The organism is Cupriavidus sp. 05N39, from assembly GCF_056397325.1.
Window position 1 is genome coordinate 1 of the sequence record NZ_JBFTNE010000058.1, and the last position, 48805, is coordinate 48805.

At 66.0% G+C, this 48805-nt stretch carries 39 protein-coding genes, 1 tRNA gene and 1 pseudogene; 14 read left to right on the top strand and 27 right to left on the bottom strand.

Features of this window, described 5'->3' with window-relative positions; translation table 11 throughout:
* Nucleotides 1-169: 169 nt before the first annotated feature.
* The 7 genes from AC1DN0_RS25090 to AC1DN0_RS25120 all read right to left on the bottom strand — a co-directional run bounded on the left by AC1DN0_RS25090 (nt 170) and on the right by AC1DN0_RS25120 (nt 7587).
* Complete coding sequence (locus AC1DN0_RS25090) at nt 170-1396, bottom strand: hypothetical protein (RefSeq protein WP_477146085.1); 1227 nt, start codon at nt 1394-1396, stop codon at nt 170-172.
* Nucleotides 1397-2223: 827 nt separating this feature from the next.
* Nucleotides 2224-3648, bottom strand: coding sequence for an efflux transporter outer membrane subunit (locus AC1DN0_RS25095; protein ID WP_477146086.1), 1425 nt, complete (start codon nt 3646-3648; stop codon nt 2224-2226).
* An 11-nt stretch (nt 3649-3659) separates the two neighbouring features.
* On the bottom strand, nt 3660-4574 hold the full coding sequence (locus AC1DN0_RS25100; RefSeq protein WP_477102615.1) for an HlyD family secretion protein: 915 nt from the start codon (nt 4572-4574) through the stop codon (nt 3660-3662).
* Nucleotides 4561-5310 (bottom strand): ABC transporter ATP-binding protein, encoded by a 750-nt coding sequence (locus tag AC1DN0_RS25105; RefSeq protein ID WP_441631055.1) that lies wholly within the window; start codon nt 5308-5310, stop codon nt 4561-4563. Before AC1DN0_RS25105 ends, AC1DN0_RS25100 begins: the two co-directional genes overlap by 14 nt.
* Nucleotides 5311-5320: 10 nt before the next feature.
* Nucleotides 5321-6445 carry an ABC transporter permease gene (locus AC1DN0_RS25110; RefSeq protein ID WP_441631057.1) on the bottom strand — a complete coding sequence of 375 codons (1125 nt, stop codon included), beginning with the start codon at nt 6443-6445 and terminating at the stop codon, nt 5321-5323.
* Between the two features lie 7 nt (nt 6446-6452).
* Nucleotides 6453-6842: a hypothetical protein gene (locus tag AC1DN0_RS25115; RefSeq protein WP_441631059.1), complete on the bottom strand. Its 390-nt coding sequence runs from the start codon at nt 6840-6842 to the stop codon at nt 6453-6455.
* A 151-nt stretch (nt 6843-6993) separates the two neighbouring features.
* Entirely contained in the window at nt 6994-7587 is a 594-nt protein-coding gene (locus AC1DN0_RS25120; protein WP_441631061.1) for a TetR/AcrR family transcriptional regulator, read from the bottom strand.
* A 461-nt stretch (nt 7588-8048) separates the two neighbouring features.
* Here AC1DN0_RS25120 and AC1DN0_RS25125 point away from each other — a divergent pair, with 461 nt between their 5' ends.
* Complete coding sequence (locus AC1DN0_RS25125) at nt 8049-8909, top strand: hypothetical protein (RefSeq protein WP_441631063.1); 861 nt, start codon at nt 8049-8051, stop codon at nt 8907-8909.
* Between the two features lie 45 nt (nt 8910-8954).
* On the opposite strand, the gene AC1DN0_RS25130 is transcribed toward AC1DN0_RS25125, so the two are convergent.
* Nucleotides 8955-9425 carry a cyanophycin metabolism-associated DUF1854 family protein gene (locus AC1DN0_RS25130; RefSeq protein ID WP_441631065.1) on the bottom strand — a complete coding sequence of 157 codons (471 nt, stop codon included), beginning with the start codon at nt 9423-9425 and terminating at the stop codon, nt 8955-8957.
* Between the two features lie 14 nt (nt 9426-9439).
* Nucleotides 9440-11740, bottom strand: a complete 2301-nt coding sequence (locus tag AC1DN0_RS25135) for a cyanophycin metabolism-associated ABC transporter (RefSeq protein WP_441631067.1) — start codon at nt 11738-11740, stop codon at nt 9440-9442.
* 240 nt (nt 11741-11980) lie between these two features.
* Here AC1DN0_RS25135 and cphA (AC1DN0_RS25140) point away from each other — a divergent pair, with 240 nt between their 5' ends.
* Both cphA (AC1DN0_RS25140) and cphA (AC1DN0_RS25145) read left to right on the top strand, forming a co-directional pair.
* On the top strand, nt 11981-14617 hold the full coding sequence (gene cphA, locus AC1DN0_RS25140; RefSeq protein WP_477146087.1) for a cyanophycin synthetase: 2637 nt from the start codon (nt 11981-11983) through the stop codon (nt 14615-14617).
* Between the two features lie 20 nt (nt 14618-14637).
* Complete coding sequence (cphA, locus tag AC1DN0_RS25145) at nt 14638-17208, top strand: cyanophycin synthetase (RefSeq protein WP_441631070.1); 2571 nt, start codon at nt 14638-14640, stop codon at nt 17206-17208.
* Nucleotides 17209-18182: 974 nt separating this feature from the next.
* Here the strand turns inward: cphA (AC1DN0_RS25145) and AC1DN0_RS25150 are convergent.
* From AC1DN0_RS25150 to AC1DN0_RS25165, 4 genes are all read right to left on the bottom strand, one after another.
* A complete protein-coding gene (locus tag AC1DN0_RS25150) occupies nt 18183-18842 on the bottom strand; it encodes an amino acid ABC transporter permease (RefSeq protein WP_441631072.1) in 660 nt (219 codons plus the stop codon).
* Between the two features lie 107 nt (nt 18843-18949).
* Nucleotides 18950-19747, bottom strand: a complete 798-nt coding sequence (locus AC1DN0_RS25155; RefSeq protein WP_441631074.1) for a transporter substrate-binding domain-containing protein — start codon at nt 19745-19747, stop codon at nt 18950-18952.
* A gap of 142 nt (nt 19748-19889) precedes the next feature.
* Nucleotides 19890-20801, bottom strand: a complete 912-nt coding sequence (locus tag AC1DN0_RS25160) for a glutamate/aspartate ABC transporter substrate-binding protein (RefSeq protein ID WP_441631076.1) — start codon at nt 20799-20801, stop codon at nt 19890-19892.
* 98 nt (nt 20802-20899) lie between these two features.
* Nucleotides 20900-22162 (bottom strand): D-amino acid dehydrogenase, encoded by a 1263-nt coding sequence (locus AC1DN0_RS25165; protein WP_441631078.1) that lies wholly within the window; start codon nt 22160-22162, stop codon nt 20900-20902.
* A gap of 132 nt (nt 22163-22294) precedes the next feature.
* Between AC1DN0_RS25165 and AC1DN0_RS25170 the strand changes: the two genes are divergently transcribed.
* Nucleotides 22295-23248, top strand: coding sequence for a LysR family transcriptional regulator (locus tag AC1DN0_RS25170; RefSeq protein WP_441631080.1), 954 nt, complete (start codon nt 22295-22297; stop codon nt 23246-23248).
* Between the two features lie 95 nt (nt 23249-23343).
* Nucleotides 23344-24657, top strand: coding sequence for a polyamine export protein PaeA (paeA, locus tag AC1DN0_RS25175; protein WP_441631082.1), 1314 nt, complete (start codon nt 23344-23346; stop codon nt 24655-24657).
* A gap of 157 nt (nt 24658-24814) precedes the next feature.
* Here the strand turns inward: paeA and AC1DN0_RS25180 are convergent.
* The 7 genes and pseudogenes from AC1DN0_RS25180 to AC1DN0_RS25210 all read right to left on the bottom strand — a co-directional run.
* Nucleotides 24815-25615: pseudogene (locus AC1DN0_RS25180) on the bottom strand (phosphatase PAP2 family protein); the annotation flags it as partial.
* Between the two features lie 3 nt (nt 25616-25618).
* Nucleotides 25619-26488: a DUF1653 domain-containing protein gene (locus AC1DN0_RS25185; RefSeq protein ID WP_477146088.1), complete on the bottom strand. Its 870-nt coding sequence runs from the start codon at nt 26486-26488 to the stop codon at nt 25619-25621.
* 154 nt (nt 26489-26642) lie between these two features.
* Nucleotides 26643-26732, bottom strand: a tRNA-Ser gene (locus tag AC1DN0_RS25190).
* 79 nt (nt 26733-26811) lie between these two features.
* On the bottom strand, nt 26812-28116 hold the full coding sequence (gene serS, locus AC1DN0_RS25195; protein ID WP_441631086.1) for a serine--tRNA ligase: 1305 nt from the start codon (nt 28114-28116) through the stop codon (nt 26812-26814).
* A gap of 157 nt (nt 28117-28273) precedes the next feature.
* Nucleotides 28274-29635 carry a replication-associated recombination protein A gene (locus AC1DN0_RS25200; RefSeq protein WP_441631088.1) on the bottom strand — a complete coding sequence of 454 codons (1362 nt, stop codon included), beginning with the start codon at nt 29633-29635 and terminating at the stop codon, nt 28274-28276.
* A gap of 107 nt (nt 29636-29742) precedes the next feature.
* Entirely contained in the window at nt 29743-30792 is a 1050-nt protein-coding gene (locus AC1DN0_RS25205; protein WP_441631090.1) for a TRAP transporter substrate-binding protein, read from the bottom strand.
* Between the two features lie 97 nt (nt 30793-30889).
* Entirely contained in the window at nt 30890-31990 is a 1101-nt protein-coding gene (locus AC1DN0_RS25210) for an ABC transporter ATP-binding protein (protein WP_477146089.1), read from the bottom strand.
* Between the two features lie 201 nt (nt 31991-32191).
* On the opposite strand from AC1DN0_RS25210, the gene AC1DN0_RS25215 reads away from it, so the two are divergent.
* A complete protein-coding gene (locus AC1DN0_RS25215; RefSeq protein WP_441631094.1) occupies nt 32192-33844 on the top strand; it encodes an ABC transporter permease in 1653 nt (550 codons plus the stop codon).
* Nucleotides 33845-34063: 219 nt separating this feature from the next.
* Nucleotides 34064-34729, top strand: coding sequence for a hypothetical protein (locus tag AC1DN0_RS25220; RefSeq protein ID WP_441631096.1), 666 nt, complete (start codon nt 34064-34066; stop codon nt 34727-34729).
* A 49-nt stretch (nt 34730-34778) separates the two neighbouring features.
* On the opposite strand, the gene AC1DN0_RS25225 is transcribed toward AC1DN0_RS25220, so the two are convergent.
* The 4 genes from AC1DN0_RS25225 to AC1DN0_RS25240 all read right to left on the bottom strand — a co-directional run bounded on the left by AC1DN0_RS25225 (nt 34779) and on the right by AC1DN0_RS25240 (nt 39541).
* Nucleotides 34779-35813: a Fe(3+) ABC transporter substrate-binding protein gene (locus AC1DN0_RS25225; RefSeq protein ID WP_441631098.1), complete on the bottom strand. Its 1035-nt coding sequence runs from the start codon at nt 35811-35813 to the stop codon at nt 34779-34781.
* A gap of 199 nt (nt 35814-36012) precedes the next feature.
* Nucleotides 36013-36435: a hypothetical protein gene (locus tag AC1DN0_RS25230; protein WP_441631100.1), complete on the bottom strand. Its 423-nt coding sequence runs from the start codon at nt 36433-36435 to the stop codon at nt 36013-36015.
* An 8-nt stretch (nt 36436-36443) separates the two neighbouring features.
* Nucleotides 36444-37082: an outer membrane lipoprotein chaperone LolA gene (lolA, locus tag AC1DN0_RS25235; RefSeq protein WP_045237963.1), complete on the bottom strand. Its 639-nt coding sequence runs from the start codon at nt 37080-37082 to the stop codon at nt 36444-36446.
* A 131-nt stretch (nt 37083-37213) separates the two neighbouring features.
* Nucleotides 37214-39541 (bottom strand): DNA translocase FtsK, encoded by a 2328-nt coding sequence (locus tag AC1DN0_RS25240; protein ID WP_477146090.1) that lies wholly within the window; start codon nt 39539-39541, stop codon nt 37214-37216.
* Between the two features lie 170 nt (nt 39542-39711).
* Here AC1DN0_RS25240 and trxB point away from each other — a divergent pair, with 170 nt between their 5' ends.
* The 3 genes from trxB (at nt 39712) to AC1DN0_RS25255 (ending at nt 42157) form a co-directional block, all read left to right on the top strand.
* Nucleotides 39712-40659, top strand: a complete 948-nt coding sequence (gene trxB / locus AC1DN0_RS25245) for a thioredoxin-disulfide reductase (protein WP_477146091.1) — start codon at nt 39712-39714, stop codon at nt 40657-40659.
* 168 nt (nt 40660-40827) lie between these two features.
* Nucleotides 40828-41502: a Smr/MutS family protein gene (locus AC1DN0_RS25250; protein ID WP_441631106.1), complete on the top strand. Its 675-nt coding sequence runs from the start codon at nt 40828-40830 to the stop codon at nt 41500-41502.
* Between the two features lie 13 nt (nt 41503-41515).
* Nucleotides 41516-42157: a trimeric intracellular cation channel family protein gene (locus AC1DN0_RS25255; RefSeq protein WP_441631108.1), complete on the top strand. Its 642-nt coding sequence runs from the start codon at nt 41516-41518 to the stop codon at nt 42155-42157.
* A 72-nt stretch (nt 42158-42229) separates the two neighbouring features.
* Here AC1DN0_RS25255 and glnK read toward each other — a convergent pair whose 3' ends face one another.
* The gene (gene glnK / locus AC1DN0_RS25260; protein WP_477146092.1) at nt 42230-42568 is read right to left on the bottom strand and encodes a P-II family nitrogen regulator; all 339 of its coding nucleotides are present in this window, start codon (nt 42566-42568) and stop codon (nt 42230-42232) included.
* Between the two features lie 308 nt (nt 42569-42876).
* On the opposite strand from glnK, the gene AC1DN0_RS25265 reads away from it, so the two are divergent.
* Nucleotides 42877-44043 (top strand): GNAT family N-acetyltransferase, encoded by a 1167-nt coding sequence (locus AC1DN0_RS25265; RefSeq protein WP_441631112.1) that lies wholly within the window; start codon nt 42877-42879, stop codon nt 44041-44043.
* Between the two features lie 29 nt (nt 44044-44072).
* Here the strand turns inward: AC1DN0_RS25265 and AC1DN0_RS25270 are convergent, their stop codons facing one another.
* Nucleotides 44073-44627: a cytochrome b gene (locus AC1DN0_RS25270; protein WP_441631114.1), complete on the bottom strand. Its 555-nt coding sequence runs from the start codon at nt 44625-44627 to the stop codon at nt 44073-44075.
* Nucleotides 44628-44822: 195 nt separating this feature from the next.
* A complete protein-coding gene (gene ppa / locus AC1DN0_RS25275; RefSeq protein ID WP_035859760.1) occupies nt 44823-45350 on the bottom strand; it encodes an inorganic diphosphatase in 528 nt (175 codons plus the stop codon).
* A 188-nt stretch (nt 45351-45538) separates the two neighbouring features.
* Between ppa and AC1DN0_RS25280 the strand changes: the two genes are divergently transcribed.
* The 3 genes from AC1DN0_RS25280 to AC1DN0_RS25290 all read left to right on the top strand — a co-directional run bounded on the left by AC1DN0_RS25280 (nt 45539) and on the right by AC1DN0_RS25290 (nt 48701).
* Nucleotides 45539-46975, top strand: coding sequence for an aldehyde dehydrogenase family protein (locus AC1DN0_RS25280; protein ID WP_441631117.1), 1437 nt, complete (start codon nt 45539-45541; stop codon nt 46973-46975).
* A complete protein-coding gene (locus tag AC1DN0_RS25285) occupies nt 46968-47210 on the top strand; it encodes a hypothetical protein (protein WP_035859752.1) in 243 nt (80 codons plus the stop codon). Before AC1DN0_RS25280 ends, AC1DN0_RS25285 begins: the two co-directional genes overlap by 8 nt.
* Nucleotides 47211-47396: 186 nt before the next feature.
* On the top strand, nt 47397-48701 hold the full coding sequence (locus AC1DN0_RS25290) for an MFS transporter (RefSeq protein ID WP_441631119.1): 1305 nt from the start codon (nt 47397-47399) through the stop codon (nt 48699-48701).
* Nucleotides 48702-48805 lie beyond the last annotated feature (104 nt).

Here is a 48805-nt window from a genome sequence, read left to right on the forward strand (position 1 = left end):
ACCTTGGCACGGATGACTTTCTGTTCCTGAGTCATGGCGGACTCCTTGTGGATTCCGCCGCACACTGGCACTCTGGGCTACGCCCTTCGCACCGATGTGCGGCGGCATGGATAACCAACCACTGTCAGATTTAGTCTAGGCTATTACAGCTACTGCGACAGTAACCACGCTATTYCGGCGCGTCCTCCCCCAGGAATTCAGCGCGTAGCTCTCGAACATAGCCGACTGTCAGGCCCAGCTCATCCGCCAGACTGGATGCATAGTCTCTCGCAATGACGCTGACCCCCTTTCGCTTGTCCGAAGCAATGCGATCCAGATAGCCTTGCTTCGTTTGCTTCCGCGCTTTCCGCGCTGCAGCGGCCCGATCCCCAGCCTTGGCTTCATGGCTACGCAACTCACCGCTAGGTGCCGCCCGCCACGCCGCTGCCCGCTCCGCTTCTGCAGCCGGGTGGAGCTGTACAGACCTCAACCTCATCTCCGCAGCCTGCTGCTGCAGCATGGCATCCGCACGTTCGAACACTTCCCAATAGTCACCCTCGGCTAGCTGTCCCTTACCCCTTAGCGCCAGGACGGGCGTCAGGTTTCCGCACTCACGGACTTGCTCAAGCAGCGCGGATATAACGATGCGTCTGCGAAGTGCATCCTCCGATGGTTCGTCATGTACTGGCGTTGCCTCGACATCCAGAACGACCTGGYGCAGCTCGCGCGAACGGCGCTCGCCTGCATCTTCCGCCGCATCGCGTCCCGAGACGCGTGGAAGGCGAAGGATAGCCGGGCCATGGCTACCAAGCCCCAATGCAGCAATGCTCGCTTCCTTCATTGCCCCGCGCGCCGATAGCGCCTCGAATGCACGGCCCATGGTGGACAGCGCCGCCGCATTCACCCCAAGGGAGTCCAGCATCGCGGATGCGTTGGCCAAGCTTGGCCAATGGGGCAAATCTGCAAGACGCTTCGTGACGGCAGCCACGGCGCCATACTTGCTCGCCCAGGCCGCGGCTACGGCCATTTGGTTTTGATAGCGGTCAGTGAAATCGGCGAGGACCCGCATCTGCGCTTTAACGCGCAGCGAATCAAATTCAACTCTCGCTTGGATCTCACGATATGTGCTGCCACTTAGCTGCCGGCTCAATTCTGTGGCAAGAAACGAGGCCCCCCCCATCCCAATGGGATCGGCGCTACGCAACTCCGCAACAGCCCGACTTCGGCTAGCTTGCGCTTCGGCAAGATACTCATCGAAGGAAGTATTGGAACCATGCGCGGCTATCCAATCATGCATACGCGCGGTCGAATGGCTATCGATCTCCACGATCCGCGCGCGCCCCTCTTCTACGCGCCGTCGCCGCTGCTCGGCATAGCTATCGAAACAAGCCAATTGCTGGCTCGCCATCTCATCCAATGTCGCACCCTCCATGCGCCTTCAGGGGATGCGAGGCCAGCCGGCGAAGGTTTCCGGCGTTCGGGTGGCCACCCTAGGCCCCGCGAGGCCGATTGTAGCAAGTGCATCCCGCGCCTGTTGGGCGGCGGCACGGGGCGATTCTCATCGCGCCGCGTCCCGGAAGAGCGCGAGAAGGCCCAGTTCCAGAAGGGGGGCAACCCGCCACCGGCCAAGCACAATCGACACTGAAGAGCAAACCCCACAGCCCCAAGCGGGTTTGCTGGAAGAAACGGCCCGCAAAGCCTTATGCCACCGTGGCTGCTTTGGCGTTGTCACCAACTTTGTCACCAAAATATATGTGTGTCACCAAAAAACACAAAGATAGTTGGTGACACTGAAACCGTTGACAGGCATGGCTTTCCGGTCGATTCCCTACCCTGTCACCAGTGTCACCAAGCTTTTTTGCGGCTAGCTTCTTCCGCCATGTGGCCGCTGTGCCCATCCAACATCGGCCGACGCCGCCCGTACGACCGGCGGGCGCGCGTCGCACTGAACCTCGCGAGAGGGGGCAGCGTGCCTCGCCTGGGGGTAACTTTGGGGGTAACTTTCACCAATCTGAAAACAAGATCGGCCACCATGGCCACTTTCCGGCATCTATTCGATTGACGCCGGCCCACCAATATTCAGTCCCGGATAATCCCGGGACTACCCAAACCCCCGAAGGCGCGACGCCTTTCGGGGGTTTTTCTTTTTGGTGGACTGCCTATAATCGGCCGCCATAATCCGGAGATACCAGGAACCATGGCGTTAGTGCGAATCTCGCATCGCACTAAAGAAATGGGCGACGCTTACCGCCCCAGCGACCTGTGCGCCGACGCCCAGCTGACAAGCACCTCGTGCTGGCGCACGGTGAGCTCGCGTCGCGCGTCGAGCCATGCCATGTCTGCCCGTAGGGCGGCATCGCGCGCGCTTGTCCCCGCCGCGACCAAAGCCCTGGCCGCGGCTTGGTCAGCCGCGCGCCGTGCGAGACCGGCTGCCGCGATTTCGCGCTGCCTGCTGGCGGTGGCTACGGCCCCGAGCGCGACCTCCACCTCGCCCAACGCGGCCAGCACCGTCCTGCGGTAAGCTGCTTCCTGCTCTTCGGCAGTCGCGGTCGCGTGGGCGGCATGGGCCCGCAGCCTGCCCCCGTCGAACAAGGGCATCTGTACCGCGGATCCGAGTGCCCAGCCAAGCGCATCGCCACTGAGCCACCGGCCCAGAGACTCGCTCAGGAACCCCGACGTGCCTGTCAGCGTGAGCGTGGGGTAGCGCTCGCGCCGTATCCGCTCGGCGGCCATGCTGGTGGCAACTACGCGGTGCCATGCCGCATCGATATCGGGGCGGCTGGAGATCACCGAAGCGGGCATGTCGGCGCGCAGGGACCCGGTGAGCGCCATCCGGCCGAGATATCCGTCCTGCGCCTCCAGTTGCAGTTCCGATGGCGCACGACCCAACAGCACCGCCAGGCGAGAGATGGCGTCGTGGCGATCTTGTTCAACCTGCACCAACGACTGCTGCCGCTGCGTCACCAGATCGGCCCGATGCCGGACGGCGGCCAACGTTGCGAGCCCAGCCTCGCGCCGACCGGATTCGTCCGCCGTCAGCTTGCGGGCAAGCTGCAGATCCAGCAGCAAATCCTGGCGTAGCGCGTCGGCCAGACGGACATCGGCGTAGGTGCGTACGACGTCATGAATCAGCCACTGCCGCACCGCGCGGCGATCCGCCTGCGTCGCATCGGCGTGGGCACCGGCCTCGCCCTGCGCAAGCGCCAGGCGGCCAAACAGATCGATTTCGTAGCTGGCGGCGAGTTGCGTGCCAAAGTGCGAACTCCGGTACGGTGGCACGCGAAATTGACCGCCCTCGCCATCCCGGAACGCGGATTGCTGGATACGCCCCCGCTCCGCGTTCACGTTCAGGTCCAGGCGCGGCATCCTGTTTGCACGCGCGGCATCCACCGAGGCGTGTGCCTGCCTGACCCGCGCGGCCGCTGCCCGCAAGTCCAGGCTGTCGTCGAGCGCGACATCCACCAGGCCGTTCAGAACGGGATCGCCGAGGCTTGTCCACCAATCGGCGGGCAGCGCCGCTTCGGCGGCATCGGGCAACCCGCTCGCTTCGGTGACAAGGCCGGACCACCGCTGGGCTGGCGGCGCGGGACGCGTTGGCGAGACCGTGCCGGGYACGCATCCGGCCAACAGGAACGAAAGCGCCAGCATGGCAATGCAGATTCGGTGCATCCTGTTCCTCCTCAGCTCGCCAGGAAGCGCACCACCACGCGCTGGCCAATAAGCAAGTCTTGCGCATCCAGCGCGACGACGACTTCTACGACACGGTTGTCCTGCTTTTCGGCGGGGTCATCGCCCGCGCTTCGCTGCCCGACGATTCTGCCAACGCGCAGCACCTTGCCGCGCCACCGCCGTGCGGGATCCGCCTCCAGGATGATTTCCGCCGGACCTCCCGTCTTGATGCCCGGGATGTATTGCTCTTCCAGTTCGGCACGAACGATGCGGCCAACATCCGGGGCGAACAGGAAGAGCGGCGTGACATTGAGCGTGCTGACGCCATTGCCGGGCCGCGCCTGCCGCTGGATGATCTGGCCGTCGAGCGGTGCCGTGATGGACCGCTCCTGCACTTCGCGCTCAGCGATGGCGTGCCTCGCGCCTGCCGTGACGATGGCGGCTTCGGCGGCAAGCAAGCCCACCGCCGCGCTGGCGCGCCGGTCCCTGGCCTGATCCAGTTCCTGGCGCGGAATGGTCTCGTCATCGGCAAGCGGCTGCAGCCGCCTGGCCTCGCGCTCGGCAGCCCCGAGTTCCACGCGGGCCTTGTTGCGTTCCTGGACGGCTTGCCCGACTTCGGCGCGGGCCAGAGCGAGGCCGCGCACCGCGATCTCCGTGTCCAGCGTTGCCAGCAACTGGCCAGCCCGCACTCGATCGCCTTCCTCGACCATGACGCGGGCAATCACGCCGTCGCGCCTGGCGGCCAGGCGCACCGGGCCGCCCTCGATGTCCACGCGCCCCTTGGCGCTGGCAAGCGCGCCCGCCGGGACGCCATGCCGGGCGGACGTTGGCGCACCTGGCGTTTCATGGCCGCATGCGCCCAGCCACAGCGCGGCGGCAACGAGCCAGCAAGCCTTCGGCAGGCGAATCGGACTATGCATATTCATGTTTGCGCTCCTCTGGCGCGAGGTTGTTTGCAGACGGCCGCCCACGCTGTCGCCGATCACGGATGACGATGCCGTCCTCTAGCTCGATGACGCGGTCGGCATGCGACAGGAGGCGGGGGTCATGGGTGACTCCCAGCACCGTTGCGCCATGCTCGGCGGCGATCCTCTTGAGCAGGTCGATCACGATCTCTCCGTTGGTCTTGTCCAGCGCTGACGTCGGTTCATCGGCAAAGATCAGCCGGGGGTTCTTGACCAGCGCCCTGGCAATGGCCACGCGCTGCTTCTCTCCCCCTGAAAGCTCGGCGGGCCGCAGGTGGCTGCGATGGCCGAGCCCCACTTCATCGAGCACGCGCCGCGCTCGCGCAGCCGCCGTTGCGCCACGCGCGCCGAGGTACTGCAGGGGCAGCAGCACGTTCTCGAACGCGGTGAGCGCCCCGAACAGGTTGAAGCCCTGAAAGACAAAGCCGCAGTTCTCCAGCCGGAACCGGTCCAGCGCCGCTTCATCCAGCGTCCACAGTTCGGTGTCCAGTGCAAAGACCTGGCCGGTGTCCGGCCTGAGCAGTCCGGACATCATCGACAGCATCGTGCTCTTGCCCGATCCCGAAGGCCCGACAATCAGCGTCAACGCCGCCGGATAAATCTCGAGACTGCTGTCCTTGATCACCTGCTGCGTGATCTTGCCGACCGTGAACGCCTTGGCGATGCCGCGACTGGCGAGTGAAGGTTGGATGGGCATGGGTTCCCCCTCAACGAAGCAGTGATGCCGGCTCGGCGCGGCCCAACGGCCTTAGCGCGAGCAGCCCGGAAACGATGGCGATCGCAAGCAGCAGCCCGCTGGCGCCTGCCAGCATCCAGGCGGGAAACCGCATGGAAATCCGCAAGGCATCGCCCAGCCATGCGATCAGCAACGTGAATATCCCCGTCGCGAACAGGCCGGCCACCCCGACCCAGAGCGACTGCTCAACCACGATGGCCCGCAGCGATTTGTGCGGTACGCCTAGCGCGCGCAGCGCGGCGAACTCCTTGACCGAGGCCAGGATGGCGCCTGAAAGCGTCTGGCTGGTTATGACCATGCCCACCACCAGGGCCAGCAGGGATGCAAACCCGGTGCCGATCCCCGAGCCCGACTCGAGCAGCCAGTAAGCCTGCGACTGCGTGGAAAGCGTATCTGCCGTCCAGACGCTGTAGCGTGGGAATCGCGCCTTGTCCGAGATCTCGGCGGCCACCTTGTGCGCATCGAATCCCGGCTTGAGCCGAACCAGGTAGAAGGCAGCCTGCTCGGCGGTTTCCGGAGCGAGGTATCGCGCGGTCGCGAACGAGGCCAGTACATTGACGCCGCCGACGGAGCGTATGCCTTCGACAACRCCGGCGATGCGCGCCCGCCGGCCATTGATCTCAACCGCGGTGCCTACCTGCGCGCCCAGTTTGCGCATGTCGGCAGCGTCGATGATGATGGCATTGGGCTCGCGCAGCAGCGTCCGCTCAGCCGGCGTGAGCAGCCGCGAAAAAACGAGCCCGGCACCGGACACATCCATGGCGTGGAGCAGCACCGATACCGGCACCCCGTCCGGGCGCCTCAGGTCGCCGTATGCGGTGGTATAGGCTTCGATCCTGCCGGCACCGGAATGGGACCAGGCAAGCGCATCGCTCCCGCGCCCCAGCGGCCGGCCGAGATCGACACTTTGCGTGTTGCGAAAGCCGATCCACAGCTCGGCGCCGGATTTGTCGACTACCGCCGCGACCGAGCCGAACAGCCCCAGCAGCAGCGCTAGTTGCACAACGATCAGCAGGCCCGCGAAGGTGATGGCGAGCACGGCGGCGAGGTAGCGCCGCCATTCATGGACGAGGGTGGCACGAGCAAGGGAAACCATGCCTGCCTCACTCGCAACGAGGCGCCGGGGCAATGCGGCGGATCAGGGTGTATCGCTCGACCACCAGTCCGAGCGGGCCCCGCACCTCGACCAGCGCCCGGTGCGCGGAAGCCTGGCTGATATCGACCGGATGGCGGCTGACGGCTGTGCCACCGAGCAGCGTCTCGGGATCGGCGATCTGGCCAATCAGCATGGGCGCGTCCCCATCCTTGCTCTCTTGCGGCACTAGGCCATCGACCAGCACCGCGCCGCACAACTTATTGAGCTCTGCCTCGCTGCGCCGGTAAGCGGCCCGGGGCGGCTGCACGATCATGCCGCAGGCATTTCCCGGCACGTCCGGACACGGTCGGATGTCGATGACCGTGCCGTCGTCCAGGAAGGTCCACTGCCCCGCCATGCCCACTGGCCTGGCATGACCGCAAGCCAGGAGAAGGAGTGATCCAATAATAAACGGAGTAATCCGTCCGGTTTTGAGAAATGCCAGGAATACTTGCATATGCTGTGATATCGCTTTAATCAGCTGCCGTTACGTGGGCCGTCCCGCGGGATCAGGCAAAGATATAGACGCGGCAGAAATCCGCCATTGCGGTGGCCGTGGCCTGCATATCGATTTCGATGCCCGTGTCGCGGTCGAACCCCAGGCCGGAAAACATGGCCAGGATCAGGTTGGTAGCGCCGCGCGCATCGAGCGAGGCTCGCACCCAGCCCTCACGCTGGCCCCGTTCTAGCTCCATGGTCAGGGTCTGGCGCAAGTCCCGGTCAAAGGCCAGCACCTTCTCGTTCCATTCCGGATCGCGCTGTAGTTCCAGCCAGCTATCCGCGCCCAGGTCGTACTCGGAGGGCGCGAGGACCGCCGCCAGCCCTGCCGCATCTACCTGGCCGAGCCATTCAAGCCCTTCCCTGCTCGCCAGTTGGCGAACCTCGCCCTGGTAACGCGCGAACTCGCGGGCGGCAATCTCCATGATCATTTCCTGCTTGCTGCCGAAATGCCTGAACACGGTCCCGGCGCTCAGTCCAGCCTCGGCGCAGATGTCCTCGGTACGCGCGGAGTGGAATCCCTTCGTCTTGAAGGTGCGCGCGGCCGCCCGCAAGATGTCGTCCCGGCGCTGAGCGTGAAGCTGTTCGTCCTTCGTCCTGGCCATGATTGTAATAAACGGAGTAATCCGTCGCATTATATGGACATTCGGAGCGATGTCAACTGTCCGCCGCGGACTTGCCGCAGCCGCCATGTCTTGCGAATACGCGCGGTATTCGCCCAGAATTTTTGCACCCTCTCTGCGAAATTAAGAGCCGTCTGATTCACATTGGCAATGATTCTCTGCATCATCTGGTCAGATCGCCTCCCAGGAGGCGACCTTCCAGGTCGGGGGAATCACCCTCCCGGCCATCAGTTGCCCTCCAGCGCCCGCCAGTTCCTGTGCGGGCGTCTTTTTCGCGAGGCATATACCCGATGCCAGCCGATTTCGGAACGCGCAAGCACCGCGGCACCCCTCTGCCGTCTACTGCATTAATTTGTAATCAGCTGTTACAGTCCACTTTTTTTTTCGACAACCGGAAGGCGGCGCCAGCGCCGCCCGGGTTCACCGGAACGGGCAACGTATAAATGAAAAGAACGATTGGGGCAGCCGGCTTCGCGCTGGTTCTCGTGGGCTGCGGCGGATCGGGGGATAACGATGGCGGACTGGCGATCATACGGACCCCACCGGCCACTGTCCCCGCTGAACCGGCGGTCCCGGCGGTCCCGGTGGTTCCACCGGCTCCGGACACCAATGCGCTGGGCACGGGCATCTACACCGGCACTACCGTCGCCAACGAACGGTTCAACATCCTGGTCCTCGACGAGAATGTCTATTACGCGTTCTACGCCAGGGCAGGTGTACCGGACGTACCGTCCGGCGTGGTGACCGGCAACTATAGTTCCGGCAATGGCGCGCTCACCACCAACAACAACGGACGGGACTTCAACCTGGTGGACGTGGGCTACAGCCTCACGGCAGCGAACCTGGCCGCTTCCTACACGCCAGGCACGGCACTGCAGGCGCAACTCAACTACCGCAACGGCAGCGTCGCGACGGTCAACACCACCTACAGCACGGACTACAACTACATCGCCACGGCCGATGGGTTGAAGGGAACGTACTACGGCGCGACGGAGGTGATCGATACCACCGGGCTTGGCCCGGGATTCGCGCGGCTGGATATCGATGCCAACGGCAAGTTCACCGTCGACGGCGGCACGGGTTGCAGCTTTACGGGCAGCGCCACGCCGCGCCGCCAGGGCAAGGTCTACAACGTCAGCATTACACTGGGCGGCCCGCCCTGCCGCAATCCGAATACCGTCATGAGCGGCGTGGCCTATTACGATCCGACCACCACGCATAGCCTGCCCACCCCCGGCCAGCTCTATCTGTTCGCGATGCGGGCCGATCGCGAGGTGGGCTTCCTCTTCACCGGCAAGCACTGATGCCAGGGCGCGGCAATCGCGCCCTGAATGGCACGCCCGTGCGGCTTAGAGGAAACGGTCCAGCAGCTTGCGGCTGGCCTTGTCCAGGCCCATCAGGTTACGTACCAGATAGTGGATGCCGTGGCTGTCGGAGATCAGCAGCGTGGAACCAGCCAGGCGGCGGATGTCTTCCTCGCCGCGCAGTACCAGCGAGGTGCGGCCGCGGTCGGTCTCCACATCCCAGGTGCTGGGGGTGGCATAGGTCGACACCGAGCGGATCCGGCGGATCTCCGGCATGAATTCCCGGCTGGCCAGTTCGGCCTCGATCATCTCGCGCACGGAGACCGGCAAGGTGTCCAGGCGAGGCAGCCACGCCAGTTCGCGGCCGTCGGCGCTGATCATGCCGACGCCATCGTCCGGCGCGGCGATCGGGAAAGCGCGCACGGGCACTACGCCCTCATGCACGGTCCCATCCGCCGTGGTCATCACCAGGCGCCCAAAGGCATTGCGGGAGAGCTTGAAATCGACTTGTTGCATAGGGCCTCCCTTCCTTATTGCACGGTGACGGTGACCGCGGCGGCAGCATCGAGATCCGCCTCGGCATCGGCGTCAACGTTGCGGGCCTGCGCCTGGTAGAGCTTGTAGTAGGCGCCTTCGCGCGCCAGCAACTCCTCATGGCCGCCCACTTCGACAATCTGTCCACGGTCCATCACCACCAGGCGATCCGCCTTGCGCAGCGTGGACAAGCGGTGCGCGATGGCGATGGTGGTACGGCCTTGCACCAGGTTGTCCAGCGCCTTCTGGATTTCCTTCTCGGTGGCGGTATCGACCGAGGAGGTGGCTTCATCCATGATCAGGATGCGCGGATTGATCAGTAGCGCGCGGGCAATCGAGATGCGCTGGCGCTCACCGCCGGACAGCGCCTGGCCTCGCTCGCCCACCAGCGAATCGTAGCCATGCGGCAGCCGGAGGATGAACTCATGCGCGTGGGCTGCCCGCGCGGCGGCGATGATCTCCTCGCGGCTGGCGCCCGGCTTGCCATAGGCAATGTTCTCGGCAATCGTGCCGAAGAACAGGAACGGCTCCTGCAGCACCAGCCCGATATGGCTGCGGAATTCCGACACCGGCAGCGAACGGATATCGACGCCATCGAGTCGGATTGCGCCTTCGGAGACGTCGTAGAAGCGGCAGATCAGGTTGACCAGCGTGCTCTTGCCGGAGCCGCTGTGCCCCACCAGGCCGATCATCTCGCCCGGCTTGATCGACAGGTTAAGCCCTCGGATCACGGCGCGATTGCCGTAGCGGAAACCCAGGTCGCGCAGTTCGATGGCGCCTTCGACGCGCTCCAGGTGCGCCGGCCGCACGGGCTCCGGCACGCTCGATACGTGGTCGAGGATATCGAAGATGCGCTTGGCACCGGCGGCGGCCTTTTGCGTGACCGAGACGATGCGGCTCATCGAATCCAGCCGGGTGTAGAAGCGGCTGATATAGGTAAGGAAGGCCACCAGCACGCCGACCGTGATCGCGTTGTGCGAAACCTGCCAGATGCCGAAGATCCACACCACCAGCAGGCCGATCTCGGTCAGCAGCGTGACGGTCGGGGTGAACAGCGACCACACGGCGTTGACGCGGTCGTTGATCGCCAGGTTGTGCCGGTTGGCCTCGCGGAAACGCTCAACCTCGCGCTTCTCCTGGGCAAAGGCCTTGACCACGCGGATGCCGGGAATGGTATCGGCCAGCACGTTGGTGATCTCCGACCAGATCCGGTCGATCTTCTCGAAGCCGTGGCGCAAACGATCGCGCACCAGATGGATCATCCACGCGATGAACGGCAGCGGCACCAGGGTGACCAATGCCAGCCACGGGTTGATGGAGATCAGGATGGCCGCCGTCATGACGATCATCAGCACATCGGTGGCAAAATCCAGCAGGTGCAGCGACAGGAACACGCAGATGCGGTCGCTTTCCGAGCCGATGCGGGCCATCAGGTCGCCGGTGCGCTTGCCGCCGAAGTACTCCAGCGACAAGCGCAGCAAGTGTTCGTAGGTGGTCGTGCGCAGGTCGGCGCCGATGCGCTCGGACACCCGCGCCAGCAGGTACGTCCGCGCCCAGCCCAGGCTCCATGCCACCAGCGCCGCGCCCAGCAGGCCGGCCAGGTACAGCTTGACCCGGCTGTAGTCGATAGGCAGGCCGTTCTGGTACGGGATCAGCACGTTGTCCATCAACGGCATGGTCAGGTACGGCGGCACCAGCGTGGCGGCGGTGGACAGCAGGGTCAGCAGGAAGCCGGCCAGCAACTGGAACCGGTACGGCCTGGCAAAGCGCCACAGGCGCAGCAGCGCCCAGGTCGACGGCGGGGTCTCCAGATCGCGGCTACATTGCGGACATTGGTCGTCGTCCGGCGGCAGGGGTGCCTTGCAGGTCGGGCAGACCGCCTCCACATCGGCCTCGGCCAGCCCTCCCCGGCCCGAGCCGGACAGGTCGCACTGCGCGTGGAACTGGTCGATCAGGCGCAGCGCGGCCGGGTTGTGGCCGAGCGTGTAGCGCCAGGTGGCCAGTAATCGCCCACTGTCGTGCAGTTCAAGCGTGCCAACCCCGGCGTGATCGGCGTGATGCAGCGATAATCCGGGCTGGATCGTCCATTCCTGCCAGTCTTTTTGCCCCGGCATGCGCGCCAGCAAGCGACGATCCGTCACAAGTACCCAGCCTTGGGTAAAATGCAGCTTTGCGTCTAGGTCGACTTCCAGCCAGGCCAGGACGGCCTCGCCGGGTTGCAGGCGGGTGCCGATTTCGTTACGCCACGGCTCGTTCGGGGCGTCGCTGTCAATCACGGGCAAGGAAGGTTGGGTCATCGTTGGTACGGCATGCTGCGTCCCTGGGCTATGGACATAACTTGAAACAATTTAAGGCGGGCGCACCATGGCGGCCCGCCGATTTGCCCGCAGTATACATAAGGCCAAACACACGGGCGTCCCTGATGCACTGCACAATCGCTTTTTAATCAAGAAAGTCAACCGGCTGACCGTTGTAACGTTACTGAAAGGTTAGGCTTCTATTTCTCGGGCACTCGCCCACTGCCTCAAGCTAAATCAATGAAAAAGAAGGACATTGAGATTTTCGATGTCATGTCGCTGCGCGGCCCGAATATGTGGACATATCGGCCTGTGCTGGAGGCGTGGGTCGATATCGGGGAACTGGAGGATTTTCCCTCCAACACGATTCCGGGGTTCTACGAGCGCCTGTCGGCATGGCTGCCCTCGCTGATCGAGCATCGCTGCAGTATCGGCGAGCGCGGCGGCTTCCTGCAGCGGCTCAAGGAAGGCACGTGGCCTGGCCACATCCTGGAACATGTCACGCTTGAGCTGCAAAACCTCGCCGGCATGCCCGGCGGCTTCGGCAAGGCGCGCGAGACCCCGATCCGCGGTGTCTACAAGGTGATCGTGCGGGCCTGGCATGAGGACGTCACCCGTGCGGCCCTGTTCGCCGCCCGCGACCTCGTGATGGCAGCCATCGAGGACCGCCCCTACGACGTCCAGGAGACGGTGGACCACCTGCGCCGCCTGGTGGACAAGCACTGCCTGGGCCCGAGCACCGCCTGCATCGTCGACGCTGCCGACGACCGCGACATCCCTGCCCTGCGCCTGTCGGAGGGCAACCTGGTGCAACTCGGCTATGGCAGCCGCCAGCGCCGCATCTGGACCGCCGAGACCGACCGCACCGCCGCCATCGCCGAGAGCATCTCGCGCGACAAGGACCTGACCAAGAGCCTGCTGGAGTCATGCGGCGTGCCCGTGCCCGAAGGCCGGCTGGTGGAAAGTGCCGCCGACGCCTGGGACGCCGCCGAGGACATCGGCCTGCCGGTGGTGGTCAAGCCCTATGACGGCAACCATGGCCGCGGCGTGTTCACCAACCTGACCACCCGCGAGGAAGTCGAGACCGCCTACGGCGTGGCCATCGACGAAGGCAGCGGCGTCATCGTCGAACGCTTCGTGCCGGGCAACGAACACCGCCTGCTGGTGGTGGGCGGCCGCCTGGTGGCCGCCGCCATGGGCGAGACCGCCAGCGTGACCGGCGATGGCAAGTCGACCATCGACGAGCTGATCGAGTCGCAGATCAATTCCGATCCGCGCCGCGGCAGCACCGAAGATCACCCGCTCAACAAGGTCCGGCTGGATTCGGCCGCGCGCCTGGAGCTCAAGCGCCAGGGCTTCGACGCCACATCCGTGCCGCCCGAAGGCAAGCACGTGCTGATCCAGCGCAACGGCAACGTCGCCTTCGACGTGACTGACCGCGTGCATCCCAGCGTGGCCGCGCATGCCTCCCTGGCCGCCCGCGTGGTCGGCCTGGATATCGCCGGGGTCGACCTGGTGGCGCAGGATATCTCGCGCCCGCTCGCCGAGCAGCGCGGCGCCATCGTCGAGGTCAATGCCGGCCCTGGCCTGCTGATGCACCTCAAGCCCTCCAACGGCGAAGCGCGCCCGGTGGGCCGTGCCGTCGTGGATCACCTGTTCCCGGCCGGCGAAGGCGACGACAACGGCCGCATTCCGGTGGTCGGCATCACCGGCACCAACGGCAAGACCGTGGTGGCCAAGCTGGTGGCGCGCCTGCTGCAACTCTCCGGCAAGCACACCGGCCTGGCTTGCAGCGACGGCCTCTATCTCGACCGCCGCCAGGTCCAGGGCGGCGACCGCGCCAACTGGGACGCAGCCCATCGCATCCTGATGAACCGCRCCGTCGATGCCGCCGTGCTCGAAAACGACAGCGGCGCCATCCTGTCCGAAGGCCTCGCCTACGACCGCTGCCAGGTCGGCGTGGTGACCAACATCGATGTGCCCGACCATCTCGGCCAGTACTACGTCGAAGAAGTCGAGAAGATGTACAACGTGCTGCGTACGCAAGTCGACGTGGTGCTGGACGGCGGCGTGGCGGTGCTCAACGCGCGCGACCCGCTGGTGGTGGAGATGGCGGAGCTGTGCGACGGCGACGTGATCTTCTTCGGCCTGTCCGCGGACCTCCCCGCCATTGCCGCGCATCGCGCGGCCGGACGCCGCGCGGTCTATGTGCGCGACGGCAAGGTAGTACTCGCCACCGGCAGCCGCGAGACGCCGCTGACCGACGTGGCGGCGATCCCTCTCACTTATGCTGGCCGGGTGGCCTTCCAGGTCGAGAACGTGCTGGCGGCTGTCGCCACCGGCTGGGCTCTTGGCATCTCAAACGACCTGATCCGCGCTGGCGTGGTGACCTTCGATGTGGGCCAGGTGGATGCGCCCGGCCGCTTCACGCTGTTCGAGCGCAACGGCGCCACCGTGGTGATCGACGACGCCCACAATGCCCCGGCGCTGGAAGCGCTGGTGGCCGCGCTGGAACGCTTCCCGAGCGATCGGCGCGTGGTGGTGTATGGCGCCGGCGTGCAGCGACGCGACGAAGACATGGTCAAGCAAGGCAAGGTGCTGGGCGCCGCCTTCGACCGCGTCTTCCTGTGCGAGGATCGCTCCGTCAACAGCGCCCTGCCCGATGCCGAAGCGCGCGCGCTGCTCAAGCAAGGCCTTTACGAAGGCCGCCGCGTGACCAAGATCATCGACGAAGGCACGCGCCGCCAGGCCATCGAGGCCGCGCTCGCGCAAGTCGTGGCCGGCGACCTGCTGGTCCTGCAATGCGATGAGGCATCGACGCTGCCGACCATCGATCTGGTGCACCAGTGGATGGGCCAACCGGGCCGCCGCGCCTGATCCGGAAGGAAACTGATTTCATGGAAGTCTCACGTATCCGGGCCCTGCGCGGCCCCAACCTGTGGTGTCGCCACACTGCCATCGAAGCCATCGTATCGTGCTCCGACGAGGCCCACACCCTGGCCGACCTGCCCGGTTTCGAAGAGCGCCTGCGCGCGCGCTTTCCCGAGGTGGGCCCGCTGCGGCCCGACGACAACGAAGGCGTGGTGTCGCTGGCGCACGCGCTGGAATGCGCGGCGATGCGCCTGCAGGCGGAGGCCGGCTGCCCGGTCAGCTTCAGCCGCACCGCGCCTACCGTCGAACCCGGCACCTACCAGGTGGTGGTGCAGTACAGCGAGGAGGAAGTCGGACGCCTCGCGATGGAACTGGCCGCCACGCTGTGCCGCGCCGCGCGCGACGACGTGCCCTTCGACCTGGCCGACGCGCTGCATCGCCTGCGCGAGCTCGACGAAGACCTGCGCCTGGGACCGAGCACCGGCTCCATCGTCTATGCGGGCGTGGCACGCGGCATTCCTTACCGTCGCCTGACGCAAGGCAGCATGGTGCAGTTCGGCTGGGGCAGCAAGCAACGCCGCATCCAGGCCGCCGAAACCGATATGACCAGCGCCGTCGCGGAATCGATCGCGCAGGATAAGGAACTCACCAAGACCTTGCTGCACGCGGCCGGCGTGCCGGTGCCGATGGGCCGCTCGGTATCCGATCCCGACGAAGCCTGGGCCGTGGCGCAGGAAATCGATGCGCCGGTGGTGGTCAAGCCGCGCGACGGCAACCAGGGCAAGGGCGTGGCGGTGCGTATCCGCACCCGCGAGGAAATCATCGCCGCCTATGAGGTGGCTGCGGACATCAGCTCCGACGTGATCGTCGAGCGCTATATCCCCGGTCACGATTTCCGCCTGCTGGTGGTGGGCAATCACCTGGTCGCCGCTGCCCGCCGCGACCCGCCCCAGGTCACCGGCGACGGCAAGCACACCGTGCGCGAGCTGGTCGAGGAAGTCAATCGCGACCCGCGCCGCGGCGAGGGCCACGCTACCTCGCTGACCAAGATCCGCTTCGACGATATCGCGCTGGCTACGCTGGCCAAGCAAAACCTGACGGCGGACTCCGTGCCGCCCAAGGGCACCCGCGTGGTGCTGCGTAACAACGCCAACCTGTCCACCGGCGGCAGCGCCACCGACGTCACCGACGACGTCCACCCCGAAATGGCCGCGCGCGCCGTGGCCGCCGCGCGCATGGTCGGCCTCGACATCTGCGGCGTCGACGCGGTCTGCGAGACCGTGCTCAAGCCGTTCGAGGAACAGGCAGGCGGCATTGTCGAGGTCAACGCAGCGCCGGGCCTGCGCATGCATCTGCAGCCCTCCTACGGCAAGGGCCGCGCGGTGGGCGAGGCCATCATCTCCACCATGTTCTCCGACGGCGACGATGGCCGCATCCCAGTGGTGGCGGTCTCCGGCACCAATGGCAAGACCACCACGGTCCGCCTGATCACCCACCTGCTCGCCGCCAGCGGCCTGCGCATGGGCATGACCGGCACCGACGGCGTCTACATCAAGGGCGAGCGCATCGATACCGGCGACTGCAGCGGCCCGCGCAGCGCCCGCAATGTGCTGATGCACCCCGACGTGGACGCCGCCGTGTTCGAGACCGCGCGCGGCGGCCTGCTGCGCGAAGGCCTGGCCTTCGACCGCTGCGACGTGGCGGTGGTCACCAATGTGGGTGAAGGCGATCACCTCGGGCTGTCCTACATCAGCACCGTGGAAGATCTCGCCGTGCTCAAGAGCGTCATCGTGCAAAACGTGGCGCCGCATGGCATGGCGGTGCTCAATGCAGCCGACCCCATGGTGGTACGCATGGCGGACGCCTGCCCCGGCGCCGTGACCTTCTTCGCGGCCGACCTGAACAATCCGGTGATGGCCACGCACTGCGCGCAGGGCAAGCGCGTGGTGTACGTCGAGGACGGCCATATCGTGGCCGCCGAAGGCGAGAACCAGGTTCGCATTGCGCTGTCGGGCATCCCGCTGACGCGCGGCGGCACCATCGGCTTCCAGGTCGAGAACGCCATGTCCGCCACGGCCGCGGCTTGGGCGCTCGGCATCGACTGGGATGTGATCCGCCGTGGCCTCGCCACGTTCGTCAACGACGCAGCCAATGCGCCCGGACGCTTCAATGTGTTCGACTACAAGGGTGCGACGCTGATCGCCGACTATGGCCACAACCCGGATGCGATCCAGGCGCTGTGCAACGCCATCGAGGGCATGCCGGCCAAGCGCCGTTCGGTGGTGATCAGTGGCGCGGGCGACCGCCGCGATGTCGACATCCGCCGCCAGACGGAGATTCTTGGCGGTGTATTCGACGAGGTGATCCTGTATCAAGACCAGTGCCAGCGCGGCCGGGAAGACGGCGAAGTACTGGCTCTGCTGCGCGAAGGCCTGGAAGGCGCCAGGCGCGCGAGCGCGATTGAGGAGATCCGTGGGGAATTCCTCGCCATCGATACCGCGCTGTCGCACCTGCAGCCGGGCGACCTTTGCCTGATCCTGGTGGACCAGGTGGAGGAAGCGCTGGGGCATATCGAGCAGAGGATTGCCCAGGGGTGAGGGTGGGAGTCGCCTCGCGGTAAACAAGAAAGCCAGCCTTATCGGCTGGCTTTCTTGCTTTCTTGCTTTCGTGCTGCGGGGCGCGGCGTAGCTTCTTTGAGCGGCGTTGGCTCTTGCATTCAACAGCCATACGACATCGCCCTGCGAGGTTGGTCGCTGTTTCTTTTTGCGGCGATGGTTGTTGCACCCAAGTGCGTACGACATCCCCCTGCGGGGGATGCCGGTCACTCTTCTTTGCTTCGGCAAAGAAGACTAACGAGAAGAAAGCCGACCCTGCCGGGGGCAGAGCAATCAGGCCTATGAGGCTCGGTGGTTTCGTCGTACGGCCCGGAGTTCCGGCGAGCTTCTGCCGGTACCGGCTTGAGCGGCCACGAATCTGCCAGCTTCCGGGATTCACGGTGGGCCCCCCGGTAGCGGACATCACATGCTACAAGCCGTCTGTCGCGCGCGAAGTGGGCGGCCACGAAGTTGCAAGCGCACCGGTTCCGTCGTGGGCGCGGTGGCACCGCTTTGAAAAGCCCGAAACCTTGACCACTGCGCCCGCCCCACTACGAAACCATTGGCGGGCGATGTGTCGTGGTGGTTCGCGCCGGTAACGGTAGATGGTCGAATGGGCAAGGATTCCGCTACCGGGGGCCACACCACGAATCCTGGAAATTGGCAGATTCGTGGCCGCTCAAACCGGTACCGGCAGATGCCAGCAGAACTGTAGCCGTACGACGAATCTCCTGTCCCTTGCACCCGCGATTGCTCTGCCCCCGGCAGGGTCGGCTTTCTTCTCGTTAGTCTTCTTTGCCGAAGCAAAGAAGAGTGACCGGCGTCCCCCGCAGGGGGATGTCGTACGCACTTGGGTGCAACAACCATCGCCGCAAAAAGAAACAGCGACCAACCTCGCAGGGCGATGTCGTATGGCTATTGGGTGCAAACGCCAACACCGCCAAAATCAAAAACCACCTCCCCCTACCCCCTACCCCCTAATGCCTCCCCGGCAGCGACAACCGCCGCTCCAGCCGCCGCTGCACCTGCGACAACGCCGTACTGAGCATCCAGTAGATCGCAGCCACCGCAAGATAAAGCGGCAGCGGCTGGTAGGTTGCCGCTATCACCTCCTGCGCCGTGCGCAGCAGTTCGGTCACGGTAATCACCGACACCAGCGAGGTGTCCTTGATCAGGCTGATCAGGCTGTTCGACAGGCTTGGCACCGCCAGCCGCAACGCCTGCGGCCCTACCACGTAGCGCAGCGTCTGGCCCTGGGTCAGCCCCAGGCTATAAGCCGCCAGCCACTGGCCGCGCGGGATGCCWAGGATGGCGCCGCGCATGCTTTCGGAAAGATAAGCCCCCACGTTCAGGCTCAGCGTGAGCACGCCGGCCGGCGTGGGCTCCAGTGCAATGCCGATGCCGGGCAACCCGTAGTACACCACGAAGATCTGCACCAGCAGCGGCGTGCCGCGCATGATGCTGACATAGACCCGCGCGATGGCCATCAGCACACGCCGGTGGCTGATGCCCATCAGGGCGACCACGGTGCCGATCACCAGTCCGAAGACCATCGACAGCAGGGCAAACTTGATGGTGAGCAACATGCCCTGCATCAGCACGGGCAGCGAATCGGCGACAAGCTGGAGAGCGGACATGGTAGGCCCTGGAGCATGCCGGCCACGGCAACGAGGGCGGCCATGGCAGCATCACAACGTCACAACGCCCGGTTGACAGGCTCGCGCCCGGCAGGCGCAACCCGCGCTTACTTGGCCGGCCTGGTCACGTCCGCGCCGAACCACTTCACCGAGAGCTTGCCGAGGCTGCCGTCCTTGCGCATCTCGTCGAGCGCGCGGTCGATGGCCTGCCTGAACTTCGGATTGTCCTTGCGGAAGGGGATCGCCACCTCGGCATTGCCACCTTCGACGATCGCGCCGGGCCGCAGCGGCAGGCTCGACGTCTTGATCAGGTAGCCGATCATCAGGCGGTCGTTGAGCGCGGCGTCCACGCGTTCCGCCGCCAGGTCGCGCAGGTACTCCGGTGCGCCGGGATAGGTCTTGACGTCGATGCCGGCCACCGACTTGGCCAGCTCGTTGTAGTTGCTGCCCAGGCTCACCCCGAGCTTCTTGCCCTTCAGGTCATCGAGCGATTTGAACTGGCGCTTGTCGTCTTTGCGCTGGATCAGCTGCGCTGCCGAATAGACATAAGGCGTGGAGAAATCCAGCACCTGCTTGCGCTGCGGTGTGACCGCGACCTGATTGACGATCACATCGAACTTGCCAGCCTGTAGCCCGGCAATGATGCCGCTCCACTCGGTGGTGACGAACTCCGGCTTGACGCCGAGCTTGGCCGCCACGCCCTTGGCCACGTCGACGTCGAAACCCTCCAGCTGGTTGCCGCCGCCGCGGTAGTTGAACGGCGGATAGGTACCCTCCAGGCCAATCTTCAGCACGCCGGCCTGCTTCACGGTGTCGAGCAGGTCGGCGGCCTGCACGGCGGCACCCGTTGCCAGCAGCGAAACGGCGAGCAGTGCCCCGAGGCAGCCAGTACGAAGCGATCGCATATGTTCTCCAGTCAGCACAAGCGGCGCGAACCGCATTCGCGCCGCCAAGGGTTGGCCCACCAGGAGCGTAGACCTGCATTGAGCCTACCGCAACTTCCCGTTGCACAGCAATAACGATTCGCCCTGCCCGCGCCGGCCTGGCCTACTGGAACGCCTTGTCGTTAGGCTGTGCGTAAAGATCCTTCATCTCGGCCGAGAGCGGATAGTTGAGATTGATGCCGCGCGGCGGGATCGGCGACTGGAACCATTTCTTGTAGAGCTGCTCGGCGCGGCCGCTGGTCATCAGCCCGGCGATTACGCCATCGGCCAGCTTCTTGAAGGACGGATCGTCCTTGCGGAACATGCACGCGTAGTTCTCCGTCTGCAGCGGCGTGCCTACCACCGTCCACTCGCCGTGGTTCTTGGCCTTGGTCAGCTCACCGTACAGCAGCGGCTCGTCCATCACGAAGGCCACCGCGCGGCCGGTCTCCAGGATCAGGAAGGACTGGCCGTGATCCTTGGCGCTGATCAGGTTCATGTTCATGCCCTTCTCGCCGTTCATCTTCACCAGCAGGCGTTCGTCGGTGGTGCCCGCCGTGGTCACCACGTTGCGGTCCTTCAGGTCCGGGAAGTCCTTCACGCCCGAGTCCTTCTTCGTCAGCATGCGCAGGCCGTAGACGAAGAGGCTGTTGGAAAACGCCACCTGCTTCTGACGCTCGAGGTTGTTGGTGGTGGTGCCGCACTCGATGTCGATGGTGCCGTTCTGCACCAGCGTAATGCGGTTCTGAGAGGTAATCGGGACCAGCTTGACCTGCAGGTTGGGCATCTGCAGTTGCGTTTTCACCTTGTCGACGATCTGCAGCAGGATTTCGTGCGAGTAGCCCATCACGTCCTTGCCATTGGTATAGGAGAACGGGATCGACGACTCGCGATAGCCCAGCGAGATCACGCCGGTATCCTTGATCTTGCGCAGCGTCTCGCCATCGTCGGCGATGGCCGCGCCGGCGGCACACGCAAGCATGGCGGCAGCCAGCAGGCAGCGGGAGAATCGGTGGGGACGAACGTTGGATTGCATATCGCTTTCTCCTTGGGTTGGTGACGGCTCGTGAAGTATTGAGGTGGTGACGTCTCTGCGCCTTGACGCAAACAAAACTGCAACGCCGGCGCTAGGGCTCAGGCCAGCGTCGCGGCGAAATCCCCGGCTTCGATGACCGGCTTGCGCCCTGCCAGGCCATCGGCCAGCAAACCCGCGCTGCCCATGGCCAGCGTGAAGCCGAGCGCGCCGTGGCCGATATCAAGCCACAAGCCGCGCAGGCGCGAAGGCCCCACCATCGGCAGGCCGCTCGGCGTAGCCGGACGCAGGCCGGCCCATGGCTGCAACTGCCCAGGTTCCATGCGCGGCGCGATGTCGCCAAACAGTGCGCGCGTCTCGCCGGCCAGCGTGGCGATCCGCGCGCGGTCGATGACGGTGTCCGCCCGCACCAGATCGGCCATGCCGGCCACGCGCAAGGTATTGCCGATGCGGGCATAGACGATCTTGCGCGCAAAGTCGGTGATGCTGATATGCGGCGCGCTGGCGCCATCCGCGATCGGCACCGTGATGCTGTAGCCCTTGAGCGGCCACAAGGGCGGCCGCAGGCCCAGCGGCTTGAGCAGCGCCACGCTGCCGATGCCGCCGGCCACCACCACCGCATCGGCGCGCTCGATGCCGGACGCGGTGCGCACGCCGGTCACACGGTCGCCTTCGCACTCGATGCCCAGCACGCTGGCGCCGAAGCGCAGCGACACGCCAGGCCTGCCGCGCAGCAACTGTGCCAGTGCCAGGCAAAAGCGATGGCAATCGGCCACTTCCTCGCTCGGGGTATGAATGGCGCCGGCGATCTCGCCGCGCATGCCGGCCAGCGCCGGCTCCAGCGCCACGCACGCATCGCCGTCCAGCGCCTGTTGCTCGCAGCCCAGGCTGGCCTGATAGTCGAGCAGGCGGCAGGCTGCCTCGAAACTGTCTTTATCGCGATGCACAATGAGCTTGCCGCGCCGGGCGAAGCCGAACTCCGCCGGCTGGCTGTCGACGAAAGCCTGCATCAGGTCGCGGGAGTAAAAGGCAAGGCGCAGCAGCTTGCGCGTGGTGGCTTCACTGGTGGCGGCGTTGCAGGCACGGGCAAACGCAGCCAGCCAGCGCCACTGCGCGGGGTCCCCCGAGGGCCGGAAGCGCATCGGCGAATCGGGACGCAGCAGCCAGCCAGGCACTTTGCCCAGCACCCCCGGGCCTGCCAGGGGGGCGACATAGCTGTAGCTGAGCTGCCCGCCGTTGGCGAAGCTGGTTTCCTCGCCGGGGCCGCCGTGCCGCTCCAGCACGGTCACCTCATGCCCGTCGCCTGCCAGCCGCCACGCGGCGCTCATCCCGATCACGCCCGCCCCCACGATCACAACCTTCATCGTCCGCCTCTCTGCCCCGGTCCAATCCGATCCGACGAAGGTTAGACCAAGCAGCCAGCCTTGCCCAATGCGAATACGTGCAAGAATATGTCTTTAGGCTATAGGTGCTCCCCAGGCACCATCCGTTACCCGATGCGATTGCGCCAGATCGAGGTCTTTCGTGCGGTCATGCTGACCGGCACCGTCAGCGAGGCGGCCCGCCTGCTGCATGTCTCGCAGCCTGTCGTCACGCGCGTGCTGCAGCATGCCGAGGCCACGCTCGGATTTCGCCTGTTCGACCGGATCAAGGGCAGGCTGCAGGCCACGCCGGAGGCCACCGCGCTCTACGGTGATGTCGAGCGGCTCTATGGCGAGATCGAGCGGGTGCGGCGCGTCTCCGAAAGCCTGCGCCACAAAGGTGCCGGCCGCCTGCGTGTGGCGGCCACGCCGAGCCTGGCCAGCCCCTTGCTGGTGCCTGCCGTACGCGCTTTCTGCGCGCGCCATCCCGAGACCCAGGTTCAGGTGCTGACCCACCACACCGACGAGATCGTGCAGGGGCTGCTGGCCAACCAGATCGACCTGGGTTTTGCCTTCTCGCCGCCGCGCCACGAGGCCATCTCCAGCGAGCCGGTGGCCGGCGGGCAGATGCTGCTGGCGGTGCCTCGGGGCGAGCCGCTATCGTCGCGCGGGCGCCGGGCCGACGTGCCGATGCACCGGCTGGTGGAACGCCCCTTCATCGCCTACGACGACAACAGTTCGCTCGGCCTGCTGGTGCGCCAGACGCTGGCACGCAACGCGCTTGAGCCGCGCTCCACGCTGGAAGTCCAGACTTACTCGCTGGCACTGGCCCTGGTCGATGCCGGCCTCGGCCTGACCTTGCTCGACCAGTACACCGCGCTGGGCGCAAACCCCGAGCGCGTCTCGCTGCACGAGGTAAAGCCCGCCCTGTCGTTCGAGATCCAGTTGCTGCGCGCCAGCCACCGCGGCAGCTCCAGCCTGGCCGACGATATGCGCGAGCAGTTTGCCGCCGCGGCGCGGGAGGTGGCTGCTGCGCTGCCGCAGCGGCTGGAGGCGCCGGCGGTCAGTTTCGAGCACGCCCCTAAATGAGCCCTTTTGCCGTCCTCTATGGAAGCTGAGGAATTTGACAGTACCGTGCGCCGTGCACCATCATCAAAGCGCCTGAACGGTGCTTTCCCAAACCTATGTTCGCCCTGACCCTGCTTCTCCTCATCCTGGTAAGCGCCTTCTTCTCGATATCCGAGATCGCGCTGACCGCTTCGCGCCGCACCAAGCTGCAGACCCTGTCCGAGCGTGGCGACCGCCGTGCCACCAAGATCATGCTGCTCAAGGAGGAGCCGGGCAACTTCTTCACCATCGTGCAGATCGGCGTCAACAGCGTGGCCATCCTGGCGGGTATCGTCGGCGAGAAGCATGTCTCCGACCTGGTGCAGGCCGCGCTGCTGCCCTACCTGGACGCCGTCGCGACGCAGCGCATCGCCAATGTCGGCTCCTTCCTGATCGTCACCCTGCTCTTCATCCAGTTCGCCGACCTGATCCCCAAGCGCATCGCCATGACGTACCCCGAAGCGTGCGCGCTGGTGGTGATCGACCCGATGCTGACCCTGATCAAGATCTTCAAGCCGCTCGTCTATGTGTTCAACGGCGCCGCCGACGCCACGCTGCGCCTGTTCGGCGTGCCCACCAAGCATATCGACCAGATCACTTCGGAAGACATCGCCGCCATGGTCGACGCTGGGGCGGAAGCGGGCGTGCTGCACAAGCACGAGATTCACCTGATCGAGAACGTGTTCGAGCTCGATGCCAAGAGCGTCACCGCCGTGATGACGCCGCGCGACGAGGTGGTCTACATCGGCCTGGACGAACCCGCCGACAGCCTGCGCCGCAAGCTGGTCAATTACCCGCACGCGCAATACCCGGTGTGCGGGCACAACCTCGACGACGTGCTGGGCTATATCGATTCGAAGGACATCCTGCAGATGTTCCTCGCCGACGATTCCACCGGCGTGATCGGCAACATCGGCAATATCGGCAAGCACCACGACAAGAACGTGCTGGTGATCCCGGACACGCTCACGCTCACCGAGTCGCTCACGCGCTTTCGCGAGATGCACCAGAACTTTGCCGTGGTGATGAACGAGTACGGGCTGGTGGTCGGCATCGTCGCGCTCGACGATATCGTCGGCGCGCTGATGGGCAACATCATCTACTCCACCGAAGACGAACAGATCGTGCGGCGCGACGAAAGCTCATGGCTGGTCGACGGCCTCACGCCGCTGGTGGACCTGAAGAAGGCGCTGGAGCTGGACGAGCTGCCCGGCGAGGATTACGTCGATACCGCCGCCGGGCTGGTGATCTACACGCTCAAGCGCATCCCGAAGAAGTCGGAATCCATCGAGGCCGCGGGTTTCCGCTTTGAAGTGGTGGATATCGACCATCACAAGATCGATCAGTTGCTGGTCTCGCGGCTGCCACCGGCGGAACCGTTCCAGCCGTAAGCGCACGGCGATAACGCTCCACCGTGGTGGGCAACTGGAACGCCACGATCCAGGCGCCAACCACCACCACCGCCGCAGCAGCGGCCACGCCCAGGCGTAGCGGCGCAAGGCGCTCCGGCGCGTGCAGGGTCGCGTAGGCGGTACCCAGCAGCACGATCCAGGCAAAACCGAGCGCGCAACCGGCCAGCACGTCGGACAGCCAGTGCATGCCAAGGTAGAGCCGCGACAGGCAAATCAGCGCCACCGTCACCGCGGTCAGCGCAATCACCGGGATCCGGGCGCGCCACGGCTGGCGCAAGCACAGCAGGAAAGCCAGGAAGCCATAGGTCACCATGCTGCTGGTGGCGTGCCCGCTGGGGAAGGAGAAGGACTCCAGGCCGCCGTAGATGCTGGCAGGACGGCTGCGCTCGAGCGCCAGTTTGAGCACCATCACGCAAGCGCGCGCACCGACCAGCGCCCCCACCCAGTAGGCCGCCGCCACCCAGGCACGGCGCCACGCCAGCCAGCCAAACACGGTCACGCCCACCGCCACGGAAACTCGCGCTCCACCCAGTTCGGTCAGCACAACCATGGCCGTATCGAGCCACCCTTGCTGCCACGCGCGCAGTTGCGCGAACACGGCCTGATCCACTTGCACCAGCGGCGCACCCTCGGCGATGGACTCGCCCAGCCACAATAAAGCGCCCGCGCAAGCCAGCAGCAAGACCCCGCCCAGCGCCAGCAGGAGCAGTTCGGCGATATCGCGCTCCAGCATGCGGACCACGCGCGGCCACTGCCGGCCGGCACGCGCGTGCAGCGCATCGCGGCCACGCAGGCGCGCGGCATCGAGCCGGCGCACGAGCGGGCGGATGACCAGCAACAAGCCGCGCACCAAGCACAGCAGCAATAGCGCAAACAAGGCTAGCAGGCCCACTACGCCCAGCGCGGTCGCCGGCGTGAGCCAGGAAGCGGTAGGCATCGGTCAGCCTCCCGCGGCCATGCGCGCGATATTGGCGCGTGCCGGCGCTTCGCAATCGGCGAACGCCGGCGTGAGGAAGAGCTGCGCGCGCTGCGCCAGGCCTTGCAGGAAAGCGATCCTGCGCTGCAGGAAGGCCGCGAACAGGGCATCGCCGTCCAGGCCGGTGCGATTAGCCAGCAGCGCACGGTTTTCCTCGAACACAGCGGCGGTCCAGGCACCGAAGTCCGCCGGTGACGCCGCCAGACGGCAGAGATCGAGATCCAGCACGAGTTCCGACTCGGGCACCGAGGCGCGATGCCCGCACGTATCCATCACGATGCGCGCGGCCAGCGATGTCACCGCGGCATCGACGCCGACGACCATGGTCTCGATCAGCGCGGCCGAGGCCGCTTCGTTATGCTCGCAGYCCGGCACGTAGACCGCGTCGTGAAACAGCACCGCCAGCGCTTGCGCGGGCGTCAGTGCCACACCGCGCGCCTGCGCGGCTTCAAACATCTCCAGCACATGCCGGCGATCATGGTAGTGCCGGTAAGGCGCGTCGTAGCAAGCCAGCACCTGCAACACCGTCGCGCGCGGCAGGAAGTCCAGGCAGCCCAGCGCCGCCGGCCAGTCCAGTGCGAAACGCGGCTGCGTGCCTTGTGGCGTAGCCACGTTTTCGGCGAACACATCCAGCGGACGCACCCACAACCGGGAGCGGTCCCGCATCGACTCGTACACCACCACCTGCGACATGTCCGACTCGATCACGCCGAGGCCGACGATGGCATAGGCGCCGCCTTTGTAGTGGCGATAAGGCATGCCCGGCAGATAGCCGGAAGGCAAATCGGCGCCGGATTGGGCTTGAGTGGAGGGCGGGAAAGAAGGCTGGGTCATGAGCGGCTGTTCGAATCGGAGCAGCGTCATGATAGTGCATTGACTGCGCGAGACCGCTTGGGCTGCTCGCGCCATGATGCGGGCAGCGCGATTCCGCACCCCCAATGCAAAAGCCCCACGACTCCGTGAAAAATCGTGGGGCTTTGCTTACTGCTGGCGGAGAGGGTGGGATTCGAACCCACGGTAGGCTCGCACCTACGCCTGATTTCGAGTCAGGTACATTCGACCACTCTGCCACCTCTCCGGTAACTGGGTCGCTTGTCGCGAAGAACAAGATTATAGAGGAAATCCCGCTCCAACCGCAAGCCCCCGGCGGCGAAAATTTATGCCTCGGGTCCCAGGCGCGTCAGGCCGCCCAGATACGGCTGCAATGCGGCCGGTACCGTTACCGAGCCATCGGCGTTCTGGTAGTTCTCCAGGATCGCCACCAGCGTGCGGCCAACGGCCAGGCCCGAGCCATTGAGCGTGTGCAGCAGCTCCGGCTTGCCCTGGCCCGCGCGGAAACGGGCCTGCATGCGGCGCGCCTGGAAGTCGCCCATGTTCGAGCAGGAGCTGATCTCGCGGTACGTGCCCTGCGCGGGGATCCAGACTTCGAGGTCATAGGTCTTGGTGCTGCCGAAGCCCATGTCGCCCGTGCAAAGCGCGACGGTGCGGAACGGCAGGTCCAGCTTCTTCAGGATGGCTTCCGCATGGCCCGTGAGCTGTTCCAGCGCATCGAATGAATGCTCGGGCTGCACCACCTGCACGAGTTCGACCTTGTCGAACTGGTGCTGGCGGATCATGCCGCGCGTGTCCCTGCCGTAGGAACCGGCTTCCGAGCGGAAGCAAGGCGTGTGGGCAACGAAACGCAGCGGCAGCTTGTCGCCGGCCACGATGGCGTCGCGCACGATATTCGTCAGCGGCACCTCGGCGGTGGGGATCAGGTAGAAGTTCTCGAGGCGCTCGCCCTCTTCGCTGCCAACCTTGCGCGGCACCTTGAACAGGTCTTCCTCGAACTTGGGCAACTGGCCGGTGCCGCGCATCGATGCGGCATTGACGATGTACGGCACGTACATCTCGGTATAACCGTGCTCCAGCGTGTGGGTATCGAGCATCAGCTGCACCAGCGCGCGGTGCATGCGCGCGACGCCGCCACGCAGCATGGAGAAGCGCGAGCCCGTAACCTTGGCCGCGGTATCGAAATCCAGTCCGAGCCGCTCGCCCACGTCGACGTGGTCCTTGACCTCGAAGTCGAAGCTGCGCGGCGTGCCGACGCGGCGCACTTCCACGTTCTGGGTTTCGTCGCGGCCCACCGGCACGCTCTCGTGCGGCAGGTTGGGGATGGCTTCCAGGATTTCGGAGAGCTGGGCCTGGATTTCTTCCAGGCGCGCGGCCGATGCCTTGAGGGTATCGCCGATGCCGCCGACTTCGGCCATCACCGCCGAGGCGTCTTCGCCCTTGCCCTTGAGCATGCCGATCTGCTTGGAGAGGCTGTTGCGGCGCGCCTGCAGTTCCTCGGTCTGGGTCTGCAGTTGCTTGCGCTCGGCTTCGAGTGCCTGGAAGGCCGCTACGTCGAGTTGGAATCCGCGCGTGGCAAGGCGTTGCGCCACGGCGTCGATGTCTTTGCGGAACAGCTGGATGTCTAGCATGTTGCGTATGAGGGGAGGTGCATGGGCCAGCGGTATGCCGGCGGACCCGCCATTTTACTGTACTGGCCGGCGCAAGCGCCGAACCACCGGCCGGGGAACAGGCAGGCGCTTCGGCCGCTGTTCCCGACGACGGCCCGCCCGGCGCTGTCGATGTGCGCTATTGCGCCCCGCCCTCGCCGCCTTCGTCCCTGCCCTTGCCTTTGCCCTGCTGCCGCTGCCACTGCGCATCGAGGTCGCGCAGGTGGCGCAGCTTGTCGCCGATCTTGCCTTCCAGCCCGCGCGGGGTGGGCTGGTACCAGCCCTGGCGCCTGAGGTCATCGGGGAAGTAATGCTCGCCGGCAGCATAGGCCTCCGGCTCGTCGTGCGCGTAGCGGTAGGCGTGGCCGTGGCCCAGCTCTTTCATCAGCTTGGTCGGGGCGTTGCGCAGGTGGACCGGCACGCCGCGCGACTTGTCCTTCGCCACGAAGGCGCGCGCGGCGTTGTAGGCGTTGTAGCCCGCGTTGGACTTGGGCGCGACTGCGAGGTAAATCAGCGCCTGCGCCAGCGCGAGTTCGCCTTCGGGCGAGCCCAGCCGCTCGTAGGTCTCGGCCGCGTCAAGCGTGATGCGGGCGGCACGCGGATCCGCCAGGCCGATGTCTTCCCATGCCATGCGCACGATGCGGCGCGCCAGGTAGCGCGGATCGGCGCCGCCGTCGAGCATGCGGCAGAACCAGTACAGCGTGGCGTCCGGGTCGGAGCCACGCACCGATTTATGCAGCGCGCTGATCTGGTCGTAGAAGGCGTCGCCGCCCTTGTCGAAGCGCCGCAGGTTCTCCGACAAGGCGCTGCCCAGCAGCGCCTTGTCGATGATGGCCGCGCCGGCGCTGCGCGCGGCACGCGCCACGATCTCGATATTGTTGAGCAGCTTGCGGCCGTCGCCATCGGCCGAGGCCACGGTCAGCTGCAGCGCCTCGTCCTCCCACTGCAGGCCGCCCAGTTCCTCGCCGGCGCGGCGCGCCAACTGCGTCAGCTCATCGTCATCCAGGCTCTTGAGCACATACACCGCGGCGCGCGACAGCAAGGCGCCGTTGACCTCGAAGGACGGGTTCTCGGTGGTGGCGCCGATAAAGGTGAACAGCCCGCTTTCCACGTGCGGCAGGAAGGCATCCTGCTGGCTCTTGTTGAAGCGGTGGACTTCGTCCACGAAGACCAGCGTGCGCCGGCCGTGGGCGCGGTATTGCTCGGCGCGCTCGACCGCCTCGCGGATGTCCTTGACGCCCGAGAGCACTGCCGACAGCGCAATGAACTCGGCATCGAAGGCCGTGGCCATCAGCCGCGCCAGCGTGGTCTTGCCCACACCGGGCGGGCCCCACAGGATCATGGAGTGCGGCTCGCCGGATGCGAACGCCACCCGCAACGGCTTGCCGACGCCAAGCAGGTGTTGCTGGCCGATCACCTCGTCGATGTTGCGTGGGCGCAGGCGCTCGGCCAGGGGTTGTAGGGAACGATCGGGAGCTTCGGAAAACAGCGTGTCCGCCACGGTATTCAGGCCTTTATGTCGGGGCAGGCGCGCACGGTGCGAACCGCTGCGCCTCGGAACCTGACARTGTAGACCATCGCGCGTGGCGGCCCGCTCGGGCGAGCGCTTTAGCGCGCGGCGCGCTCGTTGCGCATGAAGGCATCCAGCACGCCGGCCCGCGCGCTGCCCACGCGCGCGCGCCACGCGGTTACCGCCCCCGCGCCGGCCTCGCGCAGTGCCTGCTGCACGGCCGCGGCAGGGCTTGCCTGGATGGTCACGCCGTTCGCGCGCATGCGCGCGGTGTTCTCTTCCAGCCGGGTACCCAGGCGCGTCCACTGCCGTTGCTCGGTAGCCTGCGCGGCGGCATCCACGGCGGCGCGCAACGCGCCCGGCAGGGCCGCGTAAGCGGCCGCGTTGATCGTGGTAAAGGACAGCGGCATGGCATAGCCAATGGCCGTGAAGTTGGGCAGGTAATCCCATAACTTGCGCCCCGCGCCGCCGTCGCCCGAGGACAGCACCGCGTTGACCGAACCGTCTTTCAGGCGCGGCATGGCGTCGGCAAAGGACAGGCTGGTGGCCTGCGCGCCGGCAGCGTGCATGACCTCGGTGGAAGTCTCGTCGTAGGTGCGTGCCGACAGCGCGCGCAGGTCGGCCAGCGTAGCGACCGGATTGCGCGACCACAACCCGGTCGGCGGCCACGGCGTGACATACAGCAGATGCTGCCCCTGCGCCTCGAAGGCCCGTGCGTAATCCGCGCGGGCCAGTTCGGCCAGGCGCCGGGCGGACTCCACCGAGGTCGCGACGAAAGGCAGCGAAGACAGCAGGAACAGGGGATCGACCGCGCCCAGCGCGCCACCGAAGGCGTCCCCGCCCTCCAGCCGCCCTTCTTTCACCGCTGCGGGCATCTGCGCGGACTTGACGCCCGCGCTGGCATCGAAGCTGGGCATCACCTCGATGGCGCCAGCCGTGCGCGTCTTCACCTCTTCGGCGAACGTGGCCAGCCCTTCGCCCGGCATGGCGCTGGCCGGATATTCGGTGGCCATGCGCCACGCCGTGGGGGTGGCGGCGGGCTGCGCCCAGCCCTGTCCGGCGCCACAGGCAAGCAGGGTGAGCAGCACGCCGCCGCGCAGCAGTTGACGGCGCAGCGGCCGGGACGCGCGCTTCAGGGAAGCAGACATGGTGGAAAGTCCTGGGGTCGTGGGGTAGTGAAGCCGTCGTATCCAAAAGGACCGACAAGAAGGGCAAGCGAGCTGCCAAATGCCCGCCGGCGTACACTCAGCCGCGCCGGAACGCCACGACATCCTCCACCTCCACACGGATGCCGATGCGCTCGCCGAGCGCATGATCGTGGTGCGAAGGCACCAGCGACAACACCTGCCCGCCGCCAGCCAGGCGCAGCGTGTACAGGATATCGGCTCCGCGAAAGGCTTTGTGCAGGATCTCGGCCTGCAACGGGCTGGCGTCGTCATGCACGATATCGTCGGGGCGAATCAGCACGTCCACCTCGGTGGTGGCGGGCGGCACGCCAAGCGGCTCACGGCTTTGCAGCGTGCCCAGCTCCAGCGTGACCACGTGCGGACTGGCGAGACGGCCCGGCATCAGCACGCCCTGGCCAATGAAGTCCGCAACCACGCGCGTGGCCGGCCGGTGATAGAGGTTGTGCGCGCTGTCCCACTGTTCGATCGCGCCGGCATGCATCACGCCGATCTCGTCAGCCATGGCGAAGGCCTCGTGCTGGTCGTGCGTGACGAGGATGGCGGTGGTGCCCTGAGCCTTGAGAATGTCGCGCACCTCCAGGCTCAGGCGTTCGCGCAGTTCGATATCCAGATTGGAGAATGGCTCGTCGAGCAGCAGCAATTCGGGACGCGGCGCCAGCGCCCGCGCCAGTGCCACGCGTTGCTRCTGGCCGCCCGACAGCTCATGCGGAAACTTGCCGCCGGAGCCGGCCAGCCCCACCAGCGCCAGCATCTCCCCGACCCGCGCGGCGCGTTCGCCGCGGCGCATGGCATGCAGCCCGAAGGCGATGTTGTCGGCCACGCTCAGGTGCGGGAACAAGGCGTAGTCCTGGAACACCATGCCGATGCGACGGTGCTCCGGCGCCACGGCAAAACCCGGCGACGACATCACCGTCCCCTGGAGCAGGATGCGCCCTTCGCGCAACGGCTCGAACCCTGCGATTGCGCGCAGCACGGTGGTCTTGCCGCAGCCGCTGGGCCCGAGCAGGCAGGCGATACTGCCGCGCGCCAGGGTAAAGGACAGGCCGTTGACGACGGCATGCCCGCCGAATCCATGATGGATGCGATCAACCACGATCACGGTGTCGGCTCGTGCTTGCTCGGACGAATTGGGAAGCGGGTGGCTTGGCATGCCGAGCATTATATGGAGGGCGGGCCCATCTGTGTGCCGCGCATGTATGCAGGCCGCCCTGCATGCATTGCTAGAATGCTGGGCCCGGCTATCGAAGCACCATGCTCGAATCACGCTGGCCCCGGGCGTCCCTGCCGGGATCGTCCGACCGGGCCTGCCAGCGGGCCTCATCCTCCCACGCACCATCACAGTCATCCAAGCCGCCACCGAATGAGCCTGCTTCGACCCAGCCCTACCAGCCGCCTGCACCCCCTCGCCCTAGTCGCCGGCCTGGCCGCACTGCTGATCGCGCTGCCGATCGCGCAGGTGGCCAGCAGCCTGCTCACGCCCAGCGGCGACACCTGGCGGCACCTCGCCGACACGGTGCTGGCCGAGTACGTGGTCAATACCTTGTGGCTGCTGGCCGGGGTCTGTGCCGGCGTGCTGCTGCTCGGCGTACCCACCGCGTGGCTGGTCAGCACCTACCGCTTTACCGGACGGGCATGGCTGGAATGGGCCCTCGTGCTGCCGCTGGCGATGCCCGCCTATGTCATCGCCTACGCTTATACCGATGCGCTGCAGTTCGCGGGCCCGGTGCAAAGCTGGCTGCGCGAGCTGACCGGCTGGCGCGCGCGCGAGTACTGGTTTCCGGATATCCGCTCGCTGGGCGGCGCCATCGCGCTGTTCACGCTGGTGCTCTATCCCTATGTCTACCTGACCGCGCGCGCGGCCTTCCTGCAGCAAACCCTGAACACGCTGGAGGCGGCGCGTCTGCTTGGCTATGGCACCTGGGGCAGCGTATGGCGCATCATGCTGCCGCTCGCGCGCCCCGGCATCGTCGCCGGCACCGCGCTCGCGCTGATGGAAACGCTGGCCGATTTCGGCACCGTGGCCTACTTCGGCATCCCGACCTTTTCCACCGGCATCTACCGCGCGTGGTTCTCGCTGGGCGACAAGAACGCAGCGGCCCAGTTGTCCGCCTTCATGCTGGTGTTCGTGATCGGCATCCTGCTGGCCGAACGCATCAGCCGCGGCCGTGCCCGCGTGCACGGCGGCCAGCGCCGCGCTCCGGCCTACCGGCTGCATGGCTGGCGGGCCGCGCTGGCGCTGCTGGTGTGCGTGCTGCCCGTGCTACTGGGTTTTGCCATCCCGGCGCTGATGCTGTGCAAGATGGCGCTGGCCGAGGGCGATGCGCAGTTCGGGCCGCGCTTTATAGGGCTGGTGCGCAACAGCTTCCTGCTGGCCAGCGTCACCGCGCTGGTAGCCGTGCTGGCCGCGCTGTTGATCGGCTATGCGGGACGTGGCATTGCCGCCGGCCGGGGCTGGCTGTTGCGCGCGCTCACGCGGGTGTGCGGCATGGGCTATGCCCTGCCCGGCTCGGTGGTGGCGGTGGGCGTGCTGGTGCCGGTGGCGCGGCTGGACAATGCCGTTTCGTCCTGGCTGCAACAGCATCTGGGATGGTCGGCCGGGCTCTTGCTGACCGGCGGCATTGCCGCGCTGGTCTATGCCTACCTGGTCCGCTTCCTGGGCGTGGCCCTGCAAACCGTCAACGCTGGCCTGGTCAAGATCACGCCAGGCATGGATGCGGCATCGCGCAGCCTGGGCCACGGCCCCGGCGCCACGTTGCGGCGCGTGCACCTGCCGATGCTACGTGGCAGCCTGCTGACCGCGGCGCTGATCGTCTTCGTCGATGTCATGAAGGAGTTGCCCGCCACCTTTGTGATGCGGCCGTTCAATTTCGATACGCTCGCGGTACAGGCCTACAACCTGGCATCCGACGAGCGCCTTGCCGAAGCCGCCACGGCGTCGCTGGTGATCGTGGCGGTGGGCCTGCTGCCGGTGATCCTGCTGTCGCGCTCGATACGGCGGGAGGCGCGGGAGTAACCCACAGGGATCGCCTGCGGAAACAGGTGCGAATACTCCTAAATTTCTTCAACGTATTGCCGATATCTCACTAGTCCGAAGCTGCGCCCCGGCTCGCCGCCCCCTTCCCGCGCGTGCCGGGCGGCCTGCCCCCGCCGCTGGCGTGCTTCGCGCCGCATCATGACTGTGCCGCCCGCAATCGTTGCCCGGCACTTGTTCGCAGCGACTTCAGAGAGTGTTATGCAGCTTCGTTACCGCATGCTCGTGTTCAAGCTGAACCGGCTGAACCCGCAAGACCGGGTCAGCGCCGTCGAGGAAATCGCCCTGGCGGGCCAACTGGCGGAGCAACTGGAAAAGCCAGGCATGGTCGAGCGCGTGGTGGCGGACCTGTTCGATCACGATAATTCCCATGTCAGGCGCATCGCGCTCAACGCGGTAAGGCGCGCGCACGGCTACCTRCAGACCGATATCTCGCTTGCCCTGCTGCGCAAGCTCCGCGACCCCGAGCCATGGCTGCGCCACGACGCTGCCTGGATCCTCCATGAGGCCGGGCTGGACAGCCCGCACATCCGCGCGGCACTGCGCCAACTGGCCGGCCCGGTCATGCTGCCTTACGACCAGGCGCGCGCCCGCGCCAATCCCTCCGACGCGATGCTGCACGCCCAGGTGCGCGCGCGGCAAGCACTGGACGTGCTGCTGGCACGCCAGACCGCAGGCGCCGTGGTGGCCAAGCTGCCGTACGCGGATGGCACCTTGGGCCACTCGCACACGCGGCGGCGCGAGCACTTGAAACTGACCTTCGAGAAGCACAGGGAGCGTGGCGCAAAGCTGCGCTTCCGGCGCCTGGAAAGCGGGGAAAACAAGGCCGCGGGCGCCTTGCAGCCGAAGCAGAAGGCCCCCGCATGAAAAATGGCGGCTTGCGCCGCCATTCCCGTCCCGCCCAGTCAGACCGCGCTTACTTGTAACCAGCCTTGTCCGCTACCTTCTGTGCTTGCGGCTGGTACTTGCCCAACTCAGCAACATTGATCTTGTCCGCCTTGAAGCTGCCCATGGCTTCGAGTGCCGGATTGCTGATCTTCACGCTTTCCACCACCGGCCACTCGTTATTGCCATCGGCAAAATAGCGCTGCGCCTCGTCGCTTGCCAGGTACTCCAGGAACGCGCGCGCCGATGCCTTGTTGGGCGCATGCTTGAGCATGCCGCCGCCAGAGATGTTCATATGCACGCCCTGGCTGGCCTGGTTGGGCCACACGACGCCCAGCTTCTCCGCCACGGCCTTGTCCTCGGGCTTGGCCGACTTCAGGATGCGGGCGATGTAGTAGGTATTGGCGACCGCGATATCGCATTCGCCGGCGGCCACCGCCTTGAGCTGGTCGGTATCGCCGCCCTTGGGCGCGCGCGCCAGGTTGGCCACGACACCGCGCGTCCATTGCTCCGTCCTGGCCTCGCCATCGTGGGCAATCAGGCTGGACATCAGCGACAGGTTGTAGACGTGCCCGCTGGAACGGATGCACAGCTTGCCCTTCCACTTGGGATCGGCCAAGTCTTCATAGCTCTTGATGTCGCCGGGCTTGACTGCCGCCTTGTTGTAGGCGATCACGCGGGCCCGCGCCGAGAAACCGAACCAGTCGCCGTTCGGGTCGCGGTAGTTGGCGGGAATGCGCGAGTCCAGCACGCTCGATTTGAGTGGCGCGAACACGCCCGCCTGCTGGGCTCGCCACAGGCGGCCGATGTCGACCGTGATGAACACGTCGGCGGGGCTGTTCGCACCCTCGTTCTTGATGCGCTCCAGCAGCGGGTCTTCCTGGCCTTCGATGCGGTTGATCTTGATGCCGGTCTGCTTGGTGAAATTGGCGTAGAGCGCTTCGTCGGTCTGGTAATGGCGTGCCGTGTAAAGGTTCAGCACTTTTTCCTGTGCGCTCGCGGCGAGCGGCAGCGCCAACACGGCAAGCGCGGCGGCGCGCGGCAGCAAGTGACGGAATACGGTCATGACTCTCCCCCTGGATGATGTTCTGCTTCGCCCTGGAGGTGCAGTGGAAGCATCCTCACACAAGACGAACAAGGAACAATAATCATTCCTATTTCGGAGGTCAAGTTACAACGTTGTAATGTTGGAAGGCCCCGGGCGGGGCCATTCAGGCCGGATCATTACGCGGCATCACCATCGTGCCTCGCCCCGCCACCCGGATTCAGGCGCCGGCGCGCTCCACCAGCACTTTCATGGCATCGGCAGGCAGCGGCCCATGGCAGGTCCGTTCTCCGCTGCCCTTGCTGACGACCAGCCAGACCTTGCCCGGAGAACCCGCCGGATGCAGCAGCCAGGCCGGTCCGCGGCCGCTGCCGGTTGGGTGGAGGTCTTCCAGCACGCCACTGCTGGTCGATTGCAGCAACGCGGCGCAATCGTTGGCGCTTGCCTGCGTGGCGGTGAGGAAATCCGGATTGGCGAGCACTTCGGGCAAGGCGGTGTCGGAGGCGCGCAGGAAGGCATCGACATCGAAATGCTTGCTGGCGCCGTTCTGGCCCGCGCAGGCGGCGAGCAGCACGGCCACGGCGATGCCGGCGACGGCGCCGCCACGGCGCCGGGCCAGCCGGGAGAGGGAAGCTCGGATCATGGCAGGCCTCATTGCTTCAACACATCGGCGCCCTTGGGCACCGTGAACCGGAAGGTGTCGGCGGGCAGCGAGGGGTTCTTCTGCATCGCGCTGAACGTCAGCAGCGTCGTATTGCCGAACGCATCGCGCAATTCCATCGCCTCCAGGTTGCCGGCCTTGAAGCCGATGCCGATGCGTTCGAACTGTGTGTCCTTGGACCTGGGCGTCAGTTCGATCCACTCTACGCCGTCGCGGGTGGGACCGTTCTTCACGGCGAAGTTCTTTTCCAGGTCATTGCTGCCGAACAGGATCGCGGCGGGGCTCGAACCCAGGGCGCCGTCGAGCTTGCGCTCGGTCACCTGGTTCAGGTCCTTGTCGTAGATGTAGAGCGTCTGGCCATCGGCCTGCAGCAGCTGGTCGTAAGGCTTGACATAGCGCCAGGTGAACTTGCCCGGACGCGAAAACGCGAAAGTGCCGCTGGAGGTGCTGGCCACCTTGAGGCTGTCGCCCTGCCCTTTGACCTGGCGCTGGGTGAACTCGCCCCTGGCGCTCTTGACGCCCGCGACGAAGGCCTGGAGCTGGTCGGTGCCGGCAGCCATGGCCGCGCTTGCCGCCAGCGACAGCATGGCTGCCGCGGCACATGCCGACACGAGAATGCGGATTCGCATGGTTTGTCCTTGCTTGGTGGAGGGGGGGCGGCGCCAATGCGGCAGCGCCGCCTGTCCGGTTAGAGCCCTGGGCGCATGGCGGATTCCGCAACCATGTGCTTCGCGCGTAACAGCATGTTACGCGCGGCGGCTCATTCTTCTTCGCGGGCGGTGCCGGCCGGGGCCAGGATGTCGCGATTGCCGTTGCCGGACATGGCGGAAACCAGGCCGGCCTTTTCCATGTCCTCGAGCAGCCGCGCGGCGCGGTTGTAGCCGATGCGCAGGTGGCGCTGCACCAGGGAGATCGATGCGCGGCGGTTCTTCAGCACCACGTCGACGGCCTGGTCGTAGAGCGGATCGGCCTCGCCGCCGCCACCGCCGATGCCGGCGCCGCCGCCCATGCTGTCGCCGCCCAGGTCGCCCTCGGCCACGCCGCCTTCGAGAATGCCCTCGATATAGTTGGTCTCCCCGCCTTCCTTGAGCTTCTCGACCACGCGATGCACTTCCTCATCGGAAACAAAGGCGCCGTGGACGCGGATCGGCAAGCCGGTGCCGGGCGCCAGGTAGAGCATGTCGCCCATGCCCAGCAGCGCCTCCGCGCCCTGCTGGTCCAGGATGGTGCGCGAATCGATCTTGCTGCTGACCTGGAAGGCGATGCGGGTCGGCACATTGGCCTTGATCAGGCCGGTAATCACATCGACCGACGGCCGCTGCGTGGCCAGCACGAGATGGATGCCGGCGGCGCGGGCCTTCTGCGCGATACGCGCGATCAGCTCTTCCACCTTCTTGCCCACCACCATCATCAGGTCGGCCAGCTCGTCGATGACGATCACGATCATCGGCACTTTTTCGAGCGGCTCGGGCGCGTCCGGGGTCAGGCTGAACGGGTTGGGAATCTTCTCCTCGCGCGCGGCGGCTTCGTCGATCTTCTTGTTGWAGCCGGCCAGGTTGCGCACGCCSASCKYGCTCATCAGCTTGTAGCGSCGCTCCATCTCTCCGACCGCCCAGTTGAGGGCGTTGCCGGCCTGGCGCATATCCGTCACCACCGGGCACAGCAAGTGCGGGATGCCTTCGTAGACGCTCATTTCGAGCATCTTGGGGTCGATCAGGATCAGCCGAACCTGCTCTGCCTTGGCCTTGTACAGCAGCGACAGGATCATGGCGTTGATGCCCACCGACTTGCCGGAGCCGGTGGTGCCGGCCACCATGCAGTGCGGCATCTTGGCCAGGTCCGCCACCATCGGCTTGCCGGCGATGTCCTTGCCCAGCGCCATGGTGAGGTTCGATGCGCTCTCGTTGTAGACCTGCGAGCCGAGGATCTCGGACAGCCGTACCGTCTGGCGCTTGGGGTTGGGCAGYTCCAGCCCCATGTAGACCTTGCCGGGAATGGTTTCCACCACCCGGATGGAAACCAGCGACAGCGACCGCGCCAGGTCGCGCGCCAGGTTGACCACCTGGCTGCCCTTGACGCCGGTGGCCGGCTCGATCTCGTAGCGGGTGATGACCGGACCCGGGTAGGCCGCCACCACCTTGACCTCGACGCCGAAATCCTTGAGCTTCTTCTCGATCAGGCGCGAGGTGAATTCCAGCGTCTCGGCGCTGACGGTTTCCTGGTGCGTCGGGATGGGGTCCAGCAGCGCCAGCGGCGGCAGGTCGGAGTCCTGGATATCGGCGAACAGCGGCTGTTGCTTCTCGCGCTCCACCCGCTCGTGCTTGGGCACCGCCTGCGGCCGCACGATCTGCACCGGCGCCGCCTCCTCGATCTTGACCCGCTGCACTTCCACGGTTTCGGTGCGCACGACCTTGGCCGCCTCGCCGATGATGCGGTCCTGCTTGCTCTCGCGGCGCGCCTTGAAGCCGAGGAAGAGGTTCTCGACAAAGCCGCCGATGTGCTCGGCCACCGACAGCCACGAGAAATGGAAGAACAGCGACAGGCCGATGGCCAGCGTCAGCAGCAGCAGCAGGGTCGCGCCGGTAAATCCCAGCGCCATCTGCATCCAGCCGCCCAGCAGGTCGCCCAGCACGCCGCCGGGGGCGCGCGGCAGCGCCGAGCGCAGCGGATACATGCGGATGGCTTCCAGGCCCATGCTGGCGGTCAGCGACAGGCCAAAGCCGATCCAGCTCACCACCAGCCCCTGGCGCGCCTCGCCGTTGCGCTCGGGCAGCTCGGCGGTCAGCGCGCGCCAGCCGCGCCAGCAGCGGCGTACCAACAGCACCGCCCACCAGTAGGCGGAGAAGCCGAAGATAAAGAACAGCACGTCGGCCATCCAGGCGCCCACGCGGCCGCCCAGGTTGTGGATGTCGGCCACCTGGTTGGCGTGCGACCAGCCGGGGTCCGCCTTGCTGTAGCTGGCCAGGATGCAGACGAAGGCCAGTGTGACAGCCAGCAACAGGAACCAGCGCACTTCGCCCAGCAGCTTGCCGATGCGCGAGGGCAGCGCGGATGGATCGGTACGTGTTGTCGTAGTAGCTCGGGCCATGCCTGGGTCTGGGTTACCGTGTGAAGTTTGGTTTGCCGGCCATTTTAACCTTGGCCGGGGCTATCGCTCCCATTGGAATTTGCAACAGTGAGCAAACGCCGGTCCACTTATAATGCTGGTTTCGATTCACGCTGGCGCGCACCAAGGCGCACCAGCCATAGGAAAGCATCATGGCCAAACACGCAAAAGTGCTGATTCTCGGTTCCGGCCCCGCCGGCTATACCGCTGCCGTCTACGCGGCCCGCGCCAACCTCCAGCCGGTGCTGATCACCGGCCTGGCCCAGGGTGGCCAGCTGATGACCACGACCGACGTGGAAAACTGGCCAGCCGATGCCAACGGCGTGCAAGGCCCGGAACTGATGCAGCGCTTCCTGGAGCATGCCGAGCGCTTCAACACCGAAATCATCTTCGATCACATCCATACCGCCAAGCTGACCGAACGCCCGATCCGCCTGGTCGGCGATGCCGGTGAATACACCTGCSATTCGCTGATCATCGCCACCGGCGCCTCGGCCCAGTACCTCGGCCTGCCCTCGGAAGAACTGTTCATGGGCCGCGGCGTGTCGGCCTGCGCAACTTGCGACGGATTCTTCTACAAGAACCAGGAAGTCGCGGTTGTCGGCGGCGGCAATACCGCGGTGGAAGAAGCGCTCTACCTGTCGCATATCGCCAGCAAGGTCACCCTGATCCACCGCCGCGACAAATTCCGCGCCGAGCCGATCCTGGTCGACCGCCTGCTCCAGCGCGAGAAGGAAGGCCGCATCGAAATCCGCTACAACACCGTGCTGGACGAGGTGGTGGGCGACGAATCCGGCGTGACCGGCGTCAAGCTGCGCGATGCTCAGGGCGACAAGACCGAAGAACTCAAGCTGGCGGGCGTGTTCATCGCCATCGGCCACAAGCCCAATACCGACCTGTTCGAGGGCCAGCTCGACATGCGCAACGGCTATATCGTGACCAAGACCGGCCTGGCCGGCGATGCCACGGCTACCAGCATCCCCGGCGTGTTCGCCGCCGGCGACGTGCAGGACCACATCTACCGCCAGGCCATCACCAGCGCCGGCACGGGCTGCATGGCAGCGCTGGACGCCCAGCGTTACGTGGAAGCGCTGCAGTAAGCGCCTGCCCCCGGCACCTGCCGCACTGTGATTCGCTGCGCACAGCGATCACCGTGCCGCGGGCGCCCGGATAAATGGCCGCGCGAGCCCTTGGGCGCGACGCCAGTCCCGCCCGTCTGCACTACCTCCCCCCACTTTATAATCACGCCGAGCACCCCGGAGAATTCCATGACGCACGGCGCAAAGAAACCCGCCAGCCCGCCCAAGCGCTTCGGCCTGACCGACCTGGCTGGCCTGCGCGAATCCCTCAAGGCTGACACCGAGCGGCGCGAAGCCGAACGCCGCGAGGCGGAAAGCGTCGCCCAGCGCGCACGCGAGGAGGCTGACGTCTTCCGCAGCAGCGTGGGCAACGTCAGCGCCCTGCGCGACCGTAACCGCATCACGCCCACGCCGCGCCACCCCGCGCCGGTACCGGTACAAACCCAGCTGGACGACAAGGCCGTGCTGGCCGCATCGCTTTCCGACGAATTCGACGTCGAGAACCTGCTGGATACCGATGAAACCCTGTCGTTCCGCCGGCCGGGCATCGGCATGGACGTGGTCAAGAAGCTGCGCCGCGGCGAATGGGTGCCCCAGGACAAGATCGACCTGCACGGCCTGCGCAGCGACGAAGCGCGCGAGGTGCTGGCCGAGTTCGTGCGGCGCTCGGTCAAGCGCGGCGTGCGCTGCGTGCGCGTGATCCACGGCAAGGGCAACGGCTCGCCGGACAAGACGCCGGTGCTCAAGGGCAAGGTGCGCAGCTGGCTGGTACAGAAGGAAGAAGTGCTGGCCTTCGTTCAGGCGCGCGGTGCCGAGGGTGGCTCCGGCGCGCTGATGGTGCTGCTGCGCCAGCCGCACGCCTGAGGCCGCGCGCACGATGCATCTGCCGCTCGATCTCCTGATGGGGCGGTTGCCCCTGATCCTGCATGTCATGGAAGTGGTGGGCGTGCTCGCCTTCGCCGTCTCCGGCGTGGTCGACGCGCGCAAGCAGCGCTTCGATGCCGTGGGTACGTTTGTGGTGGCGTTCGCCACCGCCTTTGGCGGCGGCACGGTGCGCGACGTGCTGCTGGACCGCCGGCCCTTCTACTGGGTCGACCACGAAGGCTATGTGATCCTGATCTTCGTCATGTCGCTCGGCGCTTCGTTCGTGCTGCGGGTAGTCAGCCGGGTGGCGTCCGAGCGCACCATGATCACGGCCGATGCGATCGGCCTCGGGCTGTTTTCCGTCACCGGCACGTCGCTCGCGCTGGTGGCGCAGATGACGCCTACCGTGGCGGTCATGATGGGCATCATTTCCTCGGTGTTCGGCGGCGTGGTGCGCGATGTGCTGTGCAACGAGGTGCCGATGATCCTGCGCGACAGGTCGCCTTATGCCACCTGTGCCTTTGTCGGTTGCTGGGTCTATGTCGGCCTGACCTGGGTGCGGGCCGAGCAGGAACTGGCCCTGCTCGCGGGCGCGATCACCATCACGGCGACGCGCCTGCTGTGCGTGCGCTTCGGCTGGAAGCTGCCGAGCTAGCCGGGCAATCCGGGCGCCCCTCCCCCGGGACCGCCAGGATTGCGCCGGTGCTGAATTGCCTGCGCGGAGCGCTTAGACGGCGGCCTCGTCCTGCTCGCCGGTGCGGATGCGGATCACTCGCTCGATCTCGGTGACGAAGATCTTGCCGTCGCCGATCTTGCCGGTGTGCGCCGCCTTGACGATGGCGTCGAGCACGGTATCGAGCTGGTTCTCGGCAACCACGACCTCGATCTTGATCTTGGGCAGGAAATCGACCACGTACTCGGCGCCGCGGTACAGCTCGGTATGCCCTTTCTGGCGGCCAAAGCCCTTCACCTCGGTTACCGTCAACCCGGTCACGCCGATGTCAGCCAGCGCCTCGCGCACTTCGTCCAGCTTGAACGGTTTGATGATGGCGGTAATCTGCTWCATTTTGGCCCCTTATATAGTCGTTGGTTAGTGAGAGAGTTTAGCCTGCCCGGCGGGTTGCCGGATGTTGCCTGCCGCACCGCGCCATTTCCGGTAGACTCAACCGGCCCTGCCGCCCGCGCAAAGCTCGCGCGGCGCGGACAGCCATGGCGGAACAAGGCCCTGGCCGGCGCCACCGAGGCGTCGGCAGCAGGCAAATGATGAGCGGATCTAGCGCAATGCAGTCTGAATCTTGCAAGCCGGGACCGGACCACCCTGACGCAAGCCCCCCAGGGGCGGCTGCGGCACAAGGCGGACAGGAACACGAGCGGATGGAGAATTATCGCACGCAGATCGTTTTCGATCTGTCCGAGCTGCCGGCGGCCACATGGGATGCCCTGGTGGCGGCGCAGCCCGGCGCCACGCCGTTCCTGCGCCACGCCTTCCTGCACGCCCTGCACGCCAGCGGCAGTGCCTGCGACGAAACCGGCTGGAGCCCGCGCTACCTGACCCTGTGGGCTCCGCACGAAGGCGGCGGCGAGCGCCTGGTGGCGGCCATGCCGCTGTACGCGAAATCGCACTCGTATGGCGAATACGTGTTCGACTGGGCCTGGGCCGACGCCTATGCGCAGCACCGCCTTCCCTACTACCCAAAGCTGCTGTCCGCGATCCCCTTCACGCCCGTCCAGGGCGCGCGGCTGCTGGCCAAGGACGTGGGCGCGCGCCGTGTCCTGCTGCAAACCGCGCTGGCGGTGGCGGAGCAAAGCCAGTTGTCATCCCTGCATGTGCTCTTCCCGGACGAGCATGAGGCCGCGTTGATGGCAGACGCCGGCATGCTGATGCGGCATGGCGTGCAGTTCCACTGGACCAACCCGGGCTATGAGAGCTTCGAGGCGTTCCTGGCCACGCTCTCGCAAAAGAAGCGCAAGAACATCCGCGCCGAACGGCGCCGCGTGGCGGAAGCTGGCATCACCTTCCGCCAGTTGCGGGGCGCGGAGATCGGCGACGACGAATGGCGCTTCTTCCATCGCTGCTATCGCCAGACCTACCGCGAGCATCATTCCACGCCCTATCTGAACCTGGACTTCTTCCGGCGCATCGGTGCCGCCATGCCGGAGAACCTGCTGCTGGTGGTGGCCATGCGTGCCGGCCAGCCGATCGCCGCCTCCCTGGTGGTCTACGACGGCGACCCCGCACGCAGCACCTTGTTCGGGCGCTACTGGGGGGCGCTTGAGCACCACCCATGCCTGCACTTCGAGACCGCCTACTACCAGCCTCTGGAATTCTGCATCGCGCAGGGTATCCGCACCTTCGAAGGCGGCGCGCAGGGCGAACACAAGATGGCGCGCGGATTCCTGCCGGTCGCGACCCGCTCCGCCCACTGGCTGGCGCATCCGTCCTTCGCCGATGCCGTCGAGCGCTTCCTCGTGCGCGAGCGCCAGGGCATCGACGCCTACCTGGACGAACTCAACGACCGCACGCCGTTTGCCCGCGGCTGAAGCCGGCCATGGCTGGCCGGCTTGCCGCGTCAACGCCACATGCGCCGCAGCGTGTTGTCGCCCAGCATGTAGTGGTGGAACAGCGCGGCCACCGCATGCAGCCCGATCACCGTGTAGAAGGCGGTACCCAGCGTTTCATGGATTTCCTTGAGGGCATCCTTCAGGTCCGCGTTCTGCGCCACCAGCGAGGGCAGTTCGATGCCGAGCCCCGGCAGCGTCATCAGGTGGCCACCCGCGTTGAGGGCCAGCAGGCCCAGCACGGGCTGTATGAAGATAAACAGATAAAGCAGGAGGTGCATGGCGCCGCCCAGCAGATGCATCCAGCGCGGGCCGGGCTCGGGCGCCGGCGCCCCGCCCATCAGGCGCCACAGCAGGCGCGGCACCGCCAGCACAATCACCAGCGCGCCAGCCCACTCGTGGACCGACATCGACAGGGCGCGGGCGGCGCTGCCTTTTGCGGTAAAGCCCTTGAGTTCGATCGCGGCGTACGCGGTGGCAATCAGCAGGAACACCGCCCAGTGGAAGAAGACCGCCAGACCGGAATAGCGAACCGTCGCGGATGGCTTCGAAGAGGTAACGTACATGGGGATTGGCAGTCTTTCTGCCGAGTTGTTCTGTGATTGGAGCTTAACCCACAGGCTTCATGGTGTCTTTGGCCTCCATCAAACCCGACGCAACAAAAAACCCCGCCGTGGCGGGGTTCGTTCAGCTGCGGTTCAGCCAGGCGCGGGAAACGGCCATGACCGACCCTGCGGCGCGCCGCCCGGGGCGGCGAAGGCTTACTTCGTGTAGTTGGCCACGCCGTCGGTGATTTCCTTGTGGGCTTCCTCGATGCCGGCCCAGCCTTCCACCTTGACCCACTTGCCCGCTTCGAGTGCCTTGTAGTTCTCAAAGAAGTGCTTGATCTGGTCCAGCAGGTTCTGCGGCACGTCGGACAGGCCCTTCATGAAGGCGGTGGCCGGCGACAGCTTGTCCAGGGGCACGGCGATCAGCTTGGCATCCACACCCGACTCGTCGGTCATCTTGAGCATGCCCAGCGCGCGGCAACGCACGACGGCACCGGCCAGGATCGGGAACGGCGAGAGCACCAGCACGTCGACGGGGTCGCCGTCGCCCGACAGGGTCTGCGGAACAAAACCGTAGTTGGCGGGATAGCGCATGCCGGTGCCGATGAAACGGTCGACGAAGAGCAGGCCGGTTTCCTTGTCGGCTTCATACTTCACCGGATCGCTCTGGGCGGAGATTTCAATGATGACGTTGAAATCGTTCGGGATGTCCTTGCCGGGGGAAACGAGGTTGAAGCTCATGCTTGCTCTCCAGATGCCTGTGTTTGAGGATGGCGGGCATTATAGCGGTTCGAAGCTGACCCGGGCCTGACGCCACGTGCCTTGCGCGCCTCGCGCGGTGAGTGATAATGCTGAATTGTCCCAATGACGCATCGACAGGCGCACTAACAGCCACAGGCTGACGGTCGCATCCAGCCGGAGCCATTCCAATGCACGCCCAGCACTTCGTTGCCAACCGCCTGATCGCGCCGGATTCCGGCATGCGCATCAAGGTATTCGACCCTTCCAGCGGCGAGCCCTTCGCCGAAATCGCCCGCGGCAACGCGGTCGACATCAATGTGGCCGTCCACGCCGCCCGCCAGGCCGCCGAAGGCGCCTGGGGCGCCATGGCGCCCGCCGAGCGCGCACGCCTGCTCAACCGCGTGGCGCTGACGCTGATCGAGCATGAAGCCGAACTCGCCGCGCTGGAAGCGCGCGACACCGGCAAGCCCTTGCGCCAGGCTGCCGCCGACGTGCGCGCCGTGGCGCGCTACTTTGAGTTCTACGCCGGCGCGGCCGACAAGCTGCACGGGCAGACCATTCCCTACCAGCCGGGCTTCACCGTGCTGACCGTGCGCGAGCCGCATGGCGTGACCGGCCACATCATCCCTTGGAACTACCCGCTGCAGATCTTCGGGCGCAGCGTCGGCGCGGCGCTGGCCACGGGCAATGCCTGCGTGGTCAAGCCCGCCGAGGACGCCTGCCTGTCGCTGCTGCGGGTGGCGGAGCTGGCGGCCGGGGCCGGCCTGCCCGAAGGCGCGCTCAATATCGTCACCGGCTATGGCCACGAAGCCGGCGCCGCACTAGCGCGCCACCCCGGCATCAACCACATCTCCTTCACCGGTTCGCCGCAGACCGGCAAGCTGATCGCGCAGATGGCAGCCGAGAACCACGTGCCGGTCACGCTGGAACTGGGCGGCAAGTCGCCCCAGATCGTGTTCGCCGACGCCGATGTCGATGCGCTGGTGCCGATCATCGTCAACGGCATCGTGCAGAACGCCGGCCAGACCTGCTCGGCGGGCAGCCGCGTGCTGGTGGAACGCCCGCTCTACAATGCCGTGCTCGACCGCCTTGCCACGGTGTTCGAGTCCCTGCGCGTGGGTCCATCGGAGCTGGACCTTGAATGCGGCCCGCTGATCAACCGCAAGCAGCAACAGCGTGTATGGGACTTCGTTTCCGACGCGCAGCACGCCGGCATTACCGCGATGGCGCAAGGACAGATCGTGGCGGAAGCGCCGGAATCCGGCTACTACCAGGTGCCGATGCTGTTCCGCGACGTGCCGCCGGCGCACCGGCTGGCGCAGGAAGAAGTCTTTGGGCCGCTGCTGGCGGCAACGCCCTTCGACACCGAGGCCGAAGCCATCGCGCTCGCCAACGGCACCCCCTACGGGCTGGTCGCCGGCGTCTGGACCCGCGACGGCGCACGGCAACTGCGGCTGGCGCACAAGCTGCGCGCGGGCCAGGTCTTTATCAACAACTACGGTGCCGGCGGCGGGGTGGAACTGCCTTTCGGCGGCAGCGGGCAGTCCGGCCACGGCCGCGAGAAGGGCTTCGAAGCCCTGTACGGATTCACCACACTGAAAACCATCGCCATACAACATGGGTAATATCAACTTCCTGTCGGTCGCGTTCGCCATTTTCTTCTTCTGGATGGCGTGGCACGTCAGAAACAAACGCGCCACCAACCCCTCGGCCATGCCGCGCCTGCAGGTCTTCAAGCGCAAGTGGGGCGACACCGTGGGCGACCGCGTGCACTGGTGCCTCTATGTGGCCCTGCCCTTCCTGCTCGCGCTGATGATGGTCGCCAACGCGCTGCGCGGCCGCGGCCCGTTCGCGCACTAGCAGGCCGCTCCAACATGAGCCCGGCACCGTTGCCGCGAACGGCATGCTTGCCGGCCGCCCTGCCCGCGCAAGGCKGTGGCACCGGTGCGGCCATCGCATTCAACGCGGGGGGCCGCATGTAGCAGGCGGCGCCCCTCATCCAGCGGTATCGTGCAATCACAGAGAGTAAATCCCAGAGGAGACARCATGACAACAACCGCAGTACACAGCGGCGCAGCCGACCCCACCTTCGAGGATGCCACCTACCGCAAGGTGAGCTGGCGTCTCGTTCCCTTCCTGCTGCTTTGCTACGTAGTGGCCTACCTGGACCGGGTCAACGTAGGTTTTGCCAAACTGCAGATGCTTAACGACCTGCAGTTCAGCGAGACCGTCTACGGGCTGGGCGCGGGCATCTTCTTCATCGGCTACTTCCTGTTCGAGGTGCCCAGCAACGTGATCCTGCACAGGGTGGGCGCGCGCATCTGGATTGCCCGGATCATGATCACCTGGGGGCTGATCTCGGCGGCGATGATGTTCGTCACCACGCCGACGATGTTCTACGTGCTGCGCTTCCTGCTTGGTATCGCCGAGGCTGGCTTCTTCCCCGGCATCATCCTCTACCTGACCTACTGGTACCCATCGCATCGGCGCGGGCGCACCACCACCTATTTCATGACTGCGGTTGCGCTTGCCGGCGTGATCGGCGGGCCGCTGTCGGGCTGGGTGATGCAATCCTTCGACGGCCACAACGGCTGGTCGGGCTGGCAATGGATGTTCCTGCTCGAAGGCATCCCGTCGGTGCTGGTGGGGCTGGTGGTGCTGGCCTACCTCGACGACCGCATCGTCCACGCCAAGTGGCTGAACGATGAAGAGAAGGCCCTGCTCCAGCGCAATATCGCCAACGAGGACATGCACAAGGAAGACGCGCCGGTCAGCCAGGTGCTGACCAGCCCGCGTGTCTGGCTGATGAGTTCGATCTACTTCTGCTTCGTGATGGGCCTGTACGGCGTCAGCTTCTGGCTGCCCACGATCATCAAGCAGACCGGCGTGAAGAGCCCGCTGGACATCGGCCTGCTCACCGCCATTCCCTATGGCTGCGCGGTGGTCGGCATGATACTGGTGGCCTACAGCGCCGACCGCACGCGCGAGCGCCGCTGGCATATCGCCCTTCCCGCGCTGGCCGGCGCGCTTGGGCTGGTGCTGTCGGTGCAATGGCACAGCAACACAGTGCTGGCACTGCTCGGACTGACGCTGGCCACCATCGGCATCCTGACCACGCTGCCGCTGTTCTGGAGTCTGCCCACGGCGTTTCTCGCGGGCACCGGCGCCGCGGCGGGTATTGCGCTGATCAACTCGCTGGGCAACCTGGCAGGCTTTATCAGCCCGTATGCGGTGGGCTGGCTGAAGGACCTGACGCAAAGCACGGACTCCGGGATGTATCTGCTGGCGGCGTGTCTGGTGGTAGGCGCGGCGCTGACGCTGTCGGTGCCGGCGCGGATGGTGAACAAGTAGGAATTTGAGGGCGGGCGCCACATCACGCGCCCGCCCTCTCCCCCGTCCCCTCTCCCGCAAGCGGGAGAGCAAACCAGCGGCAAGGAAGAGCGATAGAGCCGGAT

What these genes read in the sequence shown, in the direction of transcription:
- AC1DN0_RS25100 (WP_477102615.1), bottom strand. Translation starts at nt 4,574, where the DNA reads ATGAATATGCATAGTCCGATTCGCCTGCCGAAGGCTTGCTGGCTCGTT.
- AC1DN0_RS25105 (WP_441631055.1), bottom strand. Translation starts at nt 5,310, where the DNA reads ATGCCCATCCAACCTTCACTCGCCAGTCGCGGCATCGCCAAGGCGTTC.
- AC1DN0_RS25115 (WP_441631059.1), bottom strand. Translation starts at nt 6,842, where the DNA reads ATGGCGGGGCAGTGGACCTTCCTGGACGACGGCACGGTCATCGACATC.
- AC1DN0_RS25120 (WP_441631061.1), bottom strand. Translation starts at nt 7,587, where the DNA reads ATGGCCAGGACGAAGGACGAACAGCTTCACGCTCAGCGCCGGGACGAC.
- AC1DN0_RS25125 (WP_441631063.1), top strand. Translation starts at nt 8,049, where the DNA reads ATGAAAAGAACGATTGGGGCAGCCGGCTTCGCGCTGGTTCTCGTGGGC.
- AC1DN0_RS25130 (WP_441631065.1), bottom strand. Translation starts at nt 9,425, where the DNA reads ATGCAACAAGTCGATTTCAAGCTCTCCCGCAATGCCTTTGGGCGCCTG.
- AC1DN0_RS25135 (WP_441631067.1), bottom strand. Translation starts at nt 11,740, where the DNA reads ATGACCCAACCTTCCTTGCCCGTGATTGACAGCGACGCCCCGAACGAG.
- cphA (WP_441631070.1), top strand. Translation starts at nt 14,638, where the DNA reads ATGGAAGTCTCACGTATCCGGGCCCTGCGCGGCCCCAACCTGTGGTGT.
- AC1DN0_RS25155 (WP_441631074.1), bottom strand. Translation starts at nt 19,747, where the DNA reads ATGCGATCGCTTCGTACTGGCTGCCTCGGGGCACTGCTCGCCGTTTCG.
- AC1DN0_RS25160 (WP_441631076.1), bottom strand. Translation starts at nt 20,801, where the DNA reads ATGCAATCCAACGTTCGTCCCCACCGATTCTCCCGCTGCCTGCTGGCT.
- AC1DN0_RS25165 (WP_441631078.1), bottom strand. Translation starts at nt 22,162, where the DNA reads ATGAAGGTTGTGATCGTGGGGGCGGGCGTGATCGGGATGAGCGCCGCG.
- AC1DN0_RS25170 (WP_441631080.1), top strand. Translation starts at nt 22,295, where the DNA reads ATGCGATTGCGCCAGATCGAGGTCTTTCGTGCGGTCATGCTGACCGGC.
- paeA (WP_441631082.1), top strand. Translation starts at nt 23,344, where the DNA reads ATGTTCGCCCTGACCCTGCTTCTCCTCATCCTGGTAAGCGCCTTCTTC.
- serS (WP_441631086.1), bottom strand. Translation starts at nt 28,116, where the DNA reads ATGCTAGACATCCAGCTGTTCCGCAAAGACATCGACGCCGTGGCGCAA.
- AC1DN0_RS25205 (WP_441631090.1), bottom strand. Translation starts at nt 30,792, where the DNA reads ATGTCTGCTTCCCTGAAGCGCGCGTCCCGGCCGCTGCGCCGTCAACTG.
- AC1DN0_RS25215 (WP_441631094.1), top strand. Translation starts at nt 32,192, where the DNA reads ATGAGCCTGCTTCGACCCAGCCCTACCAGCCGCCTGCACCCCCTCGCC.
- AC1DN0_RS25225 (WP_441631098.1), bottom strand. Translation starts at nt 35,813, where the DNA reads ATGACCGTATTCCGTCACTTGCTGCCGCGCGCCGCCGCGCTTGCCGTG.
- AC1DN0_RS25230 (WP_441631100.1), bottom strand. Translation starts at nt 36,435, where the DNA reads ATGATCCGAGCTTCCCTCTCCCGGCTGGCCCGGCGCCGTGGCGGCGCC.
- lolA (WP_045237963.1), bottom strand. Translation starts at nt 37,082, where the DNA reads ATGCGAATCCGCATTCTCGTGTCGGCATGTGCCGCGGCAGCCATGCTG.
- AC1DN0_RS25250 (WP_441631106.1), top strand. Translation starts at nt 40,828, where the DNA reads ATGACGCACGGCGCAAAGAAACCCGCCAGCCCGCCCAAGCGCTTCGGC.
- AC1DN0_RS25255 (WP_441631108.1), top strand. Translation starts at nt 41,516, where the DNA reads ATGCATCTGCCGCTCGATCTCCTGATGGGGCGGTTGCCCCTGATCCTG.
- AC1DN0_RS25265 (WP_441631112.1), top strand. Translation starts at nt 42,877, where the DNA reads ATGGAGAATTATCGCACGCAGATCGTTTTCGATCTGTCCGAGCTGCCG.
- AC1DN0_RS25270 (WP_441631114.1), bottom strand. Translation starts at nt 44,627, where the DNA reads ATGTACGTTACCTCTTCGAAGCCATCCGCGACGGTTCGCTATTCCGGT.
- ppa (WP_035859760.1), bottom strand. Translation starts at nt 45,350, where the DNA reads ATGAGCTTCAACCTCGTTTCCCCCGGCAAGGACATCCCGAACGATTTC.
- AC1DN0_RS25280 (WP_441631117.1), top strand. Translation starts at nt 45,539, where the DNA reads ATGCACGCCCAGCACTTCGTTGCCAACCGCCTGATCGCGCCGGATTCC.
- AC1DN0_RS25285 (WP_035859752.1), top strand. Translation starts at nt 46,968, where the DNA reads ATGGGTAATATCAACTTCCTGTCGGTCGCGTTCGCCATTTTCTTCTTC.
- AC1DN0_RS25290 (WP_441631119.1), top strand. Translation starts at nt 47,397, where the DNA reads ATGACAACAACCGCAGTACACAGCGGCGCAGCCGACCCCACCTTCGAG.